General features: G+C 51.8%; 29 protein-coding genes. 11 read left to right on the top strand and 18 right to left on the bottom strand.

Annotated features, from left to right (window positions below):
• Positions 1 to 58: 58 nt before the first annotated feature.
• From MXE41_RS10085 to leuS, 14 genes are all read right to left on the bottom strand, one after another.
• On the bottom strand, positions 59 to 907 hold the full coding sequence (locus MXE41_RS10085; protein WP_247100393.1) for a flagellin: 849 nt from the start codon (positions 905 to 907) through the stop codon (positions 59 to 61).
• A 126-nt stretch (positions 908 to 1,033) separates the two neighbouring features.
• Positions 1,034 to 1,933 (bottom strand): flagellin, encoded by a 900-nt coding sequence (locus MXE41_RS10080; protein ID WP_247100392.1) that lies wholly within the window; start codon positions 1,931 to 1,933, stop codon positions 1,034 to 1,036.
• A gap of 137 nt (positions 1,934 to 2,070) precedes the next feature.
• Entirely contained in the window at positions 2,071 to 2,988 is a 918-nt protein-coding gene (locus MXE41_RS10075; protein WP_246977209.1) for a flagellin, read from the bottom strand.
• A gap of 682 nt (positions 2,989 to 3,670) precedes the next feature.
• Positions 3,671 to 4,819: a rod shape-determining protein RodA gene (gene rodA, locus MXE41_RS10070; protein ID WP_246977210.1), complete on the bottom strand. Its 1,149-nt coding sequence runs from the start codon at positions 4,817 to 4,819 to the stop codon at positions 3,671 to 3,673.
• Positions 4,820 to 5,001: 182 nt separating this feature from the next.
• Positions 5,002 to 7,014 (bottom strand): penicillin-binding protein 2, encoded by a 2,013-nt coding sequence (gene mrdA / locus MXE41_RS10065; RefSeq protein WP_247100391.1) that lies wholly within the window; start codon positions 7,012 to 7,014, stop codon positions 5,002 to 5,004.
• Positions 7,015 to 7,755: 741 nt separating this feature from the next.
• Entirely contained in the window at positions 7,756 to 8,226 is a 471-nt protein-coding gene (rlmH, locus tag MXE41_RS10060) for a 23S rRNA (pseudouridine(1915)-N(3))-methyltransferase RlmH (protein ID WP_246977212.1), read from the bottom strand.
• Positions 8,227 to 8,245: 19 nt separating this feature from the next.
• Positions 8,246 to 8,614: a ribosome silencing factor gene (gene rsfS / locus MXE41_RS10055; RefSeq protein ID WP_246977213.1), complete on the bottom strand. Its 369-nt coding sequence runs from the start codon at positions 8,612 to 8,614 to the stop codon at positions 8,246 to 8,248.
• A 920-nt stretch (positions 8,615 to 9,534) separates the two neighbouring features.
• Entirely contained in the window at positions 9,535 to 10,953 is a 1,419-nt protein-coding gene (locus MXE41_RS10050) for a hypothetical protein (protein WP_247100390.1), read from the bottom strand.
• A 142-nt stretch (positions 10,954 to 11,095) separates the two neighbouring features.
• The gene (locus MXE41_RS10045) at positions 11,096 to 13,981 is read right to left on the bottom strand and encodes a hypothetical protein (RefSeq protein WP_247100389.1); all 2,886 of its coding nucleotides are present in this window, start codon (positions 13,979 to 13,981) and stop codon (positions 11,096 to 11,098) included.
• 174 nt (positions 13,982 to 14,155) lie between these two features.
• Positions 14,156 to 15,058: a hypothetical protein gene (locus MXE41_RS10040; protein WP_247100388.1), complete on the bottom strand. Its 903-nt coding sequence runs from the start codon at positions 15,056 to 15,058 to the stop codon at positions 14,156 to 14,158.
• Between the two features lie 257 nt (positions 15,059 to 15,315).
• Positions 15,316 to 16,326: an adenylyltransferase/cytidyltransferase family protein gene (locus MXE41_RS10035; RefSeq protein ID WP_247100387.1), complete on the bottom strand. Its 1,011-nt coding sequence runs from the start codon at positions 16,324 to 16,326 to the stop codon at positions 15,316 to 15,318.
• Positions 16,327 to 16,486: 160 nt separating this feature from the next.
• Positions 16,487 to 17,692, bottom strand: coding sequence for a hypothetical protein (locus tag MXE41_RS10030; protein ID WP_246977218.1), 1,206 nt, complete (start codon positions 17,690 to 17,692; stop codon positions 16,487 to 16,489).
• Between the two features lie 323 nt (positions 17,693 to 18,015).
• Complete coding sequence (gene lptE / locus MXE41_RS10025) at positions 18,016 to 18,966, bottom strand: LPS assembly lipoprotein LptE (RefSeq protein ID WP_247100386.1); 951 nt, start codon at positions 18,964 to 18,966, stop codon at positions 18,016 to 18,018.
• A 300-nt stretch (positions 18,967 to 19,266) separates the two neighbouring features.
• Complete coding sequence (gene leuS / locus MXE41_RS10020) at positions 19,267 to 21,855, bottom strand: leucine--tRNA ligase (RefSeq protein WP_247100385.1); 2,589 nt, start codon at positions 21,853 to 21,855, stop codon at positions 19,267 to 19,269.
• 1,185 nt (positions 21,856 to 23,040) lie between these two features.
• Here leuS and MXE41_RS10015 point away from each other — a divergent pair.
• The 4 genes from MXE41_RS10015 to MXE41_RS10000 all read left to right on the top strand — a co-directional run bounded on the left by MXE41_RS10015 (position 23,041) and on the right by MXE41_RS10000 (position 32,223).
• On the top strand, positions 23,041 to 24,009 hold the full coding sequence (locus tag MXE41_RS10015; RefSeq protein ID WP_247100384.1) for a L,D-transpeptidase family protein: 969 nt from the start codon (positions 23,041 to 23,043) through the stop codon (positions 24,007 to 24,009).
• A 728-nt stretch (positions 24,010 to 24,737) separates the two neighbouring features.
• Positions 24,738 to 29,057, top strand: coding sequence for a hypothetical protein (locus MXE41_RS10010; protein WP_247100383.1), 4,320 nt, complete (start codon positions 24,738 to 24,740; stop codon positions 29,055 to 29,057).
• Between the two features lie 205 nt (positions 29,058 to 29,262).
• Positions 29,263 to 29,820 carry a hypothetical protein gene (locus MXE41_RS10005; RefSeq protein WP_247100382.1) on the top strand — a complete coding sequence of 186 codons (558 nt, stop codon included), beginning with the start codon at positions 29,263 to 29,265 and terminating at the stop codon, positions 29,818 to 29,820.
• A 1,083-nt stretch (positions 29,821 to 30,903) separates the two neighbouring features.
• Entirely contained in the window at positions 30,904 to 32,223 is a 1,320-nt protein-coding gene (locus MXE41_RS10000; protein ID WP_247100381.1) for a hypothetical protein, read from the top strand.
• Positions 32,224 to 33,259: 1,036 nt separating this feature from the next.
• Here MXE41_RS10000 and MXE41_RS09995 read toward each other — a convergent pair.
• Together MXE41_RS09995 and MXE41_RS09990 are read right to left on the bottom strand one after the other, a co-directional pair.
• The gene (locus tag MXE41_RS09995) at positions 33,260 to 34,900 is read right to left on the bottom strand and encodes an MATE family efflux transporter (protein WP_247100380.1); all 1,641 of its coding nucleotides are present in this window, start codon (positions 34,898 to 34,900) and stop codon (positions 33,260 to 33,262) included.
• 586 nt (positions 34,901 to 35,486) lie between these two features.
• Positions 35,487 to 36,929, bottom strand: coding sequence for an MATE family efflux transporter (locus tag MXE41_RS09990; RefSeq protein ID WP_246977227.1), 1,443 nt, complete (start codon positions 36,927 to 36,929; stop codon positions 35,487 to 35,489).
• Between the two features lie 2,637 nt (positions 36,930 to 39,566).
• Here MXE41_RS09990 and MXE41_RS09985 point away from each other — a divergent pair.
• From MXE41_RS09985 to phoU, 5 genes are all read left to right on the top strand, one after another.
• On the top strand, positions 39,567 to 40,442 hold the full coding sequence (locus MXE41_RS09985) for a phosphate ABC transporter substrate-binding protein (protein ID WP_247074042.1): 876 nt from the start codon (positions 39,567 to 39,569) through the stop codon (positions 40,440 to 40,442).
• A 432-nt stretch (positions 40,443 to 40,874) separates the two neighbouring features.
• Positions 40,875 to 41,750, top strand: coding sequence for a phosphate ABC transporter permease subunit PstC (pstC, locus tag MXE41_RS09980; protein WP_247074044.1), 876 nt, complete (start codon positions 40,875 to 40,877; stop codon positions 41,748 to 41,750).
• Positions 41,751 to 41,960: 210 nt separating this feature from the next.
• On the top strand, positions 41,961 to 42,914 hold the full coding sequence (gene pstA / locus MXE41_RS09975) for a phosphate ABC transporter permease PstA (protein ID WP_246977230.1): 954 nt from the start codon (positions 41,961 to 41,963) through the stop codon (positions 42,912 to 42,914).
• Between the two features lie 375 nt (positions 42,915 to 43,289).
• Entirely contained in the window at positions 43,290 to 44,075 is a 786-nt protein-coding gene (gene pstB, locus MXE41_RS09970) for a phosphate ABC transporter ATP-binding protein PstB (protein ID WP_246977231.1), read from the top strand.
• Positions 44,076 to 44,648: 573 nt separating this feature from the next.
• Positions 44,649 to 45,326 (top strand): phosphate signaling complex protein PhoU, encoded by a 678-nt coding sequence (gene phoU / locus MXE41_RS09965; RefSeq protein WP_247100379.1) that lies wholly within the window; start codon positions 44,649 to 44,651, stop codon positions 45,324 to 45,326.
• A 778-nt stretch (positions 45,327 to 46,104) separates the two neighbouring features.
• On the opposite strand, the gene MXE41_RS09960 is transcribed toward phoU, so the two are convergent.
• Both MXE41_RS09960 and MXE41_RS09955 read right to left on the bottom strand, forming a co-directional pair.
• Positions 46,105 to 47,013: a flagellin gene (locus MXE41_RS09960; protein ID WP_247100378.1), complete on the bottom strand. Its 909-nt coding sequence runs from the start codon at positions 47,011 to 47,013 to the stop codon at positions 46,105 to 46,107.
• Between the two features lie 623 nt (positions 47,014 to 47,636).
• Positions 47,637 to 48,560, bottom strand: coding sequence for a flagellin (locus MXE41_RS09955; RefSeq protein ID WP_247100377.1), 924 nt, complete (start codon positions 48,558 to 48,560; stop codon positions 47,637 to 47,639).
• A gap of 512 nt (positions 48,561 to 49,072) precedes the next feature.
• On the opposite strand from MXE41_RS09955, the gene MXE41_RS09950 reads away from it, so the two are divergent.
• Together MXE41_RS09950 and MXE41_RS09945 are read left to right on the top strand one after the other, a co-directional pair.
• A complete protein-coding gene (locus tag MXE41_RS09950; protein ID WP_247100376.1) occupies positions 49,073 to 50,875 on the top strand; it encodes a transposase in 1,803 nt (600 codons plus the stop codon).
• Positions 50,876 to 50,891: 16 nt separating this feature from the next.
• A partial coding sequence (locus MXE41_RS09945; protein WP_247100375.1) for a hypothetical protein occupies positions 50,892 to 51,076 on the top strand: 185 nt, incomplete at its 3' end.

The following is a 51,076-nucleotide window of genomic DNA, read 5'->3' as shown; positions in this document are numbered from 1 at the left end:
CAATTTTCAGATAGATACTTGACAGTTGAAAAGTATTATCAATATTTTTTTAATTGCATCATAGATACAACGTATCGATAAAAAAATATATGTCTAGAAGGCGATCCTTAAATGCCGGGCTATGGTCGCGAATACGGCTGCGGGCGTCAGCCTGGTTTGCTGATACGTTAGCCTGATTGCGAATAGATGATTCTAAACGATTTTGTAAAGCGCCCAGGTTTGCACGCTCGCCGTCGTACTTGCCAATCAGTGCGTCGATCTTAGATAAAAGCTTATCCGGAGCCATCGCTGCATCATTGAAGTCGAAAGCAATAGCGCCATTTGCCCCAATGCCAAAAATAGTTTTGTCATTGGCATCTACCATCTTGGAAAGTGCCAGGTTTTTAAGAGTAAACTGAATAGTATCACCACTGTTAGCACCTACCTGGAAAGTTATTTTTCCATCATCGTGAGCTGCACCATCTGTATAAATACTGTTATCCTGCTTACCGTTAAGAATGGTTTTACCGCCAAAAGTGGTCTTACCGACAACGCGCTGAACCTCTTCAAGAAGTGAGTCTACCTCGGCACTAAGAGCTTTCTTATCATCAGCAGTGTTGGTACCGTTGTTAGCCTGAACTGCAAGGGTACGTACTTTCTGCAGCATGCCAGTGATTTCGTCCATTGCGCCTTCTGCTGTCTGAGCAAAAGCAATTGCGTCATTGGAATTACGGTTACCCTGATTCAGACCGTTAATTTGAGTTGTCAGACGTGAGCTGATCTGCAGGCCTGCAGCATCGTCCTTGGCACTGTTAATTCTCAGGCCAGAGCTCAGTCTCTGGTAGGTAGTAGCAAGCTGATTCTGTACGTTATTAAGATAGCGACGCCCATTGAGTGAGCTTATATTGGTATTTACGTAAATAGCCATTTTGTTTCCCTTTATTCCCACGGCAGGACCTTCTGCAATTGACAGTTAGTCCTGTTCATTTCTGTTAACTCAGCCATATGTGAGATTATGGCTGATACTTATTGGCTAAATTATTTTGTAAAGGATTTAGCCTAACAGAGCAAGGCCAAGCATAGGTCGGGTATTAGCCTGCATCAACATGGAGGTTGCAGCCTGCTGGATAATGGACTGCTGGGAAAGGTTTGCGGACTCTTCTGCGAAGTCTGCGTCGCGAATTCTGCTACGGGCATCTGCCTGGTTGGCAGAAACGTTGGCCTGATTGCGGATAGATGATTCTAAACGGTTTTGGAAAGCGCCCATATTTGCACGCTCCGAATCTATTGCTGCAATATAGGCGTCGATATTTTGTAAAATTTTGTCAGGGGTGCTGTCTGCAGCAGCAAGGTCGACTTTAGCTGATCCGTCTTGTTGAATGCCAAAAATTTTTCCTGCGTCAGCAGTTAATTTTGACATAACGAAATTCTTCATAGTAAAGGAAATAGTATCACCGCTATTTGCCCCTACCTGGAAAGCTATGCTACCGTCATCACCCTTTGTCTTGACCTCATAAATACTGTTATCTTGCTGACCATTTAAAATGGTTTTACCGCCATATGTTGTTTTGGTTACTACACGTTGCGCTTCATTAATCAGCGCGGTCATTTCTGAGCTGAGAGCCTTTTTATCGTCGGCAGTGTTGGTACCGTTATTGGCCTGTACTGCAAGGGTACGCACTTTCTGCAGCATGCCAGTTACTTCATCAAGAGCACCTTCAGCTGTCTGAGCAAAGGCAATACCATCGTTTGCGTTGCGATTACCCTGGTTGAGGCCGTTAATCTGAGTAGTCAGACGGGAGCTGATCTGCAGGCCGGCAGCGTCGTCCTTGGCGCTGTTAATTCTCAGACCTGAACTAAGTCTCTGGTAGGTCGTTGTAAGCTGGTTCTGTACGTTATTGAGATAGCGACGGCCGTTGAGCGAGCTTATGTTGGTGTTAACGTAGATAGCCATGTTTGTTTCCTTCTTCTCGCATGAGGGCTGATAAAAGCACTAATCAGCTCTTCTATGTTTCCTTATGTGCTCAGTCATTTAGCATAGCTTATGACTGAACTGATAATGGCTAAAATGTTTTGTAGATTAGATTAGGTTTAACCTAAGAGTGCAAGGCCGAGCATAGGGCGGGTATTTGCCTGCATAAGCATGGAGGTAGCGGCCTGCTGGATAATAGACTGCTGAGAAAGGTTGGCTGATTCTTCGGCGAAATCTGCGTCGCGAATTCTGCTACGGGCATCTGCCTGGTTGGCAGAAACGTTGGCCTGATTGCGGATAGATGATTCTAAACGGTTTTGGAAAGCACCAAGGGTAGCGCGCTCACCGTCATACAGCGCAATGAGGCCATCAATCTTTTCTAAAACTTTATCTGGAGCGGAGTCAGCCTTAGTAAAGCTGAAATCGATAGTGCCGTTTGCGTTTCCAATGCCAAAAACCTTCAGATCATTAGTGGCAACCACTTTGGACAGACCAAGGTTCTTCATTGTAAGCTCGATAGTGTCACCACTGTTTGCGCCTACTTGAAATGAGATCTTGGCATCGTTGCCTGCAGCACCGCCATTTGCTGCAATACCATAAAGGGAGTTTTTCTGCTGTCCATTAAGGATGCTTTTACCACCAAAAGTGGTCTGCTGGACTACGCGCTGCACTTCTTCAAGAAGTGAATCTACTTCGGCACTAAGAGCCTTTTTATCTTCTGTGGTGTTGGTGCCGTTATTGGCCTGTACTGCAAGGGTACGTACTTTCTGCAGCATGCCAGTAATTTCATCCATGGCACCTTCGGCGGTCTGTGCGAAAGCAATGCCGTCGTTTGCGTTGCGGTTACCCTGATTTAAACCGTTGATCTGAGTGGTCAGACGTGAGCTGATCTGCAAACCAGCAGCATCGTCTTTGGCAGAATTAATTCGAAGACCTGAACTCAGGCGTTGGTAGGTTGTCGTCAGCTGATTCTGTACATTGTTCAGATAGCGACGACCATTGAGGCTGGATATGTTTGTGTTGACATAAATAGCCATGATAACCTCTTGATCTCTCCTGGCAGCGTACGACCTAAGCATGCAACTGTCGATACGTCTGCTCAATTTAAATACTCTCGCATCCTTAACGGACATGATTGCATTGAGTATTTATCGCTCTTCGTTACCTGTAACATATGGATTTTCTTCAGTTAATCTATCAAATATAGATGTGACAATTTTGGCGTAAGACCTTGCGCAAATACCGATATATATGGCTTTTATGCAATATATCTTTATGCTCAATAAGATATTTGCAGTGTCCTCTAATGGTATTTAAATTGGTGTGTTTCTAATCATGTTGAGCGTTTCATAGACAAAATCATGGCTCACTGTATATGGATGAGTTCGTTTGATGCCAATTTAAAATGATTTGTAGAGCGATCATGTTTTTGCATAAGACTATGACTTCCTTGCATGTAATGTAGGCGCAAGGCTCGGCTGATTCTGGTGGGACAGGTTAGGAAAGGTACGGCCGGGCGGCTCTGTGCTGGGCCAGTGCGAAAGGGTACGGTATGCCAGTTCGGTTCAGGGCAGGGCAGGGCAGGACAGGACAGGGGGATTGTAAGTGGCAGGGGCAAAGGCTAAGGGGCAGGGATAAAGATAAAGAAAAATAAAGGCTCACCCGTGAGGGTGAGCCTGTGAAAAACTTGTTTATAAAAGATTTTGAAAGTGTTTTTGGTCAGGTGTTTTTGGCGAAGATACTGATTTTCTTGTGCGTGTGAATCGACATGATGATGCCGAATGTAATCGCCAGAATAATCATGGACGTTCCGCCATATGAGACCATTGGCAACGGTACACCTACTACAGGGAGAATGCCGCTTACCATGCCGATATTGATGAATATATAGAAAGGCAGGGTAAAGGTATAGGTGCCGGCAAGGATACGGTCAAAGTTGCTTCTGGCGTTAAAGCTGATATAGACACAGCGGGCAATGATAAAGAGGTAAATGGACATAAGGATAATAAAGCCTATAAGTCCGGTTTCCTCAGCCAGCACAGCAAAAATAAAGTCGGTATGAGGCTCTGGCAGGAAGTCCAGCTGGGACTGTGAGCCCTGCAGCCAGCCTTTTCCGTAGATACCTCCTGATCCAATAGCAATCTTGGACTGGATGATGTGGTAGCCAGCTCCCAGAGGGTCTCGTTCAGGGTTCAACAGTGTCAGTACGCGCTGTTTCTGGTAGTCGTGAAGCACATAATTCCACATGATAGGCAGCGCCGTAGCACCAAGTACCACGCCTCCACCAATCCACCAGAAGCTCAGGCCTGCAAGGAATATGGCAATAATACCTGAGGTTGCTACCAGAATACCGGTACCAAGGTCAGGCTGCATGGCGATGAGCACTGTAGGAACAGCCACCAGAACAAAGGCAATAATGATATTTATCTTGCGTGGAGGGATGCTCTCGCGGGAGAGGAAAGCTGCAATGGTCAAAGGCATGGTGAGCTTTAGGAACTCAGATGGCTGAATACGCATAAAGCCGATATTAAGCCAGCGCTGTGCGCCTTTGGAGATATCACCAAAGAGCTCCACCATCAGCAGAAAGCCCAGACATACAATGTAGGTATAAAGAGCTGTCTTGGCCAATAATTTAGGCGGTACCTGCGCAACAATCACCATGGCAAGGAAAGCCATGCTGGTACGCACCACCTGACGCTCCAGCATTTCAATATGCTGTCCTGAGGCAGAATACAGGACAAAAAGAGACAGGCCCAGGGTCATAAGCAGGCCAATAAGCAGTGGCAGATCAATATGCCAGCGCACCAGCAGCGGCAGCTTCTTTCCGCCATTGGCTCTCTCAAAAGCGTCAAAATCTGATTTTGCCATTTGTCCTGCCCTCAGTCAGGGGGAGATTAAAAAGGATTAGCAACTGTACTGCATTGGTTACGTGCATTGTTTACATGCATTGTTTACATGCATTGTTACCTGCTCTGACAGCAGATACCAGACGACTGCACGTGATCAGTGGGCCTCGAGCATGAGTTTGCGCTCAGTTGTAAACAGCTGCACTACTTGACCTCTACTGTGCCACCCATGCCAAATTTGATGGTCTGTGGGACCTTTTCGCCCATGTAACCTGATGGGTAGAGCTCAAAGTAGCGGTCCATGATCTTGCGTACTACCGGTGCTGCTACAGAGGAACCGCCACCTTCATTCTCAAGAATGATGCCCACCAGAATACGTGGACGGTAGTAAGGGGCAAAAGCTACAAACAGTGCGTTATCACGGTGCTCGGTCTTCAGGGCGCTGGCGTCATACTTCTCGCCCTGCTTGATGGCCACAATCTGAGCGGTACCGGACTTGCCGGCGGCCTTGTATTCGGTCTTGGCAAAGGCACGGCGACCTGTGCCCTCAGAGCTGTTGATAACAAGGTACATGCCTGCACGAGCCACATCAAAATAACTCTTGTCCTTGACCTTAAGTCTCTTGCCAGTGTCAGGATCTTCAAAGTTATGGATGATGCTCATGCTCTTTGGGTCAACCACATCTTTCATCAGATGCGGGGTAACAAAGCGGCCATGGTTAGCCAGCATGGCATTGGCCTTGACCAGCTGAATAAGAGTAGTGGTCCAGTAGCCCTGTCCGATGCCGATAGGGATAGTATCGCCTATATGCCAACCCTGCTTATAACGGCGGAGTTTCCACTCCTGAGATGGATTGATACCAAGGGACTCTTCATGAATATCGATACCAGAGGCCTTACCAAAGCCATAGAGATCAAGATACTTGTTAATAGTATCAATGGTAGCCCTGTGAGCAAGGTCATAGAAGAAAGTATCGGCCGAAAGAGAAATGGCTCGGTATACGTCCAGCCAGCCGTGACCCCATGCTCTCCAGTCACGGAAGCGATGGGTAGAGCCAGGCAGACTGAAAGATGGTCCACCAAAGAACGAGCTGGTAGGGGTAATAAGACCTTCGTTCAGACCCATGATGGCAAGCAGCGGCTTGATTGTGGAGGCCGGTGAGTAGCCACCCTGAGTAACACGGTTAATAAGAGGTCGTCCCGGGTTATTGAGCAGAGCTGAATACTCACGGGTACGGATACCGCGTACGAACAGATTAGGGTCGTAGGATGGATTGGAGTAGAAAGCCAGAATACCGCCTGTAGCCGGTTCCATGGCTACAATGGCTCCCTTCATGTCACCAAGGAGCTCCTGGGCATAGTACTGAAGACGTATGTCCAGAGTCAGGGTGATGTCGCGTCCATGTACTGGAGGGTTGTACTTGAGAGTACGCAGAATCTGGCCGTGGCTGTTAACCTCAACCTCGCGTGATCCTGTAGTACCGTGAAGCTCATCCTCATAAAAGCGCTCAATACCCAGCTTGCCGATGGCAGAGGTGCCTTCGTAGTTTTCAATTTTGCCCTGCTCGGTCAGCTTTTCCACGTCATCAGCATTGATACGGGAAACATAACCAATAGCATGGGTAGTAGTACTGGAAAAAGGATAGTAACGCTTGAGGTCAGAGGAAATCTGAACGTTAGGGTACTTGTGACGGTTTACTGAGAAAGTGGAGATCTGATCTTCACTGAGAGAGTCGGCAATTTCCACACCCTTGAAACGCTGGCGGGTACGTGACAGAGCCAGAATATTGTCAATGTCAGCCTGAGTAAGGCCAAGCTTCATCAGACGGTCAAGGTTTCTGACCGTATCGAGGGTGGATATTTCCTTGTTTGGAAAGATAATAAGATGGAATACCGGACGGTTTTCGGCCAGTACCACATGATTGCGATCGTAGATAATGCCGCGCTGCGGGACTACTGGCAGTACGCGAATACGGTTTACATTGGAGCGGGTCTGATAGTCCTCGTGGGACATGACCTGAAGATAGTAGAGGTTGCCAAAGAGAATTAAAAAGCACAGAGCTACGACCAGGCAGCCCAGGAATACACGCAGTCTGAAAATGCGGACTTCCTGCTCTTCACTTTTGTCTACGCCTGACTGGGAAGAAGGTCTTTTTACCTTCTCGACCTTTTCCTGGAAAATCGAACGCTTCTTTGGTTTGCGCTTTTTGAACAACACGAAGGCTACCTGAATACACACAAAGGGCTCTGCAGCTGCTTTGGCAGTCAGTCAGAGACGGATTGAAGAGGAAAGAGGGCCTGTACCTAATCCGGGCAATATCATGCAGCCTGCTGGCTGACATGAGCCGCAATATCACAGAACAAATACCCCGCACACCGGCCTGATTGACCTCATGGGGGATAAGCCACTGCCTGGCCGTCCATAACGAAACAGTTCTCTGGTAAGCCGAAGACCTTACCTTATGGCCAGGATATTTATTTTATGACCGCCTGCCACTTTGAAAGTTCAAAGTATCAGGCAGGTTCATCGAAAAACAGACTTACAGACTATGTCAATGATTAACAGACTGACAGACTGATGATAAGGCCTGAACTGCCGCTGTGCCCGCACTTATGCAGACTGAGCATGGGGCCATGGACCGGTTTTGCCGACGCTGTGCCCGCACTTATGCAGACTGAGCATGGGGCCATGGACCGGTTTTGCCGACGCTGTGCCCGCACTTATGCAGACTGAGCATGGGGCCATGGGCCGGTTATGCCTGCGCAGTGCCCGCACTTATGCAGGCTTAGCATGGGGCCATGGACCGGTTATGCCAGCGCTGTGCCCGCACTTATGCTGGCTTAGCATGGGGCCATGGACCGGTTTTGCCAGCGCCGGGTGGCGCGAGTGCATTGTGGCGCGGGCGCTGTAGGCCGTGCTCAGGCGTAGAGTCAGGTCCGGACCTGGGCGGCTTATCTGTCAGGCACGGTGATAAGGCAAGCCAGCGTCTATGCTGTAGGCGCGATAGAGCGTTTCTGCAATGAATACGCGTACCAGCGGATGAGGCAGGGTCAGCTTTGACAGGGAAATGGTTTCATTGGCCCGATCAAGCACCTCACGGGTCAGTCCCTCAGGACCACCAATGATGATAACCACATCGCTGCCCAGCTGCTGGTAGTCATGAATTTTGTCGGCCAGCTCCATTGAGGTGTACTGGCGGCCATGTTCATCAAGTGCTACCACATGGGCACGCTTTGGCAGAGCTTCAAGAATGGCTTTGGCCTCGATTTCCCTGGCCTTGTCCGAGGTGCTCTTGCCTGTACGGCGCACCGGTTCAATCTCCTGAAGAACCAGCTGCATGTGGGGAGGCATACGCTTCTGATACTCGGTAAAACCGGTAGTAATCCAGGCTGGCATTTTGGTGCCTACAGCCAGAAGAATAAATTTCATTGCCGCTGCCGCCTCAGTATCAGGCCTCGTCTTCGGTAAGGCCTGCGGCCATGCACTTGTAGAGGTTTTCCAGCTGATAACGCTGACGCTCACTTTCCTGAAGGATGTGTACCATTACGGTATCGATATCAACAATTACCCACTTGCCTTCCTGCTCACCTGAGACAGATACGCCGTGAATGTCGTGTTTGGCCAGATACTCAACCAGACGGTCTGCCATGGCGCTGACATGACGGTTGGAGGTACCGGTGGTGATTACCATGACATCGGCAATGGAGCAGTGCTCATGAACATCAATATGGACAGTGTCCTGAGCCTTGGAGGAATCAAGAGAGGCAAGGGCAAGCTCAAGGAGCTGCTCAGTGGTGTAATCTTTTGAGCTGTACAAAGAAAATACTTCCTAAATTAATCTTAACTCTCCGGGAACTGTCATCCCGGGATGTCACCGCAGGCATCTTCAGAGTACTTTTCCCTCTGAATTATGTCAGTTTCAGCCAATAAAAGGCCTTTGCAGCCACTGGTGAACAAAATCGATAGTTTATACCCCACAAGGGGCGATTTTGCAAGAGCTTTTGCCATGAATAAGGGCCCCATGGTGCAAGGGCACAACATGAGGTCAGTGCAGCCATAACGTGCAGCGGCCAGAGCCTTGAATCTGTATTAACTGTCATGGACCAGCCAGTAGAGCAGGGGACATGATTATGTCACTGTTGTCCTGGACTGAGCACAGCATAGAGCTTTATAAAACTGCAGTATGACTCATGAGCATGAGTCGGAGCAAAGAAAGAGAGGGGCTGGTCCGTAAATGCAGCCAGGTGCATCTGCCGAATTGATGGTGCAGCTGCAGAGCTATTGCTCTTTAAATGCAGCAGGGCCGGTATAAACCGGCCCTGAGCATGAAGACAGGATCAGACCTGAGCTGCCGCTGCCATTTGTATGGGCTGTCTTATGCCCTGCAGACTGCGCCCCTGAGTGATAATTAGCTGCGTTGCTTACCATGATGGAGACGGCACCAGCTGCTGCTTTGCAGAGGCATGTAATAAAGCCATGCCTACAAATAGCTTATCAGCCTCACATGGCTGTCTTACTGTCTGGTATCAGGTGAGCCTGGCTGTCCTGCTTCCCGGGCATCCATCATTCATGGATACCTGGAATCATGGCTTGCAGCCTGTCAGTCGTGCGTACTGGCGGCATGTCAGTCGTGTGTACGGGCTGTCTGACAGTAGTACGTACGGGCAGTCTGGCAGTGGGACAGCGCGATTATGGCCAGCATGGCAGTCATGCAGTGCGATGGTGGTCTGTTAGTGGTTAGAAGGTCAGTACGCTGAATTCTTCGCACTTGAGGCGGGCCTTGAGGGCCTCGATGAATTTCTCACTGTCTGCTGGCAGGGCCGGGCCACTGTAGTTTGATGGCAGAGCGGTATTGCCCTTTTCATCTTTGAGCTGCTCGGTATGAGTAATGACATGAACCAGATAGCGGAAAGCGTGGTACAGGGCTGTGGCCAGTCTGTCCTTGCTTAAGGCCGGGTCGATAATATGCTCAGTCTCATCCCAGTCTGGCTCTGGCAGCTGCTCGCGCTCATACAGAGTAGGGATATCTCCCTCTTTGTAAGTCCAGTTGCTGATGTTCGAAGCCAGCTCACGAACCAGGTCACTTACTGTGCGGTCATTATCAAGCAGGGCACCCATGCCTATGCTTTCCCAGGTGCCGTCAATTAACAGTGCCAGAGCCGGCTCTTCAAGGAAAAAGGCCTCATCGGCTGCAGCTGAGGTAAATGGCTGTTCTGCTTTGTCAGGACGTACCAGAGTAAGGCGGGAGAACATCATGCCCTGAACAGGACCGCAATCTTTAAGGGCCGAAAGGTCCAGAATCACATTCCAGCATGGCAGTGAGCTCAGTACATCGCAGGTATTGAGCAGGTTGTTGAGGTCGCAGTAGCGGCTGGCATCCTCATTTACCTTAATTACCTGACGGTTAAGAGCTGCAGTCTGCACATGGGTAAAAATACCAATGTTCTCAAAGAGAGTGTCGTGATCTTCACTTTCAGGATTTAAAAACTCACCAAAGAGCTGCTCCTTATCCTTTGTTTCAGTAAAGATACCGGCAAATTCATAGTAATCAGCATAAACACTCTCAGGATGGGATACTTCATCAAGGCTGACAGCAAATGGACGGGCAGAGCCCTTTGCCTTGCCCTTATCCTGAGCATGGGCCTTATCAGCCTGACCACTGCTGTGGCCATTACTGCCTTTTGCACCGGCTTCATGAGCATTGCCTGTGGCCTTGCCATTACCCTTGCCATTAACGTTAACCTTGCCATTACCCTTGCCCTTGGCAGAGCTGTCTGCATCAGCGTCTCGGGCCTTGCTCTTTGCTTTGGCTTTGCCAGAGTTGTTACTGCGGGCGGCGGTCTTTTTCTTATACTGGTCAAGGATAGCGCTGATAACGCGGTTAGCCTCTAGAGCTGCACCGGTAAGCTCTTCACCCTTGTCATTTAATACCGGAGCATTGTCTTCCCTCGCTCCTGACTCGTCGGCATCACTGCCTGAGCGCTCATCTGACACAGGGGTACTGTTTACGGCTGGCAGGGCAGCGCTCATGCGCTCATGGCAGGCAAACAGAGCCGCAAAGTTGTCAGCCAGAGTATCAAACTCACTGATGAGCTCGAGCCTGTCATTGCAATAGTCGATCAGGGAAGTGATAAATTCCTGGTCATGTTTTTCCATGGCTTATTTCCTCTGTCAGGTCCGTTGTCAGACACGTGTAGCGTTACCAGTTAAATGTCAGGCCCATGGGTCTCAGGCTCTGGAGCCAGACATACAGGCCGGCTCAGTAATCAGGGCCTTAACCTTGCCAGTTGTGGCCCGGTCAGCTGGTGAAAATGCGATCGTAATTGTAGCTTAATGCAGCAGTCTCCACAGTGGAGACCGGCATAAGGCTGCGCAGGCGGGTGACACGTCCGGCAAGAGCGCGGCAGTAGTCGCCCAGCAGATTGTTAAGCTGCCTTTCAAACTCAGGACTGTTGAGATCAATCTCCCTTCCGTCAGCAAGGCGCATCATGCAGCGCGGCCGTGCAGTCCTGACCTGACTGTTACCTGCGTCGGCCACTGACTCTTCAAGTTCAGGCTCACTGCCATCGCCAAAGCTCATGCTCATGCCGTCAAGGGCGGCACAGCCAGCTACCCGGCCAGCCATTCCGCAAGCCTCAGTCCCGGAGGCATATGCCTTATCCTCAGCGTCATCAGACGCCGCCACTTCAGCTTTTACAGACTGAGCACGCAGCTGCAGGTAGTCCTGAACACCGCTGTGCTCCCAGTCGATACCGAAGAAGGTGCCAGGTGCTCCAGCTAATGCGCTCATGTTTCCAGTACACGGCCCTGACAGTTCCTCAGTGGCCAGCTCCTGACAAGACGTCTCATGGCAGCAAGCCTCCTGTGAGCCCGTCTTCTCTGTATCGGCTGAGGTGGCGTCAGACCGGTCGGGGCGGGAGCTGTCTTCACTGTCCTCATCGACCTCAGTCAGGCGGCCATGGCAGATATCATCAAGCAGCGGTGGCAGCAGCCATTTTTCCTGATGGATAAGCTCCTGCCCATTAACTACACGCAACAGAGCACAGTCACCAAGCTCTACCAGCAGTCGTATGGAGCCAGGTGGCGGAATATCCAGTGCAGCAGATGTCAGATCGTGAACATAACTTTCATTAGGCAGGGCGTCATCACGGCGCATGCGCAGTCTGATAACGTCATCCTCTACAGCATCGGCCTCACCGGCGGCAATCAGAAAGTCAGCCTCATCACGGTTAAGCGGCATGCAGGGCATACCCGTGAGATCAACAACAAAACAGATTTGCTGCTGCATGGTCATAAGACCGGCAGCAGGTGATCCTGTGCGCCGGCCTGAGACATGCAGGCTGTAATGACGGCGGCTTTGACTGACAGCTTTCATCAGGCTCTCACAGGCAGCATGTTTGCCCTGAGCCTCTTCACCTGAGTGCGAACGGCCCGCAGCCTCAATGCCCAGGTGCACCTCGCGTACGTTGCCACCGCCAGCAGCGCCGCCAGCGGCGCTGTGGCTGCAGCCAGCCGGGCTGTCAGCCTGTACGGCTGCCGTGCCGCGACGTACCATCTCATCAAGCTCACTGCGCCTTACGCCAGCAGGACTGCTCGCTGCCCGACGGGCAGCAGGATGCATTCTGACCACACCCTCAGGCACAACGCCATCAGTTGCCGATTTTGCAGTCAAACCGGCTGCAGCATCAGTCGCCTCCGCCTGAGCAGCAGGCACACGGGACGCAGCTGCGGCTGCAGCGGCTTCCCTGGCTGTGGCGGCAGCGTCAGCTGCTGCGGCGGCAGAAGCTGGCGGGGCTGCCGGTTGCTTTAGCGGAGCCAGGTCATCGTAGGTGCTCTCAAGCAGTGAGCGCAGATTTGGTTTGGCCGGGCGCTCCAGATGAGTGGTGATAAAAAGCGGGCGCGGCGGATCCATGGTGTTGGGAATATGGATACGCGAATTACTTTCGTCCACATAATTGCTGTCATTTACCGCCCTGATATCAGATTCGGCAAAAAATGACTGGGAACCACGGCCCTCGGTGGCCAGCAGATTGGGACCAAAGTAATCACTTGAGGTAGAGTTCATGCGCTCTACCTGCAGTTCGGCATGGGTACCCTGACGGCGCTGCTCATCTTCATCGCGCAGCTTTTCTTCAAGGCGTCGGTAAAAACGCTCCCACAGCCTGCGCTTGCGCAGCAGCTCAAGCTCAGTAAGGTCTACCGAGGGATCAAGCTCGGCACTGCTTTTAAAGCTTCTGTCATGACGGCGCTCACGCAGGTCCTCAGCATCGAGCACCGGAGGCATGCTCTCAAGCAGGCGCTTTTGCTTTTCTGTAGGTCGGTAGCGCAGACGCGAGTTTTCATCCACCACATAGGAGGCATCATTTTCCTCATCATCCTGGAAAAATGAACCAATTCCTATGGGATTGCTGGCCCTGCTGATCGGATCGGAGCCCATTACGGCCTCAAAAGGATCAGGAGCCTCAGCACGGGTGGCCTGAGCTACCCAGCGCTTAATATCCTCCTCAGGCGGTGGTGGCGGCTCTTCAGGCTTGATGCCCTGAGCCATGCGCTTCATGCTCTCAGGCAGACTGTCATAGAGATCAGACTGAGGCAGTGGATCTTTATCTTTTTTCTTACCCTTGCCCGATCCGGCACGGCTGCTCTTTTTCCCGCCCTTGCTGCCAGCGTCACAGGCCTTGTTGCCGGATGCGCCTTTGCTACTGCCTGAGGCGCTTTCACCGGTTGCCGCATCGACGGCTAGAGAGCCTGAATCATCTGCCTCAGCGTCAGTTATGCTCTGATCTTTTGAGCTGCCAGATCCAGAGCGGCTCTTGCCTCTGGTGGCGCGTTTGCCTTTGGCACCCCTGTCTGACTGAGATCTCTGTCCTTTGCCGGACCGGCTTTGAGATGGTTGCTCTTCTTCAGGTTCATCACGGCCAAAGTCACCCTCAAGCCCGGCAAATAGACCGGGCTCAAAGGGCTCTTTGTCATGGCTGTCCTGAGTGTGAGCCGCACAGCCAGTGCCTCTGCCAGTGTCCGCAGCGGCTCGCGAGCTTGCTGCATCTGCGCCAGAGCCGGCGGTGCCGATGACTGCAGATGCCGCGCTGATGCTGGTGTCAGCGTCTGGGGCTGTGGCTGGAGCTGCAGAGGCCCGGGATGACCTGCCGGTTGATTTTCCTGAGGATGCGGAGCGCTTGGACATGGGAAACCGCCTGGTCGAAGAAAAACAAAGGCCCGTAAAGTGCAGCCAGGGGCTGATGCTTCAGGGCCGTAAGGTGCAGCTCAAATGGCTGCATTGTGGACTGGGCGGGCCGCACTGGGGTCGTTATGGTCAGACTGGGGCGCGCCTGGAGGGAGTGGTGTTATGCGGCCTGGCTTATTTGACCCAGGCGCAGAAAGTGTGGTCAGCGCCAAACAGACGCATGCCCTTTTTGGTTTTGGTTGGCTGAGGATTGCCCGGTGCCTTTACGGACTTGCCTGAAGCATCAACGAGACTGCCCATATTGTTGAGCAGGTGCAGATATATGCACAGGGCACGGCGGGCCATTTTATCGTAGGACTGAAGGCTCTCAATAACTGTGGCCTTGTCCTTGTCACTGCATGATTCAGCATCACTACACTCGATAATAATGCCCTTTGTAAACTGCTCGAGGAATTCGTTTACCGTGCCTTTGAAGGTCAGGTCCACAAAAGGTCCCTGCACAAAGGTGCCGTCCTCAAGAATTATTACTGAGCTCAGATTGTTAGGGGCACCGGCAGGCTCACCGTCAACGGCGGAGTCAGCTGCATCGCTGTTTTCCGGAGTCATGATGCCAAAGCTGCGATGGAAGATAATGCCATAAGGCTTTTTATCATCCCAGATCATGTCCTGATTGGTGATGTTGATACACATGGCCCACTGAGGCATATGGGCAAAAGCTGTTGCCGGCACATCAAGCTGACTTTCATCCCACTGGGTTTTCTCCACATGGTAAATACTGCGCAGCTTTTCCCAGGCAAGAACGGCACACAGCTGCTCAGCCTCGTAATATTCTTCAGTTGCGTGTTCCATATAAGGCTCAAGCTGTGGATATTTGAGCCTGTAGTTCATGTAAAAGACGCCATTGATGCACATGTAAACCTGATCATAAGGCCACTTAGGTGCAGGTTTGCCGCTGGCATTCTTAAGGCTGGTAGCGCCAATACGGGCGGCCGTTACCGAGCTCTTAAGTCCCTCGGTAAAAGCGGCATACTCAAGAATAAGGGCGGGCAGTTTCTGATCAAACTCATGTGCTTCCATAGCAAAAACCTAAATTAGACAATTTCACGGGCAGGCCGCCCTCACCTGAGGCCGGCCTGCAGCCATAACGCAAAGCCGCAAGGCCGCGCGGCCGCAGTCTGTGGCCAGCGGCTGGCGGCTTTACTGCGCGGCAGGGCGCTTGCGCCTGTGCTGCAACAGCCGGTCTGGCGGGCAGACAGTGCCGTAATGATAGCACAGGCCACAGGAGGCGCTGTGCCGGTAGCTGTGCCGGGAGGTGTGCCAGGCTGGACTGATATTTATGGGGCAGCAGGGGCAAAAAGGCCCAGCTTCCTGATGGCATTAAGTTCGGAGGGACTGAGATATCTGGACAGCTGTTCTTGCTGCTCAGGGCTCAGATCCAGCTCAGGAGTGTTCAGCAGAGCTCTGAGCTCAGTGGAGCTGATATCAAAGTCGGCATTGTTCATGAAGATAAAGCTGTTGCCCGCAGCGCCATTGCAGCTGTGAGCTGACTGACCATGGTCCATGCCCATGCCCATGCCCATGCCCTTGCCCTTGCCCATGCCCATGCCATTGGCACTGGCAGTGGCTGTCCCAGTGCAAGTGGCAGTGCCTGGGGCTGTGCCATGGCCCGGGTCGGGAGCATGGCTGTCAGGCTGACTGTCAGGCAGACGGTGCTGTGCATGGCGGGCGTTAACTGTATTGATATGCTCGCGCACTGCCGGGGGCAGGTCATTAAGGCTGTAGCCTGGGCGGGTCAGCACGGCAATGGACGCAAGGTCGATAAGGCGGTCCCAGTTTTTCCAGGTATCAAGCTTGAGCAGCGAGTCCATGCCCAGAATAAAGATAAGGTCTGCATCGTGATGAAGCTCTTTGAGGCGTGTCAGAGTGCCATGGGTAAAGTGCTTCATGGTGGGATCATGCTCAACAAGCGAGATGTCCATGCGGGAGGCTGTGCCGGCGTCCTCATCAGCTTTATTGCCTGCAGCGGCGCCACCGACGGCGCTGTCGGCGGTACTGTCGGCGTCGCTGTCATCAATGGCTGGAGATGAGATGGGTGTGCCGTACTGGGAGGACGGGGCGGCTGAGGCTGCGGCCCTGACATCGGCCCTGACATCGGCAAGGGCCAGCTCAAGGAGCTGTACTCTTATCTGGTAGTCAAGATAAAGGGCGCTTTTATGCGGCGGTACGGCATTGGGCATGAAGTAGAGCATGTCCAGCTCCAGCTCTTTTACTGCCTGCTGGGCTGTTCTGATATGGCCCATGTGTACGGGATTAAAAGAGCCACCGTAATAGGCAATGCGTTTCATCAGGCCTCCGCGTGTTCATCATTGCTCTGTCTGTGCCGGGGCTGTAGATGAGCCACGGTATAGTCTCCTGACTTTGTCTGACCTGGTTCGGCTATGGCCCTTGCCATGGCAGGTGGCCATGGCAGGTGGCCATGGCAGGTGGCCATGGCAGGTGGGCTGATCAGGCAAAGGTGGTGTTGAGGCAGTGGGCCTCACGGTGGCGGCCCAGGGCCATGCGCTGCAGGGCCAGGTAGGCGCGCTCCAGATCATAATTGGAGTAGGCCTGGGATGCTTCGGCAAGGCAGCTGGTAAGGAAGTTGAGCATTTCAACCGGCATCTTTCTGATAGCCTTGAGATGGGCGTCCTGAGCCTGACGTACCTTGATATTGTTCTTCATGAAAAAGGCCGTAATGCTGCGATCGTCGGCATTGCCTATGTTTTCCATCTTGCCTCTGTATACGGCATTGAGGCTTTCATCAAGGCGCATGATGAGCAGGTTTAGGGCTGTGTTCAGGCCTGAATTTTCTGCTGAGCAGAATGAGCTGATGATATTGAGGGACTTGAGCGGCTCGGCATTGAGTATGGCTACCGGCAGCTCATAGCCTGTATAGCGGGCATCCTGAGCAAAGTAGGTATCGGCCTCATCAAGAGTAAGCGGGCCTGAGGTGGAGCTTTCCGATCTGAGCAGCTGCATGAGCTGCAGGGACTGGTCTATGACCATAAGATTGTTGTCACAGGCGCTGGCAATGTAATCAAGGGCCTCAGGGCTGATGGTCAGACCGTATTTGCGGGCATCAGTGGTAATCCAGCTCTTAAGCTGCTCGCCCTCAGGCGGATAGATAATTTCAATGCTGGCACCGGCTCCCTTAAGCCAGGCAAGAGCCTCCTTTTTGCGGGCCTCAATGCCGCCACGGGTACCACGGCTCTCTTTCTTTTTCTTGCCGCTGTTCTGTTGCTCAAGAGCGCGGGCACCATCGGAACCGGCCACAAAGCTGGCAAATTTGCGCAGCTCATCAGGGTTTTTAGGCTCGCATTTGTTAAGTGAGGCGTTAATGCGGTTCATTTCCACAATGACAAAGAGGCCGGGACGGAAAGAAGCGGCAATAACCTTAAAGAGCTCTACGGCAGTGGCATCATAGTCCCTGAGCACAATCTTGATAATGCGGTCTCCGCCAAAAAGGCCGGGATCGGCCATTTCCGACTCAATTTCCTTGAGGTTGGGGCCACCGGGCCCGCTGATTTCCGAAAATGTGTAGAGCAGAAACTCGGCATCAGGCATGGCCTTGCGGGCTCTGGTAATCAGGTCCGTAGAGCGCTCCAGCCTGAGCATGGGATCATCACAGCAGATAAGGTAAATATCGCTCTGGGCAGTTTTAGTGGAGGCCATAGTGCTTTTCCTCAGGCTCAGGGGCGCACAGGCGCCTGATGGCAGGTTACACGCTGCGCGCCTGACCTGGTCAGGGCGCGCTGCATGCCTCTTTATGACAGTGAAGCCTGATTGCCAGGCACTTCAGTGCCCGGCACTCAGGCTGGCTCACAATGAATAAATATCACGTACCGGTCGCCGCTGCCTGCGGCAGCGTGTGCTGCCACAGCATGCATAGCCCCATCATGCGCTGACGCGCCTGCAGGAGGTCTCCGGCAGGCGGCACCCTTCTTGCTGCAGGCCTCAGGGGCAGGGCTACGGACGGCCCTCAATGGGGCTGGACATCAGTATGGTGCTACTGGTGCCTTGTGCAGACGCTCAGGGCGCACATCAGGCAGCTCCCACTTGCGGGCCTTGCGTACATGCTCACCAGGATCTCCTGGCAGTGGCGCGCCAACAGGAGCTGCGGTGGCCGGAGTACGGCGCAGCAGGGCATTGCCATTGTCGAGCTGATCGAGGGTCACAACAGTGCCGGTGGCGCTTTCGTAGCTGTCCTGGGACTGCAGCGCCTCAATGAGAGTCATGCCGGTAGAGCGCACGCCCGGATCGATGCTTTCCTCATCGGAAGATAGCAGCTCATAAGGCTGAGGCACGGCCACATCAGGGTCGGTAGAGCGGCCCAGATAGCCAAGACGGAAGACCAGGTCGTCAGCCAGCTGGCTTAAGGTTTCTTCAATAACTGTACTCTTTTCAGTGTCAGCTGCCAGAGACTGACCTGGCTTGTTAAGTACTGAGCGGGTAATGGAGTTGCGCATCACTATAGGACGGTGATTAGGTACGCTCAGGGTGGCGGCCACGTAAATCACAATGGCATTTTCAATGGCCTGGGCACGGGAGTTTACCGATACCACATTGTCGGAAATATCAGGATGAGGAATCATCAGGCTTGGGATGGTGCCGTTATTTTCCGGCTCATAGTCTGACGACTGGGCATGGACACGTACGCCATTGGCCTTAAGGCGCAAAATTACCTTGCGGTAGAAGTCACTGTTGTAATCACCTGTGACTACAATTTCAGGAATAGTTTCATCAAGAGGGGCCTGATTGGGCAGATTAAAGCCACAGCCACTTGCCAGTACTCCGGTGGCGGCGGCCACGGCCAGCATGCGTACAGGCATTGAGGCGGCGCGGCCTGTCATGGCAAAGGCACGCAGCGGCGCAGCAAGGACGCGGCCGAGCACAAAGGCACTGCGACGCAGTGCTGCCGGAGCTGATGAAAAAATTCCTGAGAGCATAGTGGTTTAACTCCACGGTAAAACTGTCTGTGCAGGCCTTCAGGCCTGGCAGGGGTCGGCCATGGCCTGACCATCATGCTGAGCCTGTGGCCACGGCCAGGTGGCCATGTGCCTGGAGCTGCCGCCTGAAGCGCGGCGCCCCAGGGCACTGAGGGGCCGTGAGCCCTGATATATGAATGAGTGCTCATTATAATGCCACATGGGGGCATAAAAAAGCCCGCCATAAAGGCGGGCTGTGGGCATGCAGACGCTGCAGGGGCCGGGCTCTGGCCCGGCGCCAGGTGCAGCGCGGGCACTGTATTAAATTACGATATTGACCAGACGGCCCTTGACGTAAATTACCTTCTTAGGCTCCTTGCCCTCGAGGTTGCGGGCTACGGCCTCATCTGCCAGAGCTGCAGCCTTAATGTCATCTTCTGACATGTTGGCATCAACAGTGATCTTGGCGCGCAGCTTGCCGTTGACCTGAACTACGATAAGCAGATCCTCGGCCTTTAAGGCATCAGGATCGGCAACAGGCCAGGTAGCGGTCTCATCGAGCTCGTCAGTATTACCCAGCATCTCATAGAGCTTGAAGCACATATGAGGAATGATAGGGTAGAGCATGACCACTACAGTGTTGTAAATCTCGTAGCGCAGAGCACGTGCAGTCTCGTCATCACCATCGTAACGGGCAGTCTCATTGAGCAGCTCCATAATGGCGGCAATGGCGGTATTGAAAGTCTGACGACGGCCAATGTCGTCGGTTACTTTCTCAATGGTGGTGTGCAGCATGTGGCGCAGCTTGCGGCCCTTTGCATCGAGCTTGCTCTTATCCAGCTCCACACGTGGACCTGAAGCGATGAGATCGTTTACCTGGTTCCACAGCTTGAGAATGAAGCGGCGGGCACCCTCAACACCGGACTGACGCCACTCGAGGGTCAGCTCGGCAGGGGAGGCAAACATCATGAACAGACGTACGGTGTCAGCGCCGTAGAGCTTGACCATATCCTCAGGATCGATGCCGTTGTTCTTGGACTTGGACATCTTGATCATGCCGGCGTGGGTCAGGGTGTTACCCTCATCATCCACAGCCTCGACAATGTTGCCCTTTTCATCACGGGTAACCTTTGCCTTGAGCGGACTTACCCATACTTTGGTACCGTCCTTGACATAGTAGAAGGCATCAGCCAGCACCATGCCCTGGCAGAGCAGACGCTTGAATGGCTCATCATCCTTAACCAGACCGGCATCACGCATTAACTTGTGGAAGAAGCGTGAGTAGAGCAGGTGCATAACAGCGTGCTCAATACCGCCAATGTACTGATCTACTGGCAGCCAGTAGTTGACCTCGTCATCGACCATGCCAGTGGTGCAGTGAGCAGAGCAGTAGCGGGCATAGTACCAGGAAGACTCCATGAATGTGTCAAAGGTATCGGTCTCGCGACGGGCGGCCTTGCCCTGGTAAGTGGTCATGTACCACTCAGGGTCAGTGGTCAGTGGATTGTTAACGCCGTCGATCTTGACGTTCTCTGGCAGAATTACCGGCAGATTTTCCTCGACCTCAGGTACGAGCTCGCCTGTCTCCTCAACAGTCAGCATTGGGATAGGAGCACCCCAGTAGCGCTGACGGGAGATACACCAGTCACGCAGACGGAAGTTTACGGTACGCTTTGCAATGCCCATGCTCTCGAGCTTGCTGGCTATAGCCTCCCAGGCGCCCTTGAAATCAAGGCCGTCAAACTCACCTGAGTTTACAGTTTTGCCATGCTCAACATAGGCCTCTTTTTGTACGTCGATTTCAGAGCCGTCCAGAGGAGCGATAACCTGCTTGACAGGCAGACCGTACTTGCTGGCAAACTCATGGTCACGCTCATCGTGGCCTGGTACAGCCATAACAGCGCCGGTGCCGTAATCCATGATTACGAAGTTGGCTACCATTAAAGGAACAGGCTGACCGGTTAAAGGATGAATGGCATTAATGCCGGTGGCCATGCCCTTCTTTTCCATGGTGGCAATGTCAGCCTCGGCAAACTTGTGAGTCAGACATTCCTGGCAGAATGCAGCCAGCTCAGGATTGTTCTGAGCAGCACGCTTTGCAACAGGATGACCTGCTGAAATAGCCATGTAGGTTACACCCATGAAGGTATCAGGACGGGTGGTGTAAACCTCTACTGTCTCATCGGAGTTTTCAATGCTGAAGGTGATATTAAGACCCTCAGAGCGGCCAATCCAGTTACGCTGCATGGTGCGTACGCGCTCTGGCCAGCCCTCGAGCTTGTCAATATCGTCAAGCAGCTCCTGGGCATAGTCGGTAATCTTCAGATACCACTGAGGGATTTCACGCAGCTCAACGGCAGTGCCACAGCGCCAGCAGCAGCCGTCTTCTACCTGCTCATTGGCCAGCACGGTCTTGTCGTGTGGACACCAGTTGACGTTGGAAACCTTCTTGTAGGCAAGACCCTTGCGGTACAGGTCGGTAAAGAACTTCTGCTCCCACTTGTAGTACTCAGGAGCACAGGATGGAATCTCACGGGCCCAGTCATAGGACAGACCAAGAGAGACCAGCTGATGCTTCATGTAGTCAATATTGGCGTAGGTCCATTTTGCTGGATGGGTATTGTTCTGAATGGCGGCATTTTCGGCAGGCAGACCAAAGGCGTCCCAGCCCATAGGGTTGATTACATTCTTGCCGTTAAGACGCTGGTAGCGGGCAATTACGTCACCAATGGTGTAGTTACGAACGTGACCCATGTGCAGTCGGCCTGACGGGTATGGCCACATTACAAGACAGTAGAACTTCTCTTTGGCAGAATCTGCCTTCACCTGGAAGGTCTTGTGCTCATCCCAGTACTTCTGTACCTCAGACTCGAGCTCCTGCGGGTTATATGCAACATTGGTGGTTGCCATAGGTACTTGCTCCCAAAATTTCACAAAATCTCGCTGACAGCGGCCGGGCAGTCCATGGGAAGCCCGGCCGGCGCAGCCTTACGTCCCGGTACCTCCGGGACGGCTGTTTCTAAGGCTGAGCTAAGCTAACTTGTCTAGACTGAAACCGCTCCCTGACTGCGTACTGCGGCCCCGTCCGGGCCTGTAAATACGCAACGGGCACAGTGTCAGTGCAGACAACTGAGCTTAGGTACCTGCCCGGGCACGCTCACGGCTGCTGCCGTGTCGTCTGCCGGGGCCACGCCCGGTCCCCTTAATATGGGGGCCAGCAGGGCTGCCGTGGTACTGCTCAACCTTAACTGTTGTTAAGATGGGATATTGTGCCATGATTGCCCAAAAGAATTAAGGGCTATTGCAAAAAGCCACCCGGCCGCAGCTGCCGCCCAGTCGCCGGGCTGTTGCCCCGCTGTCGCTGCACAGTCGCCACAGCAGCGGCCGCGTCTGTAAGGGCCCGGCCGGGAGTACTGTCCGGGCCGTAATGGCGCCGTCCGGCCTGAAGCCTGAGCTGCGCTCCGGCATAGGCCTCTCCGGCTAAAACGCAGGTGAGCGCCGACAAGTCCCAATTATGGTGCATATCAGAGCCTGTGCCTTGCCATAGTGCACAGCCATGCACAGTCATGCACTGCCGCGCGCCGTAAAGGCAGCCGGCACACAAGGCATCCGGGCTGGACCGGATCGGACCGGCTGCAGCGCCGGTCCCATAATGTTTATCCCCGCGCTGTCAGTACCTGTCAGAACCGGGCAGTAGCAGTAAGTCCGGCGGCCGCCCGGGCAGGTGATGAAAATACTCACTGTTACAGCTGACTACCTGGCAGCCCGGACGGCTCCCGCCCTGACAGCCCGGTCGGGCTGGCAGGGCTTAACTGGCCGCAGACAGGCGGCCATGGACTTGCCGTACGTCTGGAGGCCAGGGGCAGTGATGGCGATCACGTGCGGTACCGGGGCCGCGCTCTGACAGTGGAAAAGCGCTTGTATTAAAGATAAGATAGGCTCTTTATGGCTGCATTCACATGCATTTCACTTACCCTGGGGCGCCTTGCAGGGCCCGGTAATGTGATCACCGGCCGGACAGTAAATCAGGTGAGCGGGAGCTCAGAGCACTGCATCCGGCTGCAGAGAAAAGAATTGATATACAGGTAAGAGATTATGTTCAGCTGTTCCTCTTCATGGTCAGATAGAGCCTTTGGCAAAATGGCACTTTCCTGCGCCGCTCTGGTGCTGACAGCCGGCGCCTTTAGTGCCAGTATGAATGCTCATGCAGCTGCCTACCCATATGATGAAAAGACTGTGGTAGTAGGCGAGGACACCACCTATCAGATTGCCCGCAGCGGCACTACCACTCTTGAGTTTGTGGCTTCACGCTATCAGCTGGGCCTGTCCAATCTTATCGAGGCCAATCCTGGCGTCGATCCTATTGTTCCGGTCAATGGCACCAATCTCATCATTCCTCAGCGTGTTATCCTGCCTGACACCCTGCACCAGGGCATTATCGTAAACAGCCCGGAAATGCGCCTGTACTACTATCACAATGATCAGGTAGAGGTGCTGCCAATTGGTATTGGTCAGCTTGGTACCGATACTCCGCTTAACTGGACCACCAGGGTGGAGCGCAAGCGCGCCAATCCAACCTGGACGCCTACAGCAAAAATGCATGCCGAGTACGCCGCCCGTGGTGAAACTCTGCCTAAGGTATGGCCAGCCGGTCCTGACAATCCTATGGGCCTTTTTGCTATCTACATTGGTCGTCTGTACGCAATTCACGGCACCAATGCTGACTTTGGTATCGGCCTGCGCGTAAGTCATGGCTGTGTGCGTCTGCGCAATGAGGACATTGAATACCTGTACAACAATGTCCCTGTAGGTACACGCGTGCAGTTTATCAACGAGCCAATCAAGACAGCCGAAGATGCCGAGGGCAATCTCTATATTGAGGTTCACCAGCCTCTGTCAATGAACGAAGAGGAATTTGAAACTCTGGACAAGAACCTGCCATTTACCTTTACCAAAGAGCAGGAGGAGTTCTTCAAGCGTCCTGAAATCAATCAGGAAATCCTCCAGCAGGCCCTGTCTGAGCGCAGCGGCCGTGTGGTGCTCCTCAACCCGGCCACTTTCTAAAGCGCCTGTCACCGCACGCTCTGCCAGGCTGTGCCCGGCTGGTCATGGCGGCCATGCCGCCCATGGCTTGCTGGCACGACAGCAGACCTTGCCTCAGCCCCAAAGCCCCGTCCGACCATATAAGTCTGACGGGGTTTTAACTTATGGGCTCAGGCCCGCTCAATTAGAAAAAATGGCCATACTGGAGTATGATCCCACAGGTCACAACATGGACCCCAGGATAAGTCATCTCCGGCCCGACAGGTCGCTGCGCAAAGGCCCTGGGACGCCGGCCTTTTCCCAGTACCCGGCATTCCATGCTGAACACATGCTGTCCGCAACGTAAACCTCATCCAGTCAGGCCGTCATATGGCCTGTCTGACGCCGCCAGTCCTGATGCCGTCAGCTGCAGCAACTGAACTGCTGCGACGTCAGCTGCAGCGGACACAGGGGGGGCATGCAGCTTTGGCAAGGCGTAATCGTCCAGCCATGCAGGACACTTCCTTTTGATTTTTGCCTGCGTTTGCGATCTGTCATCAGGACCATTGCTGTACTTAAATAAGAGCTGCGCTGTGTAATCCCGATAATGGTCGGCCGTCAGCAGGCCTGTCGCCAGCTGCCCTGTTGCCGGCGGCGCTGGGGCGAAAGCCTGGCCGGCTTTATGTCCGGCCTGGGCAGCATTTCTTTTACTTATTGGCATCATATTGGAGCCGGAGTGGCCCTGGGCGGCCGGCTTGTTCGAGGTTGGTATGGAACTTTTGCGCTCCTTGCAGAGCACAGTGCGTTATGTTCTTCATGGATCTGAGCGTGCAGCACCTGAGCGTGATGTACTCTCACCATGTGCTGCCCATACCGCCCCGGGCGAAGGGTACGGCAGCAACCGTACCGGGGCCGGTCTGCGCCGCAGCTGTCTGTCACTGGCACTGGCCATGATGCTCAGCAGTCCTGCCGCTCTGGCCATTGATTATGATATCCAGTATGAGGGCACCCATATCAACGATCTCGAGGCTGAGCGTGCTCAGGCACTTGAGCGTGCCCGTGCCAAGGCCCGCAGTGAAATTTCCCGCCAGGCTCAGGTTGCCGCTGACCTCAACCGTCGTACTGCCGAAGGCAAAGATACTGGTGATGACTTTATTGAACCTGCTGAGGGTGAGATAAGTGATCTGAATGCTGTTCATGATTATGAACAGGCCCGCAGTGTCTCAGCTGCAGACGCAGCAGAGGTTGCCGCCAGTGCTGCTGCCGCAGCCAAGGACTCAGCTGCAGGCAACAGCAGTCACATGTCCATGAAGGGATCGCAGAGCCTTGCTGCCCAGCAGGCCCTTATCCGTCTTGAAGAGCAGGCCAGGGAGGCCATGGAGGCCAAGGCTCAGGCCCATGCTCAGGCTCAGGCTCAGGCCCATGCTCAGGCCCAGGCTCAGGCCAATGCTCATGCTCAGGCTCAGGCCAGTGCTGATCTTAAGCAGGCTCAGAAAGCTCAGGACGGACTGCATGAGCGCAATGGAGCCGAGTCCGGCCCTGGACGCGGTCCACTGACCGGAGAGCGTCTTGTGGATGCTGCCTCACGTTCACATGCGGCCAAAAATGATGCCGCCAGTGCCCGTGCTGCTGCCGTTTACTCAGGCAATCAGAACATGCGCGACCCTGTGGCTGAAAAAGACGATCAGCCATCGCTGCTGCGCCGTATCTTCGGCATTGGCATCAACAGGGCTCAGGCCAATCCTGTAGATGATATCAGCGCCGCCAACAGCCGCTATCTCAATTTGCATGTCTTTGGTGATGTGGAAACACTGATGAGCACTGCAGACGGATCTGAGGAGCTGCTTAATATTCTGCCGGGCAAGCTTGATGACAGCATGCTCATTCCTTATGAAAGCCGTCAGCAGGCCATGGCCGAAGAGCTGCACAAAGGCATTTCCTTCCTTGCCTATCTCTTCCACATGTATACCCCTCAGGCATCGAGCTATCGTATTCCTACCTTCTTTATCGATGCCCACAAATTAAGCCAGGAGCGTCCCGGCGTTGCTCTGGGCCGTGGTCCCGATCCTCTCAAGGACGGGGCTGCTGCCAGTGCCAGTGGCAAGGCCCATGCTACGGGTAAAGCCCATGATGCGGGCAAGGCCCCTGCAAATGGCCGGGGCATGGGGGCAGCCGGAGCTGAGAGGAAAAAGCCAGCCAGTGAGTATGGCAATATGGTCAGCCTGACCGGATCAAGCTCTTCCTATCCCCTTTATCATCTGTCCATGGTGCGCGATCGCCTGCATACTGAGGGGGCCTGTGCCGGCCTTAGTTATATTGAGGCCGATCTCAAGGGCAAGTGCCGTGGTGACCAGCAGTACAACGGTATTGTGCTGCTGACCATGCCTATTCCTGATATCCAGAAAGAGGGTATTTATACAGGCGTGCCGCGTCAGATTACCCCTAATGTGCTCAAGGCCAATTTCTTTGCTCAGGGCATGGATACCGGTGCGCGCCTGATTGGCTTTCATTCTGGTTACTCAGGGACTGAGGACGTCTTTACCGCTCCTCTGCACTCCTTTGACCGTCATCTGTATTCCCCGCAGCTCAAGCAGTTTGTCAGGGAGAACACGGGCTATCGAACCATTGCGCCTGACTGCACTCCTTTTTCAGCTGACAGGCGCTGCCAGCTTTACTTTGTCGGTCTTGAGGTCAACCGTCTGTTGAGTCCGGGCAATGAGCTCAGTATGTTCAATCTGCACTCACGCAGTACCCTCAATCTTGGTACGCCTGACGTAAATATCGCTCCTCAGGCTCTTGCCTATGAGGGCGTGGCCCGTGATGCACTGCTGCGTGCTCAGGCAGCAGCTGAGGCCAGCAGGCGCGCCTCTGAGGAGGCCATTAAGGTAAAGCAGCATCAGCAGGCTCAGCTTACCGATCAGCGCGGTATTGATCTGGCTTCTTTAATTCATGGCCATCAGGGCACAGCCTCGCAGCATGTTCCTGATGTGGTGGCCCGTGCCTCACAGTCAACTGAAGTCAATGCAGCATCTGTCGCAGCAGCGACCTCCGCTTCGGCTGCAGGTGCAGATAAGACGGCTGCCAGTGCCGAAGCAGGCGCGGCTGGTGGTGCCGCCACAGGCGCTGCAGCAGGCGCCACCGGCGCAGGCGGCGCCGGCAGCACCGGCGGCTCTGCTGAGGGCAGCACTGTGGATGAGCAGAGCCTCATGGATCTGGCTGCTGACATGGATGTGGTCAGCGGCCATGACCGTCGTGGTGGTGTTGATGAGGACGGCAATTATGTAGCCACAGGCTATGGCATCGACAAGGCCGTCGATCTCTACGGTATTCCTCTGACCTTTACCCGTCTGGGCCGTCCGGTGCTGATGCTGCGTAATACCATTTTGTCAGCCGATCAGTACAAGAATTACACTCTTCCTGTCGAGCTTGAAATGGCACTGCTCTCGGATCTGGGCTACAGCCTCGAACCTCGTGAGTTCTTTGGCAATTCCATTTACAGCTTTGGCACTCCACAGTACCGCATCACCCGTTATGCCCGCCGTCCTTATGCCTTTTATGACCACATGGCCGGTACCTACAATGTCAAGCGCCCATCACGCATGCCTCTTGGTACAGGCGTGCATATTTACGGCTCTTACAATGACGTAGTGCATGATGCCATTGTTTCCTCCATTGGCGAGGGATCAGTTGGAGTGCGTATTGACGGCAGCTCCAATTATTACTGGCAGACCCCGGGGTCATCCATTGTGACCTCAGGTAATGATTCGACAGGTATAGGCTTTACTTACGGCCGTGACAACAGTGCCTATATTTCAGGCTATGTAGGAGCTATGGGCCGCCATGGTGTAGGCATCAAGGTTGACATGGGATCCAATATCTACTCTGATCTCATTGAGTACCGTGGTTCCTGGGCCCGTGTGCGCACTCTTGATTATCTGCATGGTCAGGCTGACGCCCAGGAGGCGGCTACTGTGCCTCTTACCGATGATATCAATGGTCCTGCCGTAAGCGATCTCATTATCGATGGCGTGGTTGAGGGAGCTCAGGCCGCCATTATGATTGACGAGTCCTCCTTTGTGAAGAATATTCACATCACCTCTGAGGCTGTGGTCAATGGCGGCATTTTTTCTTCCTGGAATCCGCGTGCCAATGGCAGGGGCGATATTATTCTCGTTCATGACGGCCGCAACAGTGCTCTTCTTGATGCCGTTCTGCAGTATCCGCGCGATGAAAGCACAGCTGATCTCACGGCCCGAACCATTATCGACCGTCATCTGACTACCAATGTCAATCTGGGCGTACTCCTTGATGAGAACAATCAGCCGTTGATGACCGACCGTCAGCGCAATACCTTCCTTGGTAATGAAAAGTCACGTGTAGTGCTCTCCGGTGATATCTCAGGCTCAACTCTGAATGTACGCAATTTTGCCGGTAAATCTACCGTTCTTGGCAATGTCAGAGCCAACCGTGTCACTGTCTATAACGGCATTCTCAGCCTCAACGGTCCGGCAGGCTCCATCAATCAGATTAAAACACTGATTCTGCGCTCCAACTCCGTGCTTGATTATGTCAATGGCATGACCAGCCACACCTATGTGGAGGGCAATATCCGTCTGGGCCGTAATGTCACTATCCGTGTTGATGCTGATGCCGACGGTACTCCACTTGATGAAATTTCATACAGTGGCAAGTTCTCAGCCTCCAATTATCAGCTGACCATTGAGCCTGGCGTGAGCTATATCGACATGCGCCGTCTGGGCGCTGACCCTAAGGCCCTGATGAATTTCATGGCCAACTTTGTCGATCAGTGCTCGCGTCGCTTTGCTCAGGACGGCATTGTGCTGCGCTTCCCTCACTATCTGTGGGATAATGCCGGCGGTTACGGCCGTGAGATCAAGTGCACCCCTAAGGGCTGTCACTTTGGCAACTTTGCCTCCAGTGACCGCCGCTCCAGCGTCACCGACGTAGAGCCATGGCGCTACTGGGTATCCTTCATTGGCCTTGCCGTGCTCATACTGTGCTTCTACGGGTGGTACTATCTGCACTGGTTCTCACTGAGCTCCAGCCGTAAAAACGACAGCTCCAGCTGATGCCCTGGCCTGACAGCGCGCAGCGCAAGCAGGCAGCACAATGCAGCTGCATGCTGCCGCTGCACGCTGCCGCTGCACGCTGCAGCTGCAACGGCTGCCCGCTGTCAGACTGGCGCCGCAGCGACAGTTTCATCCGCAGCGGCTGCGCAGGCATAAAATAAGCGTCTGAAAAATATCATCCATTGCCCATACCTGTTGCCAGGATATGGGCTTTGTTGTTTTTGGGGGCCGCCCCTTTGACCATGAGCAAAATATACATCTGATTCATATATTAAAGAGCAACGACCTGACAAACATGATAAATAAGCAACAGGTGTGGCTTTTTGCCTGCCTTGATATGGCATTGAATTTTCAGGAGCCTGATGTATGTTGCGTGAACCATGGCTCTATATTTATGGGAAATATCTACAGAGACAGGCAGGATATAACTGTACCTGACCTGGCTACTGCCGACAGGAACTCCAAAGAGGTCTCCGTTTACTACAAAGCCTCGTCTACAACAGACGTCGCCGCTACACAACTGGCCAGCTGCTGCCCAATGGCAATATGTATCCCAATGACAACTTTCGCAGGAACCATGCTGATTAGTGGTAGCAGGCTTATGACCCGGACAACCATCAGGAGCAGATACTTTCTGTTTAACTTTATGCATCATCTTTATCGGTTTTGCCACCTGAGCCACCTGCAAAGCGGGGCCGCCCTGCAGGCAGTAAGAACATGTAAACACAGTAGGGGCAGGCTGATACTGCTTACTGTTTTATAAAGTGACATGTATGAATCATGCTGTTCAGTGACAGTAAGCCAACAGATTAAAAGACATGCAGGTCAGGAAAGATCAGCTCATGGTCCAGGAAAACAATCAGTCCTGATGCGGTGGCATCTGTGGTCACATTCGGGCGGGCAGGTTGGTTCGGTGTCGTGGGCTCCTGTACGGGGCGGCTGGGCCTCATATGGGATGGGCAGATGGTGTGGGGAGGCTGAGTGTGAGTGGATTTTGAGAGCTCTGTAGTGAGGGTTCGTGCGTCGATTGTTGCGCGCTTCATAAAGTCTTATGTGCGATGCCACGGCCATGTGTTTTTGCTGTTATGTTGCCTTTGTGCTCTGTGTTGACGCCTGAGTTTCCGGGATGATCTGCGGGCAACAGACACAAGTGCAAGGCGCATGTGAAATTGTATAGTAAAGTAGCCTGCTCACAATTGGGTCTGGCTTGCTGTAGCTGGAGCTGCTGCTGATGGTGGGGCTGGCTTGCTGGAGCTGGTGCTGAGGCTGCCGGTTCTGGTGGTGGTGGCGCTGATGTTTTGATGTGGCAGCTTTTTGGCGTATTGCCTGTTTTGCTGGTCGAAAGTGCACTCCCGGGATTCGGGCTGCTTCAGACAACAGGCTGTCATGTTAATAGCTGATGTTTACAGCGGGCATTTTTATGGGATAAACGCTCAAAAAGCCGGTATCTATGGGCTTTTTTGAATAAAAACGGCCTGAGTTTTGCAGATATGGCTCTTTGGGCACGTCAGGCTCTACGCTGTGACTGTAACGGGCAGCTTAAGTTTAAGCTCCGATACTCGAGCCTGATTATCAGGGTTAATTCAACATATTTAACTGTGTTGGTGGCAGGGCTTCAAGGTTCCGTCTGAATGTGCTTTATTTTTAAAAATGATAATTTGTTGCAAAAGTGCGGAGGCGCACATTTTGTAAAAATGTTCATGGTCATGAGGCGGCACAGATCTCAAAAGGGGTCAGCTGCAGGCCGGGGCCATACGCCTATGTGCTAAATTAGGTGTAAAACTTTGGATTTGTGCGGCCGGCGGGGATCGGACGGCCTGGTAAACTGGTATTTTCTGGTGAGTGTATGGATAAAGACAGGATTAGAGAATTTCTTTGGGTTGTTGATACTGTCTGCGCCGGAGATGAAAGCAGGCGCAGAGCCATGGTGGCTGCCCTGATCAGAATGCAGGGCCCGGCATCATTTGAGATGATCAGCCTCATGACCGGTCTTAGCGGTGAGCAGATCTCAGCTGGTGAGCGTAAGGTCGAAAGCATTATTGAAAACAAGCTGGCCAAACTGCGCGGCACAGCTGTTGTAGGAGCTCGTCCTGATGGAGCGGTCTGTGTTATTGGTGGACCACGCCAGAGCCGTGTTCGTGTTCCACAGGCTGCTGCTGCCGTGGCTGCCGGAGAGTCTCCTGAGGCCATGACTGCCTCCTACAAGAGCTCTGCAGGTTACGGTATTACTCCAGCTCAGCCGAATCCAACGCGTTATCAGCATGCCCCTGGTGAAGAGCGCGGTCATGTGCAGTCCATATTTGACAAGGTACGTGATCAGATTAAGCGTGAAAATTTCTTCACCGGTACTGCCATGGATACCCTTGATCTGATTCGCGCCCCGGCAGGCAATCGCGATCCTAATCTCATAGGCGCCATTAATCAGATTCTGCAGCGCTCCAGCGGCAGCTCTGACAAAACACCTCTGATGTGGTCCATCATGGATCTGTATGACATAGCCGATAATCTCAAGGCCATGGGTTACGATCAGAGTTTTAAGAGCATCAGAAATATCCTTGCCGAACAGAACTACTTCCTGACCGGCCCTTATGGTATTACCAGCCATCACGATATCATTGCAGGCAACTTTGCTGATATCAACAACAAGGTAGCAAACTACATCAAGCGTGGCGTACCGGTAGTGTACAGCTATGCCCAGAATTTCCTGCTGCCTAACGATGCCTATGAGTCCATTTCAGCTCATAAGCGACTGACCCGTGATCAGCTCAGCCGTACCATGGAGCTGGCTACTGAGCATGAAAACTTTGATTACGAACTCTATCGTCACTCAATTGTTTATCTGGACCGTCAGCGCCTTGATTTTGCCTTTGACACCATTCTCAAGTGGTGGGAAGATGCAGGCTCCAGTGTTTACGGCAATGCCCGTGAGCTGTGCCTGATCTGTAACTGGTTCGTATGCCGTGCCGAAGGTGAGGCAGATTACATCAATGAATGTACCGAAGACCTTATTGAGTTCTTCGGCGAGACCAGCCTTGATCAGGTTCAGATGATGGAAGGCAATTACAAGTGGCAGTGTGTAACCAGCAGCCAGTCCTACTCATTCTCACGTCCGGCAGGTCCTGACAGTACTGCCATGACTGTAATAACCATCCAGACTCTGGGCTAAACAGCCACAGCCAAAAACACCATATCAGCTCCGGTTGCCCTGAGTGTCATGCTGTCACAGCAGCTTTGAGTGCCACGGCTCCCCGATCGGGGCCCTTGACAGACCTGCAGCCTGGAGCTGCATTAAAGCACAATCCATAATCACCTCACAGAGGGAGCATTCGATAAAAAGAGTGCTCCCTCTTTCATTTTATAAAGTGTTATAAAAGCCGGATCTCCAGACTGATCCCTTAAGCATCACCCACCATAAGTGAGGATGACGTGCGCTAATCATGTACTGGAACTAATAAATATTTTATAAAGTATTATCATGCAGGTATGATGTGGAATTAATTCCCGGCTTACGTGTCTCGTGGCAAAGATGAAGCGTGTGTACTCGTGCATCCATCCATCCATACATGTATGCATGAATGAATTAATGAACGCATGGCCTGTGGATAGTTGATTGTCGACAGTTGATTTATGCGCACAGTCAGTTCTCAACCTTAAGCTGCATTTGTCGCCATGCACGCCACTCAATACCATGCCACGCAATGCCATGCGCGCGACGCCACGCAGGCTATGCCATGCACGCGACGCCACGCAGGCTATGCTATGCCGCGTCATGCCATGCTGCGCCACTAATGCCATACTGCGGCATGCCAGGCAAATTTAACTCAGACTGTTGTCAGGCTTTTATGCCAACTGTTATGCAATGCATCTTTGATGCAATGAGTTTTTTGAACATAAGGCAGTAAAAGGTAACGGGCGGCCATATTGAATACGGTGGGCTGATGGCAGGCAGTCATAATTTGGGCTTGAGATGAGTATTGAGGGGAGCAGGCAGTGACAGTAATGACAAAGGTGGCGGCAGCTACGAGCTGTCGCTCATAGAGACGCGTGCCCGTCCTGCACCTGTTCTGGCAAATAATTTATAACTTGTTTTGTAATGAAAAAAGGGCCTGACAGTAATACTGTCAGGCCCTTTGAGCTTGAACCGGATTAACGGTCAGTGCGCATGGAGTTGCGCGATTATTATCAAGACTGTGACCGCTTTATTAGCGTCCACTTTGCTCATATGACTGGCTGCCGTTGTCAGCCGCTTGAGCGGCGGTTGCTGCAGCTGAGCTGGCTGAGCCGGTGGCATACTGTGAGGCCGCGATCATATTGGCATCAGCGTAGGCCTGGTGGCCTGACTGGGCAAGGAAGTCGCGCTCTGCCTGCTCGTTGCTCTTCATAACCTCGTCGCGTACTTCATCCATGACGTCCGAGCTGGACAGGACAAAGGTCTTTGGCAGTTTTCTGGTCCTGAACAGATAGAAAGTACGGGCCAGATAAAGCAGACAGGCTACTGTAAGGGCACAGATAAAGCCAATCCAGAAGCCCTGAGCCGCCATAGGTTCACCAGTCAGACCATAGCCCAGGGTATAGCCCACAGGCATGCCTACAATCCAGTAGGCCACAATGGTGATGATGAAGATAGTGCGTGAGTCCTTAAAGCCGCGCAGAATGCCAATACCAATTACCTGCAGGCTGTCAGGCAGCAGGAAAGCAGCGCAGTACAGCAGCAGAGTGGAGCCCAGCACAAAGACCTCAGGATCATCGGTATACATGTCGATAATAGGGTCGTGGAAGGCAATGACAATGATAAAGCACAGCACGTAGAAGAACAGGCCCATGATGATGGCACCAATGGCGGTGCGCTGAGCACGCAGCCAGTGACCGGCACCCATGGCTTCACCTACACGTATGGTGGTAGCTGAGGCAATGGCCATAGGAATCATGAAGATAATGGCCGACACGTTCATGGCAACTGTATGGCTTGCTACTACTACAGGTCCAAAAGGAGAGAGCAGCACGGCTACCAGGGAGAAGCAGGTTACTTCAATAGTGGTAGACAGAGCCAGAGGGAAACCAAAGTGCAGAAACTCTTTGACCTCTTTGGCTGTGATTTTGAACATGTGCTCGTAAATGCGGTAGCGGGCGTAGAACTTTGAGGTCTTGATGTAGATTAACATGAAGATCACAGAAATATAGATAGCAACAGTGGTTGCTACGCCACAGCCAATACCGCCCAGTTCCGGAGCGCCGAATTTGCCGAAAATAAAGATGTAGTTGAGGGGAACGTTGAGCACCAGGGCAAGGATGCCAAATACTGATGATGGCAGTGTGTTGCCCAGTCCCTCCCAGTAGCCACGCAGAATATTAAACATGGCAAATCCCGGCATACCGAGGGCTACAGCAATGAGATAACCCTGACCTACCCTGACCATTTCCTGGTCAACATCAGGCATAAAACGGTAAATCAGAGGCATAAGGCTGACCATGATGCCGATAATCACCGAAGTTACCAGAATAATCACGGTGGCAAGATGCATCTTGCGGGCAATGAGCTCTGTATGTCCTGATCCGCGCAGCTGAGCTACTGTAGGCTGAATGGCCAGCGACATGCCTACGATAAAGAGCACAGCCGGCAGATAAAAAGAGGTGCCGATAGCCACACCGGCAAGCTGCACTGATCCGGCAATACCCGACATGACAGTGTCGGCCACGGACATGGCAGTAGTAGCAATCTGACCAAGGAAGATAGGCCAGAACAGCTTGAAGGTTCTTCTGATATCCTGGCCATAACCAGGAACAATTTCCATCTGGGCAGCACTGCTGTTGCTGCTGCTCTGAGGCTTAATGGTGTTTTCCATAAATTAATGTCTATCCCGGAAATCAAGTTTTGGACCGATATATTGGCAGCACATGTGCGCAGCCGGCACCCATGAAACCCTCTGGCAGGGTCAGATCATATTCCACAAAAGAGCTGCCCGCAGCACACTCATTAGAGGAAGATGATGAGGAGGACAGGCTGTTAGGTGCGTTGGTTGGTCTGATGCTCTCAGGCCTTGTGTATAAGGACATGGCAAACTCTCCTTTTTCTTAAGATTTCAAAATTGCAGGACAGGTTATGACAGTAGCAGTCCCAGCCTGCATAAGGTTTCCAAATTGCAGGGCATGGCATGGCAGTGTCAGTCCCAGCCTGCATAAGATTTCCAAATTGCAGGGCATGGCATGACAGTCGCAGTCCCAGCCTGCATAAGATTTCCAAATTGCAGGGCGGTACAGGGTGAGGGCCCTGCCTGCTTAACTGGCAATGTTTTCATACTGCTCTGCAGGCTCTGGATGATGCCTCCATGGCAGGCTTCAGGATGTATGGGCCAGGACAGCTGGCTGGCCGGGCTGGCAGCGTCTTGCTTTGGGCATGGCCCGGGCAGGGCAGCATGCCTGGTGGAGCTGTTATTTCATGACTGGATCGGTCATATGGAAGGTGTGCGGCAGCTTCTTGCGGCTAAAAAGATAAATAATGCGTGAGACGTAGAGCACGCAGCCGCAGGTAAGCGCGCTGATAAAGCCTATCCAGAAGCCCTGTGCTCCCAGCTCTTCAGGCCAGGCATAGCCAAAGGCCAGCAGGGCGCCCAGAGGCAGACCGGCTACCCAGTAAATTGCCAGAGTAATAATGAAAATGGTTCTGGTGTCCTTAAAGCCTCGTACTACACCAGAGGCTACAGTCATTATGTTTTCAGGCAGCAGGTAGACAAGGCAGAACATCAGCAGGGTAATACCAAGGTTTACTACCTCAGGATCATTACTGTACAGGGATACTATTTGCTCTCTGAAAGCCAGCAGCACCGAAAAGTAGCCTGCATAGAGCATAAGGCCCAGCACAATGGCGGCGCGGGCGGCCTGACGGGCACGCTGCCAGTGACCAGCCCCCAGAGCTGCACCGGTGCGTATGGCCACTGCTGACGCAAGTGACAGCGGAATCATGTAGATAACGCCCGAGACATTCATGGCAATGGTATGGCCTGATACGGTTACAGCGCCAAATGACGCAAGGAAGAGCGCTACCAGGGAAAAACATGTCATCTCAATGGTGGTAGACAGTGCAAGGGGTACGGACAGGGCCAGATAGTTCTTTATCTGATGCCAGCTTACCGGGTAGGTACGTCCGTAAATACGGGTGCTGGCAAAGCGTGGAGCCCGGCGCACGTAAAAGTACATGAGGATGACAGTAATGTAGACCGTAGCTGTTGTGGCTACACCACAGCCAATACCGCCCAGTTCAGGCGCGCCGAACTTGCCGAAAATAAAGATGTAGTTGAGCGGGATATTAATAAAGAGAGCAAAAAATCCAAAGACCGATGATGGAACTGTAACTCCCAGTCCCTCCCAGTAATTTCTCATCAGGGCAAAGAGGGCAAAGCCCGGAACACCTGCAGCTGTGGAAATCAGATACCATCGTCCTATGTACATCATCTGCTCATCGGCATCAGTAAGCAGGTCAAAGAGCAGAGGCATAAGACTGGTGCCCACGGCCACAATAAATGAGGCGGTCAGCACCACCACAGTGGCAAGCCATACCTGAACCGGTATCTTGTCGAAGTCACCTGATCCGCGCAGATGGGCTACGGTTGGCTGAACAATCAGAGCAAGGCCAATAACAAAAAGAGCAGCCGGCCAGAAGAAGGACGCGCCAATAGCCACACCTGCAAGGTGCACTGAGCCTGCATAACCGGCCATGATGGTATCAACCACACCTGTTGCTGTAGTGGCAATCATGCCCAGGAAAACAGGGCCAAAAAGCTTGAGGGTATCTTTTATCTCATCTTTAAGAGGCGGCACACAGTCATGCTCTGGCACTGTGTCAGCTGCGCCATGAATCTGTTCGTTATTGGACATGGACTAATCCTGTTTTACTGAGGACAGGCGGCGGCAAATGCCACCGTGGCTGGCAATACTCCCAGGTATAAATGCACAGGCCTGAGATTGCCGCCTTATGCCTGACTTTCAGGCTTCTTTTTATCTTTATGACCGGACGTCTTACTGTTGCTGGTCATTGAGACCAGCGGCCGGGAATATATGCGTCCGTATGCATGACTGTACTCGGCTTTGAACCGGGCGTCTTACGCCTTTCCGCCATATTTATGCTTCCACGGGTATTGCCAGGTCTGATATCTGTCATTGCAGCATCATCCTTGGCTGCTCGCAGTATCGTGCTCGAGCCTATAGTGACTGAGCACTGTTCTTACCGTGCAGCAGCAGCTTTAGTATGCAGCTGAGGCTTCAGTACTGGAAAGCTGGCAGCTTATGCGGCTGGACTGTCTTTGCTCGTAGTGCCGGGCGACGGTCTGATTATGTCTGTGGGCATGTGCATTATCTGGACATATGATGCCGTCCACTCATCAATATCGCTGGCTGCAGTGCCAGCACTTATGGGCGTTGAGCCTCATAAGGTCATGATGCATGTGGCGCAAAGCGTGCGCAGTATCAGGTTCCTGAGCTTGACCATCATGGATGGACAGGCCGGACATAAAGCAGCTGAGCCCTGAACGGTACTGCGCCGGACTTCCCGGAGCAGTGAGCAAAGTTCTGCCGGTTATTATTAAAGGGTATTTTCAGGTAGGCAGGAGCCGGGCTGTCACCATGGAGCAATTAACAGGTAACACTACCGGGCCACGGGGCGGGAATACTTATCACTCTGCCTGAAATTCGTATCTTGCACTGAGATGACAGGCAAGTGCCTGATCATCTGTACTCTTTGCTGCACAGGCTGTCTGAAGACAGAGCACTTATCCTATGCAGCTGTGGAGCTGTAATAGAGGCAGGCAGTGGCCTTGCCTTGCGGTGCATTATCTTCAATACAGTTGCGTATATACGCAGGTGGAACAGAGAGTCGGCTGCTGTTGAGCCCTAGCCCATGGGCAGCCAGCTGTACATTGTTCCTACGAATAACAGGAAGTAGTAGATAGCCATAATGTTATGGATCGGTATTCAATAAGTGACTGGTCAGATAATACGGCAGATGGTAAAGGCTGATACTGCCGCAGGACCTGAGCGGTCCGTGAGGATAAGCTGACTGTCTGCACTTAGAGCATACAGCAGCTGACTGACCTTTATGGATGAGTGGCCCTATCATATACCAGAGGCAGGAAAAAGGCTATCTACTCACTGCAGGGTAGAGACAACGACAGAAAGCGATATATATCATATTTATATCCGTGACTGTAAATCGCAATACCCTGCACGCAAATACAGTCAGGGCCCGCATGATCGTGCGCCTGAACTTGCAAGACACACCCCCGGCATATGCCAGTGAACCAGCCTGACGCACATCCATGTATATGCCAGTGAGCCAGCCAGATAAACATCCACACATATGCCTTTGGCATGCCGGAGAGACATGGGGGTATATGGCTGTGAGCATGCCGGACATAAATCCATGCGTATGCATGTGGGGCATGGGTGCGTTCAGGCTGTTGTGATTAGCATGGACAGCCGATCTGGTCATCATTACATCTTATTTGGTGGCACTGTGCATCAGATCGCAAGCAAAGAGCGTCACAAGGAAAGAAGTGGTCCGGGCAACAGGGCATAGAGCCTGGCAGTCTTCATCAGGATCACGAACGAGAGTGCAAGTGTTACGAGCATGCCCGGATGGACTGTCTGCCGACAGCATGCTTATTCTTCTCTGTGCAAAGAGGTTCTGATTCAGAGCACTATCCATTGCCCGGGCCATGTAAAAGACTGTATATGTATAACCATAGGCTGTGAACGGGGCGGGCGCCTGCACAGTTGTAAGGATCTGCGCTCTGTGACTGGATCATGAACGTCGTCTGTGCCTGTGCCTGCAGGGAGTATGTGTATGCATGTTGGCAGGTAACCGGCAGGGAACGAAAGCTCATAAGTGTCGGGTACGCATGCAGAGTCTTTTTCAGGCTTAGGGGAGGGGCTGAGCTGTGTGAGGCAGGCACCATCAACATCGGCCATGACAATATTGAGATCTGATGCCGGGGAAAGTGACCTTGCTATATAAAGCTAAAGGTCTGGGCATGGTGTTACCAGCTCCACTGCTATATGTATGTGGCAAAGCATGAAGCTTAGTGCGGGTATACATGGCGGTAAGGCACAGCTATGACTTCATATGGATCCTGATCCCTGAGCGGGCGGGATTATTAATAATGGGATAACAGGTAATGCTCAGGGGTTAGATGCAGTTTGGCGGTAAGTGTACGTATATTGGTCTGGCTGAAGTGTTTTTGCGGAGTATATGGCGCCGGTGACGGACTAATAGATAAATATTTTCCAAAAATTACAGGGGCGGGCGTTGTTTTAACAATTCTTTAACAATAAAAGCCTGAGGGCCACAGCCATGGGAAATACGCGATAAATATGGCCTTACTGGGATCCTGGTGTATTTTGGGTGATGGGGTGTAGGTTTTCTGTGAAAAAGGCCTGTTTATCAAGCTTACAGCAGGGCGGAGGGCAAAGTGTGAGGATGGTCAAAAAATAGCGGGGTATTTTACAGCCTTTTAACAATTGGGCTTTTTTTATTTAACTTTTGATTTCTACCATAAGCGCATCAAAACCAAGGAGAGTGTTTCCATGAAATTCAACAAGTTATTTGCCGCCCTTTCTGCCAGTGCCATGTTAGCCGCCGCCGCTTTAGCTCCTGCTCACGCTGCCGGCTCTGTTTCCACTGACGGTTCCACTTCCATGGAGTATCTGATTGGTGCTCTGGGTGAGTCCTTCACTGAGAAGAACAAGGACATCAAGTTCACCTACAGCCCAACCGGTTCTGGTGCCGGCATCGCCGCTGCAGCTGAAGGCCGTACCGACATTGGTCTGGCTTCCCGTGGTTTAAAGGGTGATGAGACCAAGACCCTGGATGCTCACGTTGTTGCCCTGGACGGCATCGTAGTTGTTGTTAACCCTAAGAACCCTGTTTCTGACCTCACCCTCGAGCAGATCAAGGACGTTTATACCGGCAAGGTAACCAACTGGAAGCAGGTTGGTGGTGAGGATCACCCAATCGTTCTGATCGGCCGTGAAGCCGGTTCCGGTACCCGTGACGGCTTTGAGACCGTAACTGACACCAAGGATTCCTGCAAGTACCGTCAGGAACTGACCTCCACCGGTGACGTTATGACCACTGTTTCCAAGAACGTTAACGCTGTAGGTTACGCCTCCCTGTCCGCTGTCAGCAAGAAGATTAAGACTGTTTCCGTTGGTGGTGTAGTTGCCAGCGAAGCTACCATCAAGGACGGTTCCTACAAGTTACAGCGTCCATTCTTAATGGTTACCAAGAAGGGTGTCGAGCAGACTGATGCCGTCAAGTCCTTCCTCAAGTACGCTCTGTCACCTGAGGCCTCCGAAATCGTAAAGATGACCGGTGTTGTTCCAGTAGCTGAGTAATAAGCAACTGTAACTTATCTGCCCGGCGGCAGGCTGGTGACAGCCCGGGCAGGAGATAAGGACAGAATAAAGATACAAAAGTGTTCTGTCTCATACTCAGGCCGCACAGTATGCAGCATATGCTGCGCAGCTCTCCTGGGGCCGTCCGTGTCCGACGGCCCTGGAAGGAGATTAAAGACATCACAGGCTGTACTGCTCACGATTAAGACAGTCAACTGCGATGAGGACATCACGGATAACAGAATCCTGTCAGCCACAGGCTGTCGGGACATACCTGGGCCCTGTGTTAATCCGGCTCAGGAGGTTTGTAATCAGACCATGACACCCCGGAGTACTGCATAAGAGCAGTTGCTGTTCTGGGGCGTATCTGCGCAAAGCGCATCGGGCAGCAATGTTTATCTGCCTGAAAACCAGATTGAACTTTTAGCCGAAATGATCAGAACAAAATCCTCCCGCTGGGACATTGAAGAGGCAGCACGCTATTTCTTCCTGTGCTTTGGCCTTATCAACATTGCTCTCGTAATCCTCATCAGTATTTACCTTATCATTGCCGGTCTTCCAGCCATTGCTGAAGTAGGCCTGTACGATTTCCTTTTTGGCGATACCTGGGCTTCTACAGCCGCTGAGCCAAAGTTCGGTATTCTGCCATTCATCCTTACCTCTTTTTACGGCACCGGTGGTGCTATCGTCCTGGGTCTTCCTCTGGGCTTTTTCTGCGCCGTATACCTTGCCAAGATTGCCCCCCGCTCCATTGCCAGTTCTGTAGAACCTTTAATCGATCTGCTGGCCGGTATCCCATCCGTAGTTTACGGTTTTATCGGTATGCTGGTGCTGGTTCCATTCGTTCAGCGCGTGTTCAACCTGCCTGACGGTGCCAGCCTCCTGGCAGCTATCCTGGTGCTGACCATCATGATTCTGCCATCCATCATCAAGGTCTCCATCACTGCCTTACGTGCAGTTCCTGAAGAGTACGAGCTTGGTTCTCTGGCCCTTGGTGCCAACAAGATTGAAACCGTTTTCCGTGTCAGCGTAGTAGCTGCCAAGAGCGGCATCGCCTCAGCAGTTGTTCTGGGCGTAGGTCGTGCCATTGGTGAGGCTATGGCCGTTATGATGGTTGCCGGTAACGTTCCTAACATGCCATCGATTTTCGAGTCCGTACGCTTCCTGACCACTGCCGTGGCATCAGAAATGTCCTATGCTTCAGGTCTGCAGCGTGACGCTCTGTTCTCTATTGCTCTGGTACTGTTCATCTTCATCATGATGATCAATGCCACCCTTAACATGATTCTCAAGAAAGGCCAGAAGTAAGAGCCCGAGAGTCTGTAACGGCCGGGCAGTGACAACATACCAGCTGCCCGATACCAGATTTACTGTCTCCCTGTCACAGACAGGCCAGCAAAAAGCATTAATTCCGGCCCGGTAACAAGATCAGATACAAACGAAAAACTCCCGTAAGGGGCTCAGCGCCGGAAGTCTGAACACCTGTGATTCAGGGGAACACATACTGTGAATAATAAAATGTCTGACACTACTGTTTCCATGTCCGCCTCTTCAGGCAGTAAGAGCTCAGCTAAGAGCCAGTTCCAGACCGGAGCCGTGTTTGCTCCATCCCGTAATGCCTTCCAGCGCAAGATGTACGCTTCTTTGATGAAAGGAATGATGTACCTGTGCACCGGCCTTACCGTATCGCTGGTTTTCTTCCTTATTGGCTACATTCTCATCGAGTCAATTCCACATTTTTCCTGGCAGATCATCTCCACCAAGCCAAGCTATCTGACCCGTTCCATTGGTGTGCTGCCTGATATTCTCAACACCGTTTACATCATTGTAGCCGCCCTGGTACTGGTACTGCCTTTAGGTGTAGGAGCTGCTATCTACTTAAATGAGTATGCCACCTCACGCCGTCTCGTAAATGTCATCGAATATGCCATTGAGACCCTGGCAGGTATTCCATCCATTATCTATGGTCTGGTAGGTATGCTTATTTTCTGTCAGTTCTTCGGTCTGCAGACCTCTCTGCTTGCTGGTGCTCTGACCCTGGTAATCATGACTCTGCCAACCATCATCCGTACCACTCAGGAGAGCCTCAAGACTGTTCCATCCGGTTACCGTGAAGGTGCTTTTGGTCTTGGTGCTGCCAAGTTCCGTGTTATCAAGACTGTTGTTCTGCCTTGCTGCGTAGACGGTATCGTAACCGGCTGTATTCTGGCTGTAGGCCGTATGATGGGTGAGTCCGCTGCTCTGCTGTTCACCGCCGGCTTTGCCCACACCTTAAACGGCTTTATCGATGGTCTGGCCAACTCCGGTTCCACCCTGACTGTAGCTCTGTATGTTTACGCCAAGGAGCAGGGTGAGTTCGAGGTTGCTTTCGTAATCGCCGCTATCCTGCTGATTATGAGCTTCATCATCAACCTCATGGCATCCACCATGGGAGCACGTCTCAAGCGCCGCGCTGGCAAGGCCCGCGTCTAGGACACCATGATGCAGCCCACAGCTGCAACAGGCGCCTGCACAGCCTGGCGCCTCGCAAGATGCCTTAACTGAATACATCTTAACAATACTCAGACATAAGAGAGAGGGTATGGTGCCGCCCTGAGGGCACTGATTGAACTGTTTCCTTAACGCAAAGAATTACATGGCCTCAGGCCACAGCTGCTCAGGCATTTCATGCCGCTGCCACTAAAGAACAGAGAATCACTGGCAGTAAAGGACCAGCAGTGACAGTGACTGTAATACTGTTACTGGTCTTACCCAGCCGGTTAAGACCGGCTATGTGAACATGGTATGAGCCGGCCTGGCAAAGAGCTTACGGCAGCTGATAAAAGCCCATGAGGCAGGAATACAAAAATGAGCGAGATCAATACTGTATCTGACAACCTGGTTTTCAACGTCAGCAACTTCAACCTCTGGTATGGCAATGGCGATCACCACGCCCTCAAGGACATCAACATGCAGATTAAGTCCAATGCCATTACCGCATTCATTGGCCCATCCGGCTGCGGCAAGTCCACCTTCATCAAGACTCTTAACCGCATGAATGACCTGGTTGAAGGTGTTACCACTACCGGTTCCATTGAGTATCAGGGTCAGGAAATTCTCGACAAGTCCATCGATGTATCTGCTCTGCGCAAGGAAGTAGGCATGGTATTCCAGAAGCCAAATCCTTTCCCAATGAGCATTTACGACAATATTGCCTATGGTCCACGTACTCACGGTGTCAAAAACCGCAGTGAGCTTGACGAGATTGTTGAGACCAGCTTAAGACAGGCCGCCATTTTCGATGAGGTCAAGGATCGTCTCAAGACCTCTGCTCTTGGTCTTTCCGGTGGTCAGCAGCAGCGTCTGTGCATTGCCCGCGCTCTGGCCGTACAGCCAAAGGTACTTCTGATGGACGAGCCAACCTCCGCTCTGGATCCTATTTCCACTTCCAAGATTGAGGACCTGGCTGTTGAGCTCAAGGACAAGTACACCATCATCATGGTTACCCACAACATGCAGCAGGCTGTTCGTATCTCCGATGACACTGCTTTCTTCCTGCTGGGCGATCTGGTTGAGTTCAACAATACTGATGAGCTCTTCTCCAAGCCTCAGGACAAGCGTACCGAAGAGTACATCACTGGCCGTTTCGGTTAACAGACCTGCCCGTCATCATATTCCTGCGGCTGTGGTGGCACCACAGGACTGCTACAGCCCAGGCTTTTACGCCGCTTTGCTGCCAGACTGGCACATAGCAGTGTGAAAACAGTGCTATGAACATCAATGCCGACGACTGTGCCTGAATCATCAGGCATTTTGCCGGTAACAAGGTAGATACATGCACTGTCCAACAATGGCTGCAGGCTCTGCTTTATGGGATAGAGGGCAGAGGCGGCCATCGAGGACATGATGACGGATCAGGCTTACTGACATTTGCAAAACCAACGAACTGCGGCCGCGTGTGCTCCTTACAGCGCGCGCACACCATGCACCGCGCGATAAGCGATCACCGTACGCACTGTGCGACGCATACGGCACTGCGTGCCCCATGCACCACACCGACAAGTGCGCCTTAACGCTCGGTATGCCTGACAGAACAACAACCTGGACAGGCAGAGGCAAAGCATTGCCCCCACGCATTTATGAGCTTTACGGCGTTGCGTTTACAGCATATGTCAGCAAACTTTATCAGGCCTGTTTTACCTGCAGAACAAGTATAGGGATAATTCCATGCGTGAACTTTACAACCACCAGCTGCGCAACCTGTGTGACGAAATTGAGTCCATGGGTAAACTGTGCGACAACGCTCTGAACGATGCCATCAAGGCTCTGCAGCAGGGCGATCAGGAGCTGGCCCGCAGCATTTATCAGTCCGATTTCGTGATCGATCAGAAAGAGCGTGAGATTGAAAACCTCTGTCTGAGCATCATCCTTCATCAGCAGCCTATTGCCTCTGATCTGCGTCTGGTCAGTGCCTCCTTAAAGCTCATTACTGATCTGGAGCGTATTGGCGATCAGGCCGGTGACATTGCTGAAATTGTCATGAACCTCGACTACACTGAAAAAAGCAACTTCAAGCTTATCGAGGACATGGCCTTAGCCGCACGTGCCATGGTTAATGACGCTATCAAAGCTTTTGTAACTCAGGATCTGGCACTTGCAAATCAGGTCATCGAACGCGATGACATAGTTGATGATTACCTTGTAAAGGCCCGTGATCAGATGGTTTCGCTGATCACTGAGCAGGGGCACTCACCAGTGACCATTGTGGACCTTATCATGATGGCCAAGTACCTGGAGCGTATTGGCGATCATGCTACCAATGTAGCAAACTGGGTGATTTTCCAGCAGACAGGCGAGCATCCGGACAAGAATACCGGTGCTCTGGGAAGCCTGATGCAGGCCTGATTATCCTCAAGCAGGGCGCTGATACATGCCCTGTACATATGCCATAACGCGCATATACGGGCATTACATGCCACAACACGCCATGACATGCCATGTCATGCTCAGCACGTCTGCGCCGGGTCCTTCGCTGTTAATCGGGCTCAGCTGGCCATGAGGAGTCCAGAAAAAGGACTGCCATGCCACAGCCTGTAATTAAGGCCAAAGCCCGCAGTCATGTCCCGGTATGAAAATTACCGGGAAAGGATTAAAAGTATCTGCATAATATTGTTTATCCCGTATTCATGGGATGTGTAATACACACATATTAAAGGCCATTGAAGGCCATGCCGGTTCAACCGTCCGGCAAGATTGCTATAAGTCAGGAACACAGTCCTGATTTCTTTGCCTGAAACAGTGCATCACTGCAAAAAGTTCCATTTATTAAGGAAGTTCAATCGGTGCGGGGGCCACAAACAGTGTGCCCCCATTTTTATGCCCGCAGCCTCCCTGCAACAAATCCCATCCACCACTTCCCGCAGCGCACATCACCAGTGTCCAGAAGCCACCCGCAACCTGACTCATTCTTTCATGCCACCCGCATTTCACGCAGCTGTAGCAGCACTCCCTATACCGATACAGCAAACACATGAATATCCTGTCGAGCCACAACATGGTAAGCGACGCAAAATACACTATAAAACATAATACAGGCTATATCGATTTAAATGGATTTATACGCGAAATAAAAAGGCGGGTGTTAGCCCGCCTCGATGATAAAAGAGAAAGAAATCTGTAAGAATTAACCGCCTAACAGGCTCAGAGCGATAGTTGGACGCTGGTTAGCCTGGGCCAGTACAGTCTGAGAAGCCTGCTGAATAATATTGTTCTGAGTCAGAGCTGCAGTCTCAGAGGCGAAGTCTGTGTCACGAATTCTGCTGCGTGCATCAGACTGATTTTCAGAGATATTTGCCTGATTGCGAATAGTGCTTTCCATTCTATTTTGTAAAGCACCCAGACCGGCACGCTTGGAGTCTACGGCTTGAATCAGAGAGTCAATGTTTTCTAAAAGGTGGGTTGCGCGTGAGGCAGTAGAAATTGTGAACTGCAGATCATTGCCGTTCTTCATAAAGCCTCTGGTCTTTGTTTGTTTTGCTGTAGGAATGCCAGCCTGATCAGCAATGCCGCTTAGAGTAAAAGCATCAGTCCAGTTAAGAGCCAGGGTATTGCCTGCATTAGCGCCTACCTGGAAGCTCAGTTTGCCGTCGGTAGGAATGAGGCCTTTACCCTTGCCTTGTAGAATAGTCTGGCCGGCGAATGTGGTCTGGTTGGCAATACGGGTAATTTCCTGGGAGAGCTGGGTAACCTCTTCCTGCAGAGCCTTACGGTCGGCTTCGGAGTTGGTACCGTTGGCGGACTGTACGGCCAGTACGCGGATACGCTGGAGCATGTTGGTGGTCTCGTCCAGTGCACCTTCAATAGTCTGGGCCAGGGCAATACCATCATTGGTGTTACGGTTACCCTGATTCAGACCATTAATCTGGGAGGTCAGTCGATCGCTGATCTGAAGACCAGCTGCGTCATCCTTTGCTGAGTTGATACGCAGACCAGAGGACAGTCTCTGATATGAGGTATTTAAGCTCAGGGTTGCATTACTGAGCTTTCTTTGCGCGTTGATTGAGCTGACATTCGTATTAACGTACAGGGCCATAACTTTTCTCCTTTATAAAGCAGAAAGATCGACCTTAAAGACAAGGTCGTTTCACTTTCCAAGGCCTGTCTGCCTTGGGAAGTTGAGCAGACCTTTCTATTGATTTAAAGGAGCTGATAGCAACAGCTATGCCATATTATGAATAAATAAGATACGAGACAGCTGAAATACATTGTGCAGGGGATATATATGGACTTTGATGACTGGAGCTGCTTAAGAGATAGAGATGTGTTTGTATATGTTAAACATTGAATCAAATTAAGGTCGTATCTTTGCAGGAACTCAGGCAGTCCCCGCATACCAGTTGGCGGCTTGAGCCACGGTCATAAGCGGCAATCTTATCCTTGTGCAAGTGCTGCTAATTTGAATGTATTGGCGTTAACTTAAGCTTAGAGGTCAGTTTGATTTAGCTGAAAGGTGACTTGGCATAACACTTAACTTGCACTAATGATGTCTGAAATAATGCTCTATAAAACGAACATTAAGCAAGGCATATTTCACACTATGAAGCTGCTTACATAATGCGTTGTAAAACGTTATGGTATGTAATTAGAAGCATGCGGAAATGAAAAAGGCGGGTGTTAGCCCGCCTCGATGATAATAGAGAAAGAAATCTGTAATAATTAACCGCCTAACAGGCTCAGGGCGATAGTTGGACGCTGGTTAGCCTGTGCCAGAACGCTCTGGGAAGCCTGCTGGATAATGTTGTTCTGTGTTAGAGCTGCAGTCTCAGAGGCGAAGTCTGTGTCTCTTATGCGGCTGCGGGCATCAGACTGATTTTCAGAGATATTAGCCTGATTGCGGATGGTGCTCTCCATTCTATTTTGTAAAGCGCCAAGGCCTGCTCGCTTGGAGTCCACTGCCTGAATCATCTTGTCGATGTTCTCAAGAGTCTTGGTAGAGGTGCTGGCAGAAGAAACGGACCAGCGATACTCATGCTGATTATTACCAGCACCATTATTAATTTTAACAAGACCGTTGTTTTTAGCTTCAGCCTGACCAATTTGAGCCTGTTTTGCAAGACCTGACATGGTAAAAGGGTCTGACCAGTTCATCTCCAGGGTATTACCGGCATTGGCGCCTACCTGGAATGTAAGCTTACCATTTTGAGGTATGAGTCCAACTGGGCCATCAAGAACCTTTTCACCAGCAAAGGTAGTCTGGCGGGCAATACGGGAGATTTCAGCTGACAGCTGGGTAACCTCTTCCTGAAGAGCATCACGGTCTTTCTGGGAGTTGGTGCCGTTGGCGGACTGTACGGCCAGTACGCGGATACGCTGGAGCATGTTGGTGGTCTCGTCCAGTGCACCTTCAATTGTCTGGGCCAGGGCGATACCGTCATTGGTGTTACGGTTACCCTGATTAAGACCATTGATCTGAGAGGTCAGACGATCGCTGATCTGAAGACCGGCAGCGTCATCCTTTGCAGAATTGATACGCAGACCAGAGGACAGTCTCTGATATGAGGTGTTTAAGCTCAGGGTTGCATTACTGAGCTTTCTTTGCGCATTAATTGAGCTGACATTCGTATTAACGTACAGGGCCATAACTTTTCTCCTTTATAAAGCAGAAAGATCGACCTTTAAGACAAGGTCGTTTCACTTTCCAAGGCCTGTCTGCCTTGGGAAGTTGAGCAGACCTTTCTATTGTTACCAGATAACATTTAGCAACAGCTATGCCAGACGTTTAAATCATAGTGTATGAAACATGATTGGGGGCCGTGGATATGATGTATAAGCTGTTTTTATGGAAGATCCTGTGAATCTGTATAGATGCATATGCATTTGTTAAACATTCAATCTATTTGATGTTGTTTGTTAACTGAATTTCAGTCTGAGAGTCCGATATTTAAGGCCGCCGTGGTATGGCCGCAAACGGCAATTTATACGTTAGTTTTGCAATTTTAGTACACTAAATCACTCCCTCCTCAATTTTCCCCGTCTTTTATCTCCTTTTCTTAAAAATTTTTCAAAAAATTTTCAAATTGGGCCTGGTTTTCCAAGATCTTCTGTATTATAATGTAGTGTAGTGACTACACTACATTAATTAAGAGGTCAAAATGCTAATTCCTAGAATGGTTGTACCGGTGCCTAATCTACCTGGAAAGATTGTATTTAAGCGCGAGAAAGACAACACCTATGTCCTTCTTCTGGTAGGTCTTGAGCGCTGCAATACTCAGAAGAGAACCCCTAAGCCTGTAAGAAAGTCCATTGGTCGTCTGATTGATAACGATGATCGCACTCTTATGCAGCCTAATGACTACTATGCAGAGCATTTTGGTCTTGACGAAGCGACATACGATTCAAGACTTTCCTCAAGCATTAAGGTGGGGTCTCATGTTGTCATGAAGAATATTGCTGCCCGCGAAGGTATCAGCGATATGCTGAAGAGAGTCTTTGGAGAGAAGATTGCCTGCAGAATCCTTGATGCATCCGCTTTCTTCATCAACAAAGAGAACAGTGCTATGAGCAGGTTCGACGAGTACTCTCGTGAGTTTCCGCTTTTTGGTCCAGCTCAAATGCCTTACAACAGCAGCTTCTTTTCCCGTATGTTTGCGGATATCGAGCTCTCGCAGGTAGATGAGTTTCTGAGAATGTGGAACGAGTCACATGCCTCTGAAGCAGATTCCGAGGTCGTGATCTCTATTGATCATTCAAATAAGAATTCAAAGGCAGGGGATCTTGAGATTCTGGAGTTTGGACATGCCAAAAAGAACATAGGAGCGCCTATTGTCGGCATTGCACTGGCTATGGACAGCAAGAATAAAGTCCCTCTCGACTTTATGCTTTACCAGGGCTCAATCCCAGATGTAAGTCAGGTCCAGGACCTGATAGCCAGACTGCGCTCTTACGGTTACAAGAAGATTACTGTAGTCATGGACAGGGGCTTTTACTCTGAGAACAACATAATTCAGCTTGATGAGGCAGGCTTTGATTTTGTACTCATGGCAAAGGGCAGCAAGCGCTTTGTAAGGGATCTTGTCATCAACAAGTCTGAGGTCAATTATCATCCTGAATACAGAATCAAAAGCTCAGAGAACCCACTATATGGCGCAACTTTCAAGCATGAGCTTTTTGGCAAGGAAAGGTGGGTTCATGTATTTAAGAGCCCAGCTAAAGTGAGCAGTGAGATTTGCAGTATTGAGGATCGAATCAAGAGCCAGAAACAGGCTTTTGACAAGGCTCTTAACACTGTCAAAGAGTTCCCTCCAGAGTATGAGGAGTATTTTGATCTTAACTACTCCAGCAAAGGAGTGTTTCTCGGGGCAAAAGAGAAAGAGGATGTCGTTGCTGACGGCTTTTTACTGGCTGGCCACTTCTGCATCATAACCTCCAGGAAAATGACAGCTGATCAGGCTTATGCCTTCTACAAGGGACGAGACAGCAATGAGAAGATTTTCAGCTCCAGTAAAACCTTTCTTGGTGGAGAGCAGGTGCGAGTTCATTCCGACAAAAGGCTTGTAGGCAAGGAGTTTGTCATGTTTATAGCACTTATCATCAGATGTGCTATCTACTCCGCTCTTGGCAAAACAAGGCTTAGCAGCTCACGTGGACGTAAACCAGTTTGTGTGCCTAAGGCCATAGCACTGCTGAACATGATTACTATTGACTGTATTCTCCACAAGGGCCGCTATTCATGCCTGCGCAAGCTTTCTAAATCTCAGGCCCTGATACTTTCTTGTTTTGGTCTTGACGAGGAGGCTATGAGGGAGGAATGCAGATTGATAGGCGATAAGTATCTTATTGCTCAGCAGGATAAAGAGACCAGTCTGGATCGCATTCTTAAAAACGAGCCTCAGCTTCCGCAGCAGGATGAGATTGATGATCTGGCTGGCGTTACTGGTATTGAGATAGTCGAGTAGTACGGGGGAATGATGTATGCCAAGGGGTAAGAGTATCCAGGTGCTGGACCGCAAGATCGATGAGGCAAATGCAAAGGCTATTCGCCTTAGAAAGAGGCTGGAGGCAACTCTTGAGGAGCTGGAGCAGCTTAACTATGAACGAGATGAGCTTGTTGGGGCTGTTATTGCTAAAGCAATGCGAGGCAGTAGCAGAACTCTTGA

Origin of the sequence: Anaerobiospirillum sp. NML120449 (assembly GCF_023051105.1) — a bacterium.
Taxonomy (GTDB): Bacteria; Pseudomonadota; Gammaproteobacteria; order Enterobacterales; family Succinivibrionaceae; genus Anaerobiospirillum.
The sequence above is the reverse complement of the archived record's forward strand: the minus strand, read 5'-3'. Positions and strand labels throughout refer to the sequence as shown.

What these genes read in the sequence shown, in the direction of transcription:
- MXE41_RS10085 (WP_247100393.1), bottom strand. Translation starts at nt 907, where the DNA reads ATGGCTATTTACGTAAATACCAATATAAGCTCACTCAATGGGCGTCGC.
- MXE41_RS10080 (WP_247100392.1), bottom strand. Translation starts at nt 1,933, where the DNA reads ATGGCTATCTACGTTAACACCAACATAAGCTCGCTCAACGGCCGTCGC.
- MXE41_RS10075 (WP_246977209.1), bottom strand. Translation starts at nt 2,988, where the DNA reads ATGGCTATTTATGTCAACACAAACATATCCAGCCTCAATGGTCGTCGC.
- rodA (WP_246977210.1), bottom strand. Translation starts at nt 4,819, where the DNA reads ATGGCAAAATCAGATTTTGACGCTTTTGAGAGAGCCAATGGCGGAAAG.
- rlmH (WP_246977212.1), bottom strand. Translation starts at nt 8,226, where the DNA reads ATGAAATTTATTCTTCTGGCTGTAGGCACCAAAATGCCAGCCTGGATT.
- MXE41_RS10050 (WP_247100390.1), bottom strand. Translation starts at nt 10,953, where the DNA reads ATGGAAAAACATGACCAGGAATTTATCACTTCCCTGATCGACTATTGC.
- MXE41_RS10045 (WP_247100389.1), bottom strand. Translation starts at nt 13,981, where the DNA reads ATGTCCAAGCGCTCCGCATCCTCAGGAAAATCAACCGGCAGGTCATCC.
- MXE41_RS10040 (WP_247100388.1), bottom strand. Translation starts at nt 15,058, where the DNA reads ATGGAAGCACATGAGTTTGATCAGAAACTGCCCGCCCTTATTCTTGAG.
- MXE41_RS10035 (WP_247100387.1), bottom strand. Translation starts at nt 16,326, where the DNA reads ATGAAACGCATTGCCTATTACGGTGGCTCTTTTAATCCCGTACACATG.
- MXE41_RS10030 (WP_246977218.1), bottom strand. Translation starts at nt 17,692, where the DNA reads ATGGCCTCCACTAAAACTGCCCAGAGCGATATTTACCTTATCTGCTGT.
- lptE (WP_247100386.1), bottom strand. Translation starts at nt 18,966, where the DNA reads ATGCTCTCAGGAATTTTTTCATCAGCTCCGGCAGCACTGCGTCGCAGT.
- leuS (WP_247100385.1), bottom strand. Translation starts at nt 21,855, where the DNA reads ATGGCAACCACCAATGTTGCATATAACCCGCAGGAGCTCGAGTCTGAG.
- MXE41_RS10015 (WP_247100384.1), top strand. Translation starts at nt 23,041, where the DNA reads ATGTTCAGCTGTTCCTCTTCATGGTCAGATAGAGCCTTTGGCAAAATG.
- MXE41_RS10010 (WP_247100383.1), top strand. Translation starts at nt 24,738, where the DNA reads ATGGAACTTTTGCGCTCCTTGCAGAGCACAGTGCGTTATGTTCTTCAT.
- MXE41_RS10005 (WP_247100382.1), top strand. Translation starts at nt 29,263, where the DNA reads ATGGGCTTTGTTGTTTTTGGGGGCCGCCCCTTTGACCATGAGCAAAAT.
- MXE41_RS10000 (WP_247100381.1), top strand. Translation starts at nt 30,904, where the DNA reads ATGGATAAAGACAGGATTAGAGAATTTCTTTGGGTTGTTGATACTGTC.
- MXE41_RS09995 (WP_247100380.1), bottom strand. Translation starts at nt 34,900, where the DNA reads ATGGAAAACACCATTAAGCCTCAGAGCAGCAGCAACAGCAGTGCTGCC.
- MXE41_RS09990 (WP_246977227.1), bottom strand. Translation starts at nt 36,929, where the DNA reads ATGTCCAATAACGAACAGATTCATGGCGCAGCTGACACAGTGCCAGAG.
- pstC (WP_247074044.1), top strand. Translation starts at nt 40,875, where the DNA reads ATGATCAGAACAAAATCCTCCCGCTGGGACATTGAAGAGGCAGCACGC.
- pstA (WP_246977230.1), top strand. Translation starts at nt 41,961, where the DNA reads ATGTCTGACACTACTGTTTCCATGTCCGCCTCTTCAGGCAGTAAGAGC.
- pstB (WP_246977231.1), top strand. Translation starts at nt 43,290, where the DNA reads ATGAGCGAGATCAATACTGTATCTGACAACCTGGTTTTCAACGTCAGC.
- phoU (WP_247100379.1), top strand. Translation starts at nt 44,649, where the DNA reads ATGCGTGAACTTTACAACCACCAGCTGCGCAACCTGTGTGACGAAATT.
- MXE41_RS09960 (WP_247100378.1), bottom strand. Translation starts at nt 47,013, where the DNA reads ATGGCCCTGTACGTTAATACGAATGTCAGCTCAATCAACGCGCAAAGA.
- MXE41_RS09955 (WP_247100377.1), bottom strand. Translation starts at nt 48,560, where the DNA reads ATGGCCCTGTACGTTAATACGAATGTCAGCTCAATTAATGCGCAAAGA.
- MXE41_RS09950 (WP_247100376.1), top strand. Translation starts at nt 49,073, where the DNA reads ATGCTAATTCCTAGAATGGTTGTACCGGTGCCTAATCTACCTGGAAAG.